Raw genomic sequence first — 55,808 nt, 5'->3', positions numbered from 1 at the left:
GTCGCCGGCCGCGCTCGTCCCCTCCGCCATCAGCCGCTCCACCACCTGCGGCGAGACGTGCTGGCCGAACAGATTGGTGACCCGGTCGCGCGCGGTGGCAGCCGCGATGCTCGCGGCAAATTGCCGCCGCAGCTGCGCACCGACGGAGCCGGCGAGCACGCCGCAGATCAGGATGACCGTGCTGCGCACGGCGTGGAAGTAGATCAGGGGTTCGCCCGCGTCGCTGGCCGAATTGTAATGCAGCGCGACGGCCAGGAGTTCGGCTCCAGCCACGAATCCCGTGAAGGTCGACAGCCAGAAATCGAGCCGCAGCGTCGAAAGAATGATGAAGATGAAATAGACCAGCGGCAGCACGAAACCGAGCGCCTGGCTCGCACCCATGCTTCGGATCTGCAGGATCAGGATGATCGTCGGCAGCGACGTTTCGATAAAGGCGCCGACGTAGCGCCTGATCACCGGCAGGTCGCGATCGAGCTTGAGGTTTCGCCTGATCTGGCTGTGGATCCAGACTTCGAAGAGGATGAAACCTCCCAAGAGAATATATTCGCGGACGAGGCCCTCCGTCCCGCGCCAGACCCGGTTCACCAGAGCGGGGTCGATCAGGAAGGTTGAGGTGAGGAACAAGATCATGACGCAGCCGGTGATGATCAGTGTCCGCACCCGCAACAGCTCGGTGCGCAGCACTTCCCGCGTCAGCTCGCGCTCGAAGTCCTCCGACAAGGCGGCGTGTTGCCGCGCTTTCCTGCTCGTAAACTTGACCATTCCATCCCCCAGTCATTCCGGGGCACGCGCAGCGTGAACCCGGAATCTCGAGATTCCGGGTTCGCACTTCGTAGGCCCCGGAATGACTCTCAAGGACTAGTTTGCCTCAATCTAGCGTACGGCGGAAGCGCGTCACGGCGATGGTCATAGCGATCAGCATCAGGGCCGCCAGCGCCAGCGCGTCGAACCGCAGATTCTGCATGCTCGCCCCCTTCAGCATGATGGCGCGGACGATGCGCAAATAATGGGTCAGCGGCAAGGCCTCGCCGACATATTGCGCCCAGGCCGGCATGCCGGCGAACGGGAACATGAAGCCGGACAGCAGAATGCTCGGCAGGAAGAACATCATCGACATCTGCATGGCCTGGAGCTGGTTCTGCACGACGGTCGAGATCGTGTAGCCGATCGACAGGTTGGTGGTGATGAACAGCGTCGAGAGCAGCGCGAGCAGGAACAGATTGCCAAGCACGGGCACGCCGAACAGGCCGACGCCGATGCTGATGATCAGGAAGGCCTGGACGAAGCCGACCAGTACGTAAGGGATGATCTTGCCGAACATCACCTCGACCGGCTTGATCGGCATCGACAGCAGACTCTCCATGGTGCCGCGCTCGACCTCGCGCGTGACCGAGAGCGCGGTGAAGATCAGCATGGTCATGGTGAGGATGGTGCCGACGAGACCCGGCACGATGTTGAGGCTCGACGCTGCGGCCGGATTGTAGCGCGCATGCGCCCGGATCTCGAACGGCATCTCCGGGGGATTGCCGATATAGAGATCGTGCTTGAGCGCGGTCTGCACGACCATGCCGAGCGAGCCGATCGCCGAGCTCGCCGCGACCGGATCGGTGGCGTCGGCCGCGACCAGCAGCGCCGGCTTGTCGCCGCGCCGCACCGCCCGTTCGAATCCGCGCGGGATCTCGACGCCGAACAGGACCTTGCCCGATTTCAGCAGATTGTCGAAATCGTCGACGTCGTGCACCTCGTAGATGAAACGGAAATAGGCGGTGTTCTCCAGCGCCTTCAGGATCGAGCGGGTGAGATCGGAGTCCTCCTGGAGCAGCACGGCACTCGGCAGATGGTGCGGCGTGGTGTTGATGGCATAGCCGAACAGCATGAGCTGCATCACCGGCAGCATCACGATCATCGCGAACGAGACGCGATCGCGCCTCAGCTGGATGAACTCCTTGATCAGCATCGCATAGGAGCGTCGCAGGAAGCCGAAGCGCTCGCGGATTTCGCGTGCGGGAGCCGGATGATCGACGGTGCTCATTGGAAATTGTCCTTGGAGCGGCTCATCAGTTCGATGAACACGTCTTCGAGCGAAGGATGCGAGCTCTGCCAGTGCAGGCCGCTCTTCTCGCGCCACGGCGCGATGCTGGCTTCGAGCGCGGCGACGTCGCGCCCCGAGACGTGCAACGAGGTGCCGAACGGTGCCACCATGTCGATTCCGGGCTTGCCGGTGAGCTCGGCGGTGAGCCCGTTCAAATCCTCACCCGTCACGGTGTAGGTCGTCAGCGCGGATTTCGCGATCACCTCCTCCACCGTGCCGTGCGCGAGCAGATGGCCGTAGGCGATGTAGGCGATCTCGTGGCAGCGCTCGGCTTCGTCCATGTAGTGGGTGGACACCAGCACGGTGAGGCCGTCGGCGGCGAGTGCGTGGATCTCGTTCCAGAAATCGCGCCGTGCCTTGGGATCGACGCCGGCGGTCGGCTCGTCCAGCAGCAGCAATTGCGGATTGGGCAGCGTGCAGGCACCTAACGCCAGCCGCTGCTTCCAGCCGCCGGAGAGTTCGCCAGCGAGCTGCTCCTCGCGCCCCGAGAGCCCGAGCCGCTTGACCATATCACGCGCCGCGTCGCGTGGATCGACAAGGCCATAGAGCCGTGCCACGAATTCGAGGTTCTCGCGCACCGAGAGGTCCTGGTACAGGCTGAAGCGCTGGGTCATGTAGCCGACCTGGCGCTTGATCTTTTCGGCATCGCGCCGGATGTCGTAGCCGAGGCACGTCCCCTCGCCGCTGTCGGGCGTGAGCAGGCCGCAGAGGATGCGGATGGTGGTGGTCTTGCCCGAGCCGTTGGGACCGAGGAAGCCGTAGATCGAGCCGCGCTTCACCTGCATCGACAGATCGTGCACGACCTCGCGGCCGCCGAACGACTTCGTCAGGCCCTTGACGTCGATTGCGATCTCGTTGCCGCCGTTCATCGCTTGTCCGCCACCGGGGTTTTTGGATTGAGATAGACGTCGATCGGCTGCCCGACGCGCAAGGCATCGGGGCGCGAGGGCCGCGCCTGGATCAGGTAGACGAGCTTGTTGCGCTCATCGAGGCTGTAGATCACCGGCGGGGTGTATTCGGCCGAGGTCGCGATGAAATAGATCTTTGCGGTCAGGTCGGCCGCGCAATTGTCGCAGCCGATTCGCACCGTGTCGCCGATCGCAAGCTTGGGCAGCTCGGTCTCCGGCACGAAGAAGCGCAGCTTCATGTTGCCGGGCGGCATGATCGAGAGCACCGGCCGCTGCGCCGCCACCATCTCACCCTCGCGGAAATAGATCTGCTGGATGGTGCCGGCGACCGGCGCAAAGCCCCTGCGCCGCGCCATCCGCGTCTCCGACGTCGCCACCCGCGCTTCCGCCACGCGGAGGGCGGAGACGGCGGAATCGAGATTGGCCTGCGTGCCCGAACCGGTCTTGTTCAGCGAGGCCGCACGGTCATAGGTCTGCTGCGCGTTGGCCAGCGTCGCCTTGTTCTGGTTGAGATCGGCAAGCTGGAGATCGTCGTCGACGGAATAGAGGGCGTCGCCGACCTTGACCTCGTCACCCTCGCGGATGTTCAGCTTCGTCACGCGGCCGGCTTCGTCCGGGCTGACGAAGATCATGTCGGCCTCGACCCAGCCCTGGAAGCCGGGATCGCGCTTCTCCTTGCAAGCCGCCAGCGCGGTTGCGAAAAGGACGGCCAATGCAAATCTGAAAATTGCTTGCAGCGACCAAAGCTGTCGATCCCTCACCCTGAGGAGCTGCGAAGCAGCGTCTCGAAGGGCGAAGGGCCACAGCCGGGCCTGCATCCTTCGAGACGCGCGTTCCGCGCTCCTCAGGATGAGGTGAGAGATGGTTTGCGACGACCTCATGTCGTCCTCCGTTCGCCAAAAATCAAATCGAGATGGACGCGCAGCATGTCCCGCGCGTCGAGCGGCGCGTGGCGCTCAAACAGGCTTTGCCAGATCACCGCGATCATCGCAGGCGCGATCAGGATCTGCGGATAGCGCGCAAGCTCCTTCTCGCGGATCTCGCCGCGGGCGATGCCGAGCTCGATCAGCGCGCGCATGGCGGCAACGCCGCGCGAGACCACCTCGCGGTAGTAGAAGTCGGCGACGGAGGGAAAGCGCGGCCCCTCCGCCACGATCAGGCGCACGAGATCACCGCGCCTGGTGCCGATCACCTCCTTGAGGAAGTTGCCGGCGAAGGCTTCGATGAGGTCGCGCACCGAGCCCACCGGCGGCGGCAACGTCGTCAGCCGCGCCACCACAGGCACGATCACGACGCGCACCAGCTCCTCGAACATCGATTCCTTGTCCTTGAAGTGCAGGTAGATCGTGCCCTTGGCGACGCCGGCACGTCTGGCGATGTCGTCGAGCCGCGTCGCGGCAAAGCCGCGCGCAATGAACTCCTCCATCGCCGCCTCCACGATCGCCGCACGCCGCTCCGCCGCGCGGGTGGCACGGTTCGAGGCGGGCGCGGCTTCGAGCATTTGGCAGCCAGCCTGGGCTGCAGATGCCGCGGCGGCTTTGGTGGGCTTCTTCGTCATAGTCAATTTATGACTGACTAGTCAGTCATAGTCAATTGCTGACGCCAAAAGGAGCGCGGCCGAATTAAATTAGCATTGACTAATGAATTAGCTCTCACTAATTTATCGCCATGATCGAAGCCGCCCCAAACCCCGTCACCACCGTGATGCGCGCCCTCGCCGATCCGACCCGCCGCGCCGTGTTCGAACGCGTCTTCGAGAGCAAGGAGATCAGCGTCGCCGAGCTGACGCGCGGCAGTGGCGTGACGCAAGGCGCGATCTCGCAACACCTGAAGTCGCTGAAGCAGGCCGGCCTCGTGGCCGAGCGCGCGGAGGGCCGCAACGTCTACTACCGCGCCGCGCCGCAAGGACTCGAGCCGCTGGTGACCTGGATGGATCATTACGGCGTCTTCTGGCGCGAGCGCTTCCAGAACCTGCGTGACCTCTTGAAGGAGATCGATCCGTGAGTGCTGCCGAGTTGAAAGCCGAGACCAAAGACATCGTCATCGACGAGGTGTTCCCTCACGTGCCGGAGACGATCTGGAAGGCGTTGACCAGCGCCCAGCTGATCGCGCGCTGGCTGATGCCGCCGACCGGTTTTGAAGCCGTCGAAGGCAAGGCCTTCACGTTCCAGACCACTCCGGGCGGCAACTGGGACGGCGTCATCCATTGCCGGGTTCTGGAGGTCGTGCCGAACCGGCGCCTCGTCTACGCCTGGAAGGGCGGCGATGAGCGCAACACCGGCTACGGCGCGCCGCTCGACACTGTCGTGACGTGGTCCCTCACCCCGGTCGAAGCCGGCACGCGGATCCGCCTGGTTCATGCCGGCTTCGTCCTGCCCAGAAACGAGTCGGCCTACACGGTGATGAGTGGCGGCTGGAAGAAGGTCGTCCGCCAGCTTGACGAGATCAGTGGCGAGTAAGGAGTTATCGCGATGGACAAGCCCTATACAGGCGGCTGCGCCTGCGGCACGATCCGTTATTCGATTGTCGGTGAGCCCATATTCAGCAATCACTGCCAGTGCCGGGACTGCCAGCGGGAAAGCGGAAGCGGCCACGGCTCCTACGCGACCTTCGCGCGCGCCGGCGTCACCGTAACCGGCGAGGCGAAGCACTGGGACATCGTCGGCGACAGCGGCAACGTGAAGACGCGCGGCTTCTGCGCCCGGTGCGGCTTGCCGGTTTACCTGACCTTTGCGGCAATGCCCGACATCTTCACCATCCGCGCCGCAAGCCTCGACGAGCCCGCCCGCTACAAGCCGCAGGTGGTGACTTACGCCGCGCGCGGCCATCAATGGGATCGTCTCGATCCGGACTTGCCGAAATTCGAAGGCATGCCGCCGGGGTAGGCAGCGAGAGAGCGACGTCCCTTTGATACGAAAAGCATCGCCGCAAACTCGGTGCACCTCTCCCGCTTGCGGGGGAGGGAGCGCACCTCCTTCGCGGCAACGGCTCGTTTCACAACGCACTAGCCAAAATCCAGCACCATGCGGCCTTCGATCTTGCCGGCCTTCATCCGGTCGAAGACGTCGTTGATCTCAGCGAGCGGCACCTTCGTCACTTCGGCCTTGACCTTGCCATCGGCGGCGAATGCGATGGCTTCGTCGAGATCGCGGCGGGTGCCGACGATGGAGCCGCGCACGGTGATCCGTTTGAGCACGACGTCGAAGATCGGCGTCGGGAATTCGCCCGGCGGCAGACCGACGAGGCTGACGGTGCCCTTCCGGCGCACCATCTTCAGCGCCTGGGCGAACGCGGCGATCGAGACCGCCGTCACCAGCACGCCGTGCGCCCCTCCCCCGGTTACCGCCAGGACCTTGTCCACGGCATCGGCCGCGAGCGCGTTGACGGCGAGGTCGGCGCCGGTCTCGCGCGCGAGCTCGAGCTTGTCGTCGGCGATATCGACGGCCGCGACCTTGAGGCCCATCGCCTTGGCATACTGGATCGCGACATGGCCGAGCCCGCCGACGCCCGAGATCACGACCCACTCGCCGGGCTTTGCCTCCGTCTCCTTCAAGCCCTTGTAGGTGGTGACGCCCGCGCACAGGATCGGCGCGATGCCCGCAAAATCGATCGTCGCCGGCAGTTTGGCGGCGAAGGCAGCCGAGGCGATGACATATTCGGCAAAGCCCCCGTTCACGCTGTAGCCGGTGTTGTGCTGGTGCTCGCACAGCGTCTCCCAGCCGGTCTCGCAATATTCACAGGACATGCAGGCATCGTGCAGCCAGGCGACGCCGACGGCATCGCCCACCTTCAGATTTTTCACGCCGGATCCGAGCGCGGCGACGATGCCGGCAACCTCATGGCCCGGGATGAAAGGCGGAACCGGCTTCACCGGCCAGTCGCCGGAGGCTGCGTGCAAATCGGTATGGCAGACGCCGCACGCCTTGACCTTGACCAGAACCTCGCCGGGTCCGGGCTGCGGCACCGGCACGTCCTCGATCACGAGCGGCTTGCCGAATTGTCTGACGATTGCGGCTTTCATGGTCGGCATCTGTCTGCTCCGTTTGAATGACGGAGGCAAACTAGCGGCACCGGGCGGCGCCCCCTTGATTGGAGTCAAACCGCACAAAGTTTACGCAAGACTCGCGCGATCGTGACATCACGATGACGACGCGGCGCAACGTGCGGATCGCGTCAGCTATGGAACTTCAGCCCGTCGACGATCTTGTCGATCACCTTGCGCTCGGCGCGCATTGCGATCCCGACGAGATTGAGGTCCGCGCGTGCCACCGCCTTTACCGCTTCGCGATTGGCGGCATCGTGCGTGGTCTTGAACATGTCCTCGGTATAGACGGCCGGCACCACGTTTCCGGTGAGCGCACGGTCGAGCGCGCGCGACAGTGCCGGACCCTCGGCGCCGTAGATCAGGATCGGCTGGCCGATCAGCGCGTGATATGTCGTGCCCGAGGCGTCCTCATAGGGTTCACCGATGCATTCCGGAAAGGCGGCGGCGATGCCGCTGGTGAGGAAAGCCGCGACGTTGAGCTTCTGCCAGGCCTGGAGATCGCTGCGGATCACCACGGCGATCTTGGTATCGAACTGCATCGTCATTCCGGGATGCGCCGTCAGGCGCAGACCCGGAATCTGGAGATTATCGCACGAGATTCCGGGTTCGTCGCTGCGCGACGCCCCGGAATGACGGAGGAGAATTCAACCCTTCGCGTCGCAGGCCCAGGCGCGGATCACGCATTCCTTGCCGCCGTATTTGTAGCATTCGCGCGTGGCGGCGTTGAGCGAGGCGGAGATCTTCGGCTGGACGGCATAGCCATAGGCACCGCAAGGATTGGACAGATCGACGGACATCGCCGCGCAGGCGCGCTTCATCGTCACCGTCGTGCAGTCGCCCTTGCACTGCTTCTGCGCCGCGGCGCGGGCTTCGTGCTCGGCGCCGTAATCGAAAGCCTGGCCATAGGCACCGCACTTGCCGACCGCAAACGCGCCGGCGGCGCGTGCATCCGTGATGTGGCGAGCGCCCGCGACACAAACAGACAACGCAAAGAAAAACATCGCGCAACGGCGCGCGACGACATTCGAAGCCATGGAAAAAACCCCTCCCCCCAAGGCAGGTGGAAGGAACTCTAAGCGCGGGACCGTTTCCAGATGGTGAACGAGTGGTTGAAAAGCCTGACGGACGCACGAGCGACCTCATACATCTTTTAGTTGTATTTGTGAAGCGCATCATTTAAAGTAGTTGATGCTCCAAGCAGAGAGCCGGAGGAAACAACCATGCGTCACTTCAACGGAATGCTCTTGGCGATGATTGCGTCGGCGTCCCTGATCGGACCCCTGCCCGCATATGCGCAGTCGGTGAACTGGACCTGGACCAACCAGTATGGCTCGACCCTGGCCATCGCCAGCTTCAACTCGAACACGGGTGCTATCGCGGGGACCTATACCAACAACGCTGCAAACAGTTGTGACGAGGGCAAGCCGCAAGGTGTGACGGGTTGGCTGGCCTACGGCAACACGGGCACTGCGATCAGTTTCTCGGTGAACTTCCTCGGCTGCGGATCGACCACCGTCTGGACGGGGCAATTGAACAATGCGTCGGGATTCCAGGGATTGTGGTATCTGTCCCTCGCCGAAGCCGTGGCGTGGAACGGCATCAGCGCGGGCGCCGACACGTTCACGTTCAGCAGCGGCGACAAGGCCCTCCTGACCAAGAGCGGCGTCGAGCTGAAGGCCGGCAGCGAGAAGCTGTCGAACACCAAGAAGTAGGCGGACGAAAGCAATCCGGTATCGTAGGGTGGGTTAGCGCTGCGCGAAGCGCAGTCGCTCGGCGTAACCCAACATGCTTCAATGCATGCGGGGCGACGTTGGCGGGTTACGTCTGGCGGACTGCGCTTGCGCGCAGCCGCAAGGCTAACCCACCCTACACACTATCCCCGTCTTGCCGCTTCCAGCGCTTGCGGCGTGTCGATGTCGAGGAACGCGCCCTCGCCGTCGACGGGCACTTCCGCAACCGCCTCGGTGTGCTTGGCGATCAGGTGGCGCGCGCCGACGTCGCCATCGAGCGTCATCAGCTCCCGGAAGAAGCGGCGCGACCACAGCACGGGGTTGCCGCGGCGGCCCTCGCTGACGGGCACGACGATGAGATTGCCGCGGTCCGGTGCGAAGCTGTCGATGAGACGGTCGATCAGGCCGGCATCGATCAGCGGCATGTCGCCGAGGCAAACCACGGCGCCGTCGCAAGCTTCGGGCACGGCCGCGATGCCGGCCTTGACCGAGCTCGCGATGCCGCCGGCGAAATCCGGATTGCGGACGAATTTCACCTTCAAGCCTTGCAGCGCCTGCTCGACCAGTTCGGTCTGATGGCCGGTGACGACGATCACCTCGGATGCCTTGGAGGCCAGCGCCTGCTCGGTCGCGATCCGCACCAGCTTCTTGCCGTCGAGCTCGGCGAGCAGCTTGTTCGGCCCACCCATGCGGGTCGAGCGCCCTGCCGCGAGCACGATGGCGGCGACCTGGCTGTTGCCCTCGATCTCGGGCCTCGCGCGCGGCTGCGGACGCGTGACGATCTCCATCAGGAGCCCGCCGACGCCCATGCCCATCAGCTCGGCGCGGGTCACCTTGATGCCGGCGAGCAGACGCATCAGCACCCAGTCAAACCCGTTCTCGACCGGCGAGCGCGCGCAGCCCGGCGCGCCCAGCACCGGCACGCCCTCGGCGCGGGCGATCAGCAGCAGATTGCCGGGATCGACCGGCATGCCGAAATGCTCGATCTCGCCGCCGATCCCGGTGACGGCCGCCGGGATCACGTCGCGGCGATCCGCGATCGCGGACGCCCCGAACACGATGACGAGTTCCGCGCCAAGCGCGAGCAGCTCCTTGATCGCGGCCGACAGCGCGTGTTCGTCGTGCTGGACCCGCCGCTCCGCGATGATGCCGGCGCCGGCCGGCGCCAGCCGCTCGGCGGTGACGCGCAGCGTCTTGTCGATCACCTTGGAGGACAGGCCCGGCAGCAGCGTCGAGACCACGCCGACGCGCTTGATCACGTAGGGCGCGATCTTCAGGACGTCCCGGCCGGCCGCCTTCACCGCGGCGTCGCGCAAAGCGCCCTCGACGCCGAACGGGATGATCTTGACCGTGCCGACCATCTCGCCCTCGACCACCGGCTTGTAGGCGGTGAGCGTCGCAAAGGTGATGGCCTCGTCGATATTGTTGATGCGATCGACCGCGGCGCGGTCGATCACCAGCACGCCCGGGCATGCCGCGAACAGATTGGCGCGGCCGGTGAAGGCGCGCTCGACATGGATGCCCTCGCCGCCGACCGCAAGCGCGATACTGGCGGCGGCGATATCCTCGGAGACGTCGCCCTCCTCCATCCGCACCACGACGACGTCCTTGATGCCGGCGCGCTCCAGCGCCTCGACCTCGGCGGGCCCGATCGTCGTGCCCTTCTTCAGCACCAGCGGTCCCTGGCGCAGGGTGTGGACGGTCACCCCGCCGATCGCATCCTTGGGGCTCGCCGGGCCGAATTTCATGCCGCTTCTTCTTTTTCTTTGGGTGGCAGCCGAAGCACCGCCGTGATCTCGGCCATGATCGACACCGCGATCTCCGACGGCGAGACGGCGCCGATCGCAAGGCCAATGGGCGCGTGGATGCGCGCGATGTCGCTGTCCTTGGCGCCCTGCGCCCGCAGCCGGTCGCCGCGCTTGGCATGGGTCTTCCGCGAGCCCAGCGCGCCGATATAGAAGCAGCCGCGCTCGAAGGCGTGCAGCAGCGCAGGATCGTCGATCTTGGGATCGTGCGTCACCGCGACGAAAGCCGTGTAGGCATCCACGTTGAGCGGCGGCAGCGCGGTGTCGGGCCATTCGGCCACCAGCGGAATGTCTGGGAAGCGCTCTGCGCTCGCAAAGGCTGTGCGCGGATCGACGACCGTGACGTCGTAACCGAGCGAGCGCGCCAGCGGCGCCAGCGCCTGACTGATATGGACCGCGCCGACGATGACGAGCTTTGCGGTCGGCGCGTAGACGTTGAGGAACAGCTTTTTGCCGCCGACCTCGACATTGGCGCTCTTGCCCATGCGAAGCTGTTTTTCGAGCTCGACGCGCAGCGGGTCTTTCGCAAAATCCTGCGCCTTGACCAGGCGCTGCTCGCCGCTCTCGGTGTCCGTCACCAAGATCGCCGGGCGGCGCGCGGCGCGCTCGGCATTGAGTTCGTGCAAAATCGCGAGCTTCACGGCTAGCCGACCTTCTCGACGAAGACACGGATGGTGCCGCCGCAGGACAGCCCGACATTCCAGGCGGTCTCGTCGGCGACGCCGAACTCCAGCATCTTGGGCTTGCCGCTCTCGATCACGTCCATGGCCTCGGTGACCACGGCGCCCTCGACGCAGCCGCCGGAGACCGAGCCTAAGAACGTGCCCTCGTCGTTGATGACGAGGCTCGAGCCCGCCGGGCGCGGCGCCGAGCCCCAGGTCTCGACGACGGTGGCGAGCGCGACGCCACGGCCGGCCTTCTGCCAGTCCTCCGCCGCCCTCAGAATGTCCTCGTCGCGATCGAGCATGGGGTAACCTCTCAAGCTGCGGAGCGGATCAGGCTGCGGTGATGCGGCGGCAGCGGCCGGGAGAGCGTCGTGATCAGCTCCTGGATCGAACTCAAATTATGTACCGGGCGGAATTCGTCAACGTGCGGAAGCATCATTTTGATGCCCTGCGCCTTGGCCTCGAAGCCGCCGAAGCGCAACAGCGGGTTGAGCCAGATCAGCCGCCGGCAGGAGCGGTGCAGCCGGTCCATCTCGAAGGCGAGCCTGGAATCGGCCTCCCGCTCCAGCCCGTCGGAGATCAGGAGCACGATGGCGCCCTGGCTCAGGACCCGGCGCGCCCACAATTTGTTGAAGTTGTGCAGCGAGGCCGAGATCCGCGTACCGCCGGCCCAATCCTCGACCGAGGCCGAGCAGCTCGCCAGCGCCTCGTCGGGATCGCGCTGGCGCAGCGCGCGGGTGACGTTGGTGAGGCGGGTGCCGAACAGGAACACCGAGACGCGCTTGCGCGCATCGCCGATGGCATGGAGGAAATGCAGGAACAGGCGCGTGTACTCGTTCATCGAACCCGAGATGTCGAGCAGCGCGACGATCGGCGCCGGTTTCTCGATCCGCCCCAGGCGATGAATGTCGATGATGTCGCCGCCGGTGCGCAATGACGCACGCAGCGTGCGGCGCAGATCGAGGCGCAGGCCACGGGAATCGGGCCGGTGCCGGCGCGTCAGGAGCTCGGCCTGCGGCAGCCGCATCCGCTCGACGGCGCGCAGGGCCTCGCTGATCTCCGCCGCGCTCATCTGGGCAAAATCCTTCTTCTGAAGGATTTCCTTGTCGGAGACCGACAGGCGCAGATCCTGCTCCTGGTGCTGCGGCGTCTCCGTCATGCGCGGCTGCGACATCGCTTCCTGCACGCGGCGCGCACCCGCCTGCGGCTTCTTCTTGGCCTGCTCCGGCAGCGGCACCGAATCCAGCATGTGCTTCCACTCCTCCGAGGCGCGGAAGAACAGGTTGAAGGCCTGCTTGAAGATCAGCGCATGCTCGTGGCGCTTGACGAAGATCGCCTCCAGCGTGGCAAAGACATCGGCGCGGTTGCCGATGTCGATCACCTGGAGCGCGCTCATGGCATCGATCACTGCGCCCGGCCCGACCGGCATGCCCGCCGCGCGCAACGCGCGGGCGAAGCCGACGATGTTGTCGGCGAACTGCTCGGTCTGCTCGGGCGCTAGGTGGTTGATGGCCATGGGTCGTATCCATCCCCTCGTCATTCCGGGGCGCGCCTCTTTGGCGCGAGCCCGGAATCCAGTCATCCACGAACTCTGCGGCCCGATGGATTCCGGGTTCGCGCTACGCGCGCCCCGGAATGACGGGCGCAATTTGACGCGAGATCAATCCTCGCTCGTCGCTTCCTTCAGCACCTTCTGCAGGGTGTCGCCCTGCATCCGGGTGATGTCGTCCTGATACTTGAGCAGCGCGCCCAGCGTGTCGCCGACCACCTGCGGGGTCAGCGAGCGGGCGTCGAGCTCGGACAGCGCGGTGGCCCAGTCGATGGTCTCGGCGACGCCCGGCGACTTGTAGAAGTCCTGGTTGCGCAGCGCCTGAACGAAGCGCACCACCTGCTGCGACAGCTTTGTGGAGATGCCGGGCACGCGCGTCTTGACGATCGCGAGCTCGCGCTCGGCGGCGGGATAATCCACCCAGTGATAGAGGCAGCGCCGCTTCAGCGCGTCGTGGATCTCGCGGGTGCGGTTGGAGGTGATGATGACGATCGGCGGATACGGCGCCTTCACGGTGCCGAATTCGGGAATGGTCACCTGGAAGTCACTGAGGATTTCCAGGAGATAGGCTTCGAACGCCTCGTCGGCGCGGTCGAGCTCGTCGATCAGGAGCACCGGCGGACCCGCGACGTCAGGCTCCAGCGCCTGGAGCAGCGGTCGCTTGATCATGTAGCGATCGGCGAAGATGTCGCTCGACAGTTGATCGCGATCGGTGTCGCCGGCGGCTTCCGCCATCCGGATCGCGATCATCTGCGCGGCGCTGTTCCACTCGTACACGGCCGAGGAGACGTCGAGGCCTTCGTAGCACTGCAGGCGGATCAGCTTCCGCCCCAGCGCCGCCGACAGCACTTTTGCGATCTCGGTCTTGCCGACGCCGGCCTCGCCTTCGAGAAACAGCGGCCGGCCCATGCGCAGCGACAGATACGTCACCGTCGCCAGCGACCGCTCGGCGAGATAGCCGCGCGACGTCAGGAGTTCGAGCATCGCATCAACCGATGCCGGCAGGGCGGCTGAAGTCATGAAAGGCCAGTCTTGGTTACGCCCTCACCGGGGCAAGTCGTTGGGCCAGTTGGTGAGGCCCATCATTCCTTGGCATTGGCGGCGTCGACGGCCCGCCGCGTCAGCACCCCGATGAGGTGCGCGCGGTATTCGGCACTGCCGTGGATGTCGCTGTTGAGACCCTCGGCCGGCACCTCGATGCCATCAAGGGCTTTCGCCGAGAAGCGCTTCTTCAGGGCTTCCTCGAACGCGGTGACGCGGAACACGCCCTCGGAGCCGGCGCCGGTGACGGCAACACGGACATCCGACGGACGCCGCGCCACGAACACGCCGACCAGCGCGTAACGCGAGGCCTGGTTGCGGAATTTGATGTAGGCGGCCTTCTTCGGCAGCGGGAACATCACCTTGGTGATGATCTCGTCGGCCTCGAGCGCCGTCGTGAACAGGCCCTGGAAATACTCCTCGGCCTTGAGGCGGCGCTTGTTGGTGACGATGGTCGCCCCGAGCGCAAGCACCGCGGCCGGATAGTCCGCGGTCGGATCGTTGTTGGCGAGCGAGCCGCCGATCGTGCCCTTGTGGCGCACGGCGGGATCGCCGATTCCGCCGGCAAGGCTCGCGAGCGCCGGGATCGCTTCGCCGACGACGGCGGAGGTCGCGACCTCGGCGTGCTTGGCGGTGGCGCCGATCACCAGCGAGCGACCCTTCATCTCGATCGCGTTGAGCCCCTCGATGTGGGAGAGGTCGACCAGATGCGGAGGGCTCGCGAGGCGCTGCTTCATGACCGGAATCAGCGTGTGGCCGCCGGCGATCACCTTGGCGTCTTCGTTCTTCACCAGGAGGTTGGCGGCCTGCCGAACGGTCCCGGGGCGATGATATTTGAATTCGTACATCTGAATGTCCTGATCGCGGGATGCGCGCGTGTCGATTTAGGCGAGGTCGGATTTCGCCATCGCCTTGGCGCCGGCGGAGATCGAGGCGACGATGTTCTGGTAGCCGGTGCAGCGGCAGAGATTGCCTTCCAGCTCCTCGCGGATGGTGTGGTCGTCGACCTCGTGCCCCTTGCGATGGACGATGTCGATCGCGGTCATGATCATGCCGGGCGTGCAGAAGCCGCACTGCAGGCCATGGTGCTCGCGGAAGGCTTCCTGCATCGGATGCAGCGGCGCGCCGTCGGCAGCCAGCCCCTCGATCGTCTTGACCTCGTGGCCGTCAGCCATCACGGCAAGCGTGGTGCAGGACTTCACGGCCTTGCCGTCGAGATGCACGACGCAGGCGCCGCACTGCGAGGTGTCGCAGCCGACATGGGTGCCGGTCAGCCGTAGATTCTCGCGCAGGAACTGCACCAGAAGCGTGCGGGGATCGACGTTGGCCGTCACAGGATTGCCGTTCACGATGAGGGAGATTTTCGCCATAAGCACTCTCTATCAGCGCCCCGACGGGTCCCGTCGAAGCGGTTCTTATAATTATTCCAACCCATCATATGGGCCATTATGCCCCGGGGCAACATCACCCCGGACGCAAGGCGCCATGCCGAAAGGCGATAGCCTTCAGCCCTGTACCGCCTTGGCGAAGTTCGCGAAAAACTCGTCGGCCAGCTTCTTGGCGGCGCCGTTGATGAGGCGTTGTCCGAGCTGCGCCAACTTGCCGCCGATCTGCGCCTCGACGTCGTAGGAGAGCAGCGTGCCGCCGTCCTTCTCCGCCAGCTTGACCACGGCGCCGCCCTTGGCAAAGCCCGCCACCCCGCCCTCGCCTTCGCCGGAGATCTTGTAGCCGTTCGGCGGATCGAGATCGGAGAGCGTCACCTTGCCCTTGAAGCGCGCCGACACCGGGCCGACCTTCATTTTCGCTGTGGCGCGAAAGCCGCCGTCGTCGGTCTTCTCCAGCTCCTCGCAGCCGGGGATGCAGGCCTTCAGCACCTCGGGATCGTTGAGCTTGGCCCACACAGCCTCGCGCGGCGCCGCAAGCTGGACTTCGCCGTTCATCGTCATGGCCATGGGGTGCCTCCCGGGATCGTGCAATTATAATGCTGTTCAAGTAACGCACGTAGGCCGCAAAGGAAAGGGCGGCCTCCGGCCACGTGCAATGCATATTCGCAACTGCAAAAAATCTTGCGCGGTCGGTTTTGGATTGGCACAGGCGGGCCATGATGGTTAGGTCCCGCGCAACATGAGCACAGCCCTCTCCCCCCTGCTTGCGCCGATGCTGTCGAGCGCCGCCATGCGCGCCGTCTGCGACGACCGGTCAACGCTCCAGAACATGCTCGATTTTGAGGCAGCCTTGGCGCGCGCCGAAGCCGCCACCGGCGTGATTCCCGCGGCCGCCGTGGGCCCGATCGAAACCGCCTGCAAGGCGGATACCTTTGACATCGCCGCGCTGGCCGAGGCCGCGACACGGTCCGGCAATCTCGCGATTCCCCTGGTCAAGGCGCTGACCGCCAACGTCGCGAAGGCCGATGCGGAGGCCGCACGCTACGTGCATTGGGGCGCGACCAGCCAGGACGTCATCGACACCGCGACCATGCTCACGCTGCGCGCCGCCATCGACGCGCTGGATGCCGACCTCAGCCGCGCAATCAAGGGTTTTGCCGCACTGGCGCGCAATCATCGCAACACCGCAATGGTGGCGCGGACCTGGCTCCAGCACGCGCTGCCGATGCCGTTCGGGCTCAAGGCCGCCGAATATGCCGCGAGCCTTGCTCGCGCCCGCTGCCGCCTCAGGCGGCTCTCCCGCGACGGCCTCGCGCTGCAATTCGGCGGCGCGGCCGGCACGCTCGCGGCCCTCGGCGACAAGGGGCTCGCGGTCGCCGAACGATTGGCGCAGGAGCTCAACCTGCCGCTGCCGGAAGCACCCTGGCACACCCATCGCGACCGCATCGCGGAAGCCGCATCGGCCCTCGCGATTCTCGCCGGAAGCTGCGGCAAGATCGCGCGCGACGTCTCGCTGATGATGCAGACCGATGTCGCCGAGGCGTTCGAGCCGGCCGGCGAAGGCCGCGGCGGCTCCTCGACCATGCCGCACAAGCGCAACCCGGTCGCAGCCGCAAGCGCGCTGGGATGTGCCACCATGGCCCCGCAGCTCGCCGCGACGATTTTTGCGGCGCAGGTACAGGACCACGAGCGCAGCGCCGGCCCCTGGCATGCGGAATGGCCGACGCTGCCTCAACTGATGCTGGTCACTTCGGGCGCGCTCGCCGCCATCGTCGACATCGCCGAGGGCCTGGACGTCGATGCCGCGCGCATGCGCAGCAATCTCGATGCGACGCACGGGCTGATCATGGCCGAGGCGGTCACCTTTGCGCTGGCCGAGAGGATCGGCAAGAGCGATGCGCATCATCTCATCGAGGCCGCGAGCAAGCGCGCGGTCGCCGAGAAGAAGCATCTGCGCGAGGTTCTCGCGGCCGATTCGCAGATCACAGCGCATCTTTCGCCGGAAAAAATTGCGGCATTGTTCGAGCCGATGGCCTATCAAGGGGCTTCCCAAGCCATGATCGACCGGCTGCTCGACAGCCTCGAGCGAGATTGATTGTTTGAGCATGATCCCTTCGGAAAACCGTTCCACACTTTTCCGGATCATGCTCCAGAACGGAGACGCCGCATGCCCATGATCGATGCCGACGGTTGCCTGATCAACGTCTCCGTCGAAGGCCGCGACGGCGGGCCGACCTTGATGCTGTCCAATTCGCTCGGCTGCACGCTTCAGATGTGGGAGCCGCAGATGAAGGCGCTGACGCAGGTGTTCCGCGTCATCCGCTATGACCGCCGCGGCCACGGCAAGTCGAACGTTCCCCCCGGCCCTTACACGATGGAGCGCTTCGGCCGCGACGTGCTGGCGATCCTTGACGATCTCAACATCGAGAAGGTGCATTGGTGCGGCCTGTCGATGGGCGGCATGGTCGGACAATGGCTGGGCGCGAATGCGCCGGAGCGCTTCGGCAAGCTCATCCTCGCCAACACCTCCTGCTACTATGCCGAGCCGACCAAATGGCTGGAACGCATCGATGCCGTGAAGAAGGGCGGCATCGCGGCGGTGGCCGATGCCGTGATCGCGGGCTGGCTCACCCAGGATTTCCGCGAGCGCGAGCCTGACATCACCGCCCGGATGAAAGCGATGCTGCTCGCCTCACCCGTGGAGGGCTATCTCGCCTGCTGCGAGGCGCTGTCGACGCTCGACCAACGCGAGTTGCTGCCAAAGATCAAGAGCCCGACATTGGTGATCGCCGGCCGCCACGACATGGCGACGCCGATCTCGGCGGGCGAGCTGATCCGCTCGAAAATTCCCGGCGCCAACATGACCATCATCGACGCCGCCCATATTTCCAATGTCGAGCAGCCGCACGCGTTCACCGATGCGGTGGTGGGGTTCCTGACGCAACGCTGATTGCGCCTGTCGTCATTCCGGAGCGATGCAAAGCATCGCCCCCGGAATCTCGATCGGCATTCACAACCTCGAGATTCCGGGTTCGCCTCTTCGAGGCGCCCCGGAATGACTGATCCGGAGAAACAAACATGGACGACCAGAAGCGCCGCGATGCCGGCATGAACGTGCGCCGCAAGGTGCTGGGCAATGCCTGGGTCGACAAATCAGTCGCCAATCGCAATGCCTTCAACACGGATTTCCAGGATCTGATCACACGCTACGCCTGGGGCGAGATCTGGACGCGGCCGCATTTCGACGAGCGCACAAGGCGGGTGCTGGTCATCGGCACCATGGTCGCGCTCGGACAATGGGACGAATTCCGCCTGCATGTCCGCGCGGCGCTCGCCGAGGGCGGCTTCACGCCCGACGACATCAAGGAAATCCTGCTCCAGCAGGCGATCTATTGCGGCGTGCCGGCGGCGAACCACGCCGTCAAGGAGGCCTCAGCGATTGTGCAGGAGCTCGGCCTGCTCAAGACCTAGCGGCGCGGCGGCCTCGACGCTCTTGGGAGCCGCCACAGGGCGCTCGATCACCATCACGATCGCAGCCCCCAGCAGCAGCAAGAGCTCGGTCGCGTGCAGCCGGAGCGCGTCCATCTCGCCGACCTTCGAGGCCATGACCATGCTCGCAAACGAGATCACGCTGCCGATCGCCAGCGCAATGCCGAGCGCCTCGTCACTGCCGCCATTCCTGCGGACGCGGGGAATGCACAGCAGCGCGAGGTAGATCGCGAAGAACGCCACCACGGTCAACCGTCCCAGCGCCAGCAGCCAGGCCGCGCGCACCGTGTCCATCCCCGCCATCTGGAGATTGTCGCTGAGGAACAGCGCGACCGCGACGCTCGGCCGTTCGTAGAGGCCGTGCACCGGCGCCACCATGATGTTGAAGGCGACCAGCGTCCAGGCCGGGATGAAATAGGCCGCCAGCAGCGCGCCGTTGACCGAGTCGATCCGCCAATTCCTGAACATGCCGCTTCCCGCTTCGCCTGCCACGCGCCTTCGATGGGAAGGCTTTGCCGGGAGCTAACTCGCATCAGTCCGTGGCGGCAATTTAAACCCTTTGTTTACCTTAACGGGGCACCCGCACACGTCGTCATTCCGGGATGGTGCGTCAGCACCAGACCCGGAATCTCGAGATTCCGGGCTCGGCTCTTCGAGCCGCCCCGGAACGACGCCAAGCAGCGAAAAAAAGGCCCCACCTTGCAGCGGGGCCCTTCTTCACTCCTGCTCACTCACTGGGCTCCCAAACTAGTTGTCCTGACCGCGCTGGCCACCATGCTGCTGGCCGGGCTTGTCACCCTGGCGCATCGGATCCTGCTGCTGCTGTCCGGGTTTCTGCCCACCGCCCTGCTGCTGCCCTGGCTGCTGACCTGGGCGCTGCTGGCCGGGGTTCTGAGTCTGCTGACCCGGATTCTGGTTCTGCTGCTTCGTCATCGGGGGGAACTCCCTTGTTGGACGTCAGAGGGAAGCTAACAACCGCCCTCGGATTTGGTTGCCACGCGGAACCCGGTTCCTCGCAGCTGCGGAACCGGGAGACGACATCCGTAACCAAATGAGTTCTGTACAAGCCGTTATGCCTAGGCCTGCCCAGTTGCGGCCGCCAGTTCCCTCCTGTTACAAAACGAGAAGAATGCTCAAGGGCTGCCGGGGCCCAAGAACTCTCTCGAAGAGCTCCCTTTGAGCCCGCGTCAAGTTTGGGTAACGGCAGCCTATGGATTATTTCGCCCAGCAGCTCATCAACGGCCTCGTGCTCGGCTCCATCTACGGCCTGATCGCGATCGGCTACACGATGGTCTACGGCATCGTCGGCATGATCAACTTCGCCCATGGCGACGTCTTCATGATCGGCGGCTTCATCGCCCTGATCACCTTCCTGATCCTGATCTCGCTCGGCCTGACCGCGATCCCGGTGATCCTGCTCGTCGTGCTGCTGGTCGCGATGGCGATCACGGCGCTCTATGGCTGGACCATCGAGCGCATCGCCTACCGGCCGCTGCGGCATTCCTTCCGTCTCGCCCCGATGCTGTCGGCGATCGGCATGTCGTTCGTGCTGACCAATTACTCGCAGGTGGCGCAAGGCGCCCGCGTCAAGCCGATCCCGCCCTTCATCACCGGCGGCTACACGCTGCATGAGAGCGCGGACGGATTCGTCATCCAGCTCTCCAACATCCAGATCATGGTGGTCATCACCACCATCGTGCTGCTGGCGATCTTTACCTGGCTGGTGTCGCACACGCGGCTCGGGCGCGACATGCGCGCCTGCGAGCAGGACCAGACCATGGCGGCCCTGCTGGGCGTCGACGTCGACCGCACGATCTCCATGACCTTCGTGATCGGCGCGGCGCTCGCCGCGGTCGCGGGTTTCATGTACCTGCTCTATTACGGTCTGGTCGATTTCTTCATGGGCTTCGTCGCCGGCATCAAGGCCTTCACGGCGGCCGTGCTCGGCGGAATCGGCTCGCTGCCGGGCGCCATGCTCGGCGGTCTTGCGATCGGCCTGATCGAGACGTTCTGGTCGGCCTATTTCTCGGTCGAATACAAGGACGTCGCGGCATTCTCGATCCTGATCGTCGTGCTGATCTTCATGCCGACCGGCCTGCTCGGCCGTCCCGAAGTCGAAAAAGTCTGACGGACCGCCGCGTGACAGCCATTCCGCACGAGACCAAGCACGCAAGCCGCACCGCCGGCATCACCTATATCCTGAAGAAATCCCTGCTCAGTGCACTGGTCGCGCTGGTGCTGTTCTCACTGATGGTCGGCGTCCGGACCGAGGCCGGTTCCGACGGCCAGCTCACTTATTGGACGCGCTTCGGCGAGGTCGCAGCGCTTGTCGCCGCCGTGTTCGGCGGCTCGATCGTGATCGAGCTGCTCCGGCAATGGCTCGGCCCGACCGGCGCCGAGAAGCTGGTGCCGCCTGCAGTGCATCGCGGGATGTCGTTCGTCGGCCGCTACCTCGCGCCCGCGCTTTTGATCTTCACGCTGCTGGTGCCCGTCATCTTCTATAACCAGCGCTACATCCTCGACCTCGCGATCCTCGTGCTCACCTATGTCATGCTGGGCTGGGGATTGAACGTCGTGGTCGGCCTCGCCGGCCTGCTCGATCTCGGCTACGTCGCCTTCTATGCGGTCGGCGCCTATTCCTACGGCCTGCTCGCCACCAATTTCGGCTGGTCGTTCTGGATCTGCCTGCCGCTCGCCGGCATCCTCGCCGCGTTCTGGGGCGTGCTGCTCGGCTTTCCCGTGCTGCGGCTGCGCGGCGACTATCTCGCCATCGTGACGCTGGCCTTCGGCGAGATCATCCGCCTCGTCATCATCAACTGGCAGAGCCTGACCGGAGGCCCCAACGGCGTCTCCGGCATTCCCCGCCCCACCTTCTTCGGCATCCCGCTCGACAACAGCGACGACGGGCTCGCCGCCAAGCTCGGCATCGAGTACTCAGCGACCCACCGCATCGTCTTCCTGTTCTATTTGATCCTGGCGCTCGCGCTGCTCACCAACTGGGTGACGATCCGCCTGCGCCGCCTGCCGATCGGCCGCGCCTGGGAGGCCTTGCGCGAGGACGAGGTCGCCTGCCGCGCGCTCGGCATCAACACCACGACCACCAAGCTTACCGCGTTCGCGACCGGCGCGATGTTCGGCGGCTTTGCCGGTGCGTTCTTCGCCACCCGCCAGGGCTTCATCAGCCCGGAATCCTTCACCTTCCAGGAATCGGCATTGGTGCTGGCCATCGTCGTGCTTGGCGGCATGGGCTCGCAACTCGGCGTGGCGCTCGCCGCGCTGGCCATGATCGGGGGCTTCGAGCTGTTCCGCAGCCTCGAGACCTACCGCATGCTGGTGTTCGGCATGGCCATGGTGCTGATCATGATCTGGCGGCCGCGCGGCCTGGTCGGCCATCGCGCGCCGACCGTGTATCTGACCAAGGCGCAGGCGATCTCCTCCGACCTCGTCAAGGAAGGGCACGGATGAGCGGCGACAAGATTCTCAACGTCGACCGGCTGACCATGCGCTTCGGCGGCATCGTTGCCGTGCAGGACCTGTCGCTCTCGGCCGAGCGCAAGAAGATCACCGCGCTGATCGGGCCGAACGGCGCCGGCAAGACCACGGTCTTCAACTGCATCACCGGCTTCTACAAGCCGAGCGGCGGCACCATTCGCCTCACCCATGACGATGGCCGGACGATCGCCCTGGAGCGGCTGAACGATTTCCGCATCGCCAAGCTGGCCAAGGTGGCGCGCACCTTCCAGAACATCCGCCTGTTTCCCGGCATGACCGCGCTGGAAAACCTGATGGTGGCGCAGCACAACGCCTTGATGCGGGCCTCCGGCCTCACCTTTCTCGGCCTGATCGGTGCGCCCGGCTATCGCGATGCCGAGAAGCGCGCGATCGATCTGGCCACCGACTGGCTCAGGCGGGTCAACCTGCTCGACCGCGCCGACGATGCCGCCGGCAATTTTGCCTATGGCGACCAGCGCCGGCTCGAGATCGCGCGCGCGATGTGCACCGAGCCCGCGCTTCTGTGCCTGGACGAGCCGGCCGCCGGCCTCAACGCGCGCGAGAGCGCCGCCTTGAGCGAGCTCCTGCTCTCGATCCGCAACGAGCTCGGCACCTCGATCCTGCTGATCGAGCACGACATGTCGGTGGTGATGGAAATCTCCGACCATATCGTGGTGATGGACCACGGCGTGAAGATCGCCGAAGGTTCGCCGCGCGCGGTCCGCGACGACCCCAAGGTGATCGCCGCCTATCTCGGCGCCGACGAGGAAGAAGCCGTGGCCGTGATGGAGAGCGGGTCGTGACTTCACCCACTCCCCTGCTCGCGATCCGCAGCCTTCGCGCCGCCTACGGCAAGATCGAGGCGCTGAAGGGCGTCGACGTCGAAATCAATGCCGGCGAGATCGTGGCGCTGATCGGCGCCAACGGCGCCGGCAAGTCGACGCTGATGATGACCATCTTCGGCAAGCCGCGGGCCCGTGCCGGCCAGATCCTGTACGAAGGCCGCGACATCACCGACGTGCCCACCCACGAGATCGCGCATTTGCGCATCGCGCAATCGCCGGAGGGACGGCGCATCTTCCCGCGCATGAGCGTGGCGGAGAACCTCCAGATGGGTGCCGATGCCACCGGATGCACCGATTCCGAGCGCGACGCGACGCTGGAACGCGTCTTCAATCTGTTTCCACGGCTGAAGGAACGCTACGCCCAGCGCGGCGGAACCCTGTCCGGCGGCGAGCAGCAGATGCTGGCGATCGGCCGCGCCTTGATGAGCCGTCCCCGCCTGCTCCTGCTCGACGAGCCCTCGCTCGGGCTCGCGCCGCTGATCGCGCGCCAGATTTTCGATGCGATCCGCACCCTGAACCGGCAGGACGGCCTGACCGTCCTGATCGTCGAGCAGAACGCCAACCATGCGCTCAAGCTCGCCCATCGCGGCTATGTCATGGTCAATGGCCTGATCACGCTGGCCGGGACCGGCGCCGAGTTGTTGCAGCGCCCCGAGATTCGGGCCGCCTATCTGGAAGGCGGCCGGCACGGCTGAGGCGGGCCACGTGCGGCCGAATGTGGCGAGATATCTCCGCCAATGCCCGTATTTTGCCGGTGACTTCTCCTCGAATTCATTCAAGAATGGCGCCGGTTTGGACCGGGCATGCCCGGCAACTTCCACAGGCGACCACCCGCGAGGTATCTCATGAAATCACTGAAGCTCATCGGTCTGGCATTCGGCGCGTCGATCGCGCTGTCGAGCGCGGCATTCGCGCAGGATGTCACCATCGCAGTCGCAGGCCCGATGACAGGCACAGAGTCCGCCTTCGGCCGCCAGATGAAGAACGGCGCCGAGATGGCCGTGGCTGATATCAACACCGCCGGCGGCATCAACGGCAAGAAGCTCGCGCTCAACGTCGAGGACGATGCCTGCGATCCCAAGCAGGCGCGCTCGATTGCGGAAAAGATCGCCGGCGCCAAGATCCCCTTCGTCGCCGGACACTACTGCTCGTCGTCGTCGATCCCGGCCTCGGAGGCCTATGCAGACGGCAACGTCCTCCAGATCACCCCAGCCTCCACCAACCCGCTCTTCACCGAGCGCAAGCTGTGGAACGTGGCGCGCGTCTGCGGCCGCGACGATCAGCAGGGCCTGATCGCGGCGCAGTACATCGCCAAGAACTACAAGGGCAAGAACATTGCGATCCTCAACGACAAGACCACCTACGGCAAGGGTCTTGCGGACGAGACCAAGAAGGCGCTCAACAAGGCCGGCATCACCGAGAAGATGTACGAGTCCTACAACAAGGGCGACAAGGACTTCAACGCGATCGTCTCGCGCCTGAAGCGCGACAACATCGATCTCGTCTATGTCGGCGGCTACCATCAGGAGAGCGGCCTGATCCTGCGCCAGATGCGCGACCAGGGTCTCAAGACAGTGCTGATGGCCGGCGACGCGCTCGCCGACAAGGAGTACGCCTCCATCACCGGCCCGGCCGGCGAAGGCACGCTGTTCACCTTCGGCCCCGATCCGCGCAACAAGCCGACCGCCAAGAAGATCGTCGATGCCTTCAAGGCCAAGAACATCGACCCCGAAGGCTACACGCTCTACACGTATGCGGCGATGCAGGTCTGGTCGCAGGCGGCCAAGAAGGCCGGCACCACCGACGCCAAGAAGGTGATGGAGGCGATGAAGGCCGGCAAGTGGGACACCGTGATCGGCCCGATCGAGTATGACGCCAAGGGCGACATCAAGCAGATCGACTACGTCGTCTACAAATGGGATGCCAAGGGCGGCTACGCCGAGATCAAAGGCAACGGCACCTAACGCGCTTGCCGGGCCCCAAGGCCGTTATCCAAGCATCATCACGCCCCGGCTTGCCCGGGGCGTTCTTCTTGGGCAAGCGTCCTGGACAAGGGTCAGACAGCTGCGGGCAGTTCGCCGCCCGCCGCGGCCTGGGCCTTCCGCAGCGCTTGCAGGAGATCGTTCGGCCGAAACGGCTTTTGCAGGCAGACCACGTTGGCAAGGTGAGGCGATTGTTCCATGAAATCCAGCGCCGTCATCCCGGACACCGCAATGATGGGGAGGCCCGGCGCACGCTCCCGCAGGCTCGCGATGACGTCGACGCCGCTGGTGTCGCCAAGGAAGATATCGACGATCGCCACGTCAAACGGGCTTTCCGCGAAGGTTTTCAGCCCGGCCGCACCGCTTTCGGCCTCCGCGACCTCGAAGCGATGGACCCGAAGCACGATCGCGACCATCGCACGGACGTCCTTCTGGTCGTCGATGATGAGAACACGGGGCATAGGGAAGAACTCCCGGATATCGATCAAAATCGATGATTCAAACCTGGAACCCACTCCGGCGGGAGGGCATTATGGCACCGTCCAGTAAAGCGCATCTTACCCGACCCCTATTCCGTGGTCCCACCAGAATTAAGTAATCTGTAACCTTCGGTTGAGTCGCGGCCGCAACAGTTCAAGATGTGCGCCCGTAACCCGCTACCATAGCGCCGGCCTGCGGGGATCCGAATGACGTCGATGAAAATGGCGAAGACCGGTCTGCGAGAGGTGGACGTGCCCGCGACGATCGACCGAAGCACATTCCTTTCGACCCTGCCGGCCACCTCGACCGACCGCACCGCCGCATTGGCGATCGTCGGCATATCCGCAATCCTGTTCGCATTGGCCGTCCCTTTCGCGGGTACCCCGCTCCTGCCCGTCCCGGCCTTTGTCGCGAGCTATCAATCGGCCCTCGCCGTAAGCGACATCGTCACCGCGGTGCTGCTGCTGTCGCAGTTTTCGGTCTTGCGGACCCGCGCGCTGCTGTGGCTCGCGAGCGGCTATCTGTTCACCGCCGCCGCGGCGCTGGTTCATGCCCTCACCTTCCCCGGACTGTTCACCCCGACCGGACTTTTCGGCGCGGGCGGGCAAACCACGGTCTGGCTCTATATGATCTGGCACGGCGGCTTCCCGGTGTTCGTGCTGGGCTATGCCTGGCTGAAGGAGGCCGACGGCGGCGCCAGGATCCGCGGCACGACAATCAGGGCGATCTGCGCCATCGTGTTCGGCGTCGCCGCCGCCATGGCCGTCTTCGCCTGGATCGTCACCGCCTGGCACGATCTGCTCCCGGTCCTGCTGCGCGACGGCCACTACATGCCGGACATGATCGGCGTCGTATCCTTCGTATGGTCGCTCAGCTTTGCCGCCCTCGTCTCGCTCTGGTTCCGCAGGCCGCATTCGGTGATCGACGTCTGGCTCATGGTCGTGATGTGCGCCTGGCTGTTCGATATCGCGCTCTCGGCGATCGTGAACGTCGCGCGCTTCGATCTCGGCTTCTACGTCGGCCGCCTCTACGGCCTCTGCGCGGCGACCTTCGTGCTCGCGGTGCTCCTGGTCGAGAATGTCCGCCTCCAGGCGCAGACCGCGAGCATGGTCGGCGCGCTGAAGCGCCGATCGGACGCCGAGCGCGACTATCACGCCGAGCGCGAGCGGCTGTTCACCGCCGTCGTCGAATCCTCCAACGACGCCATCATCACCAAGTCGCTCGACGGCACCATCACGACCTGGAACAGCGCGGCCGAGCGCGTCTTCGGCTACTCCGCCGACGAGGCGGTCGGCCGTTCCATCGACATCATCATGCCGGACGATCAGCGTGACGATGTCGCCGAGAATCTGGCCCGCACCCGCAACGGCGAGGTCATCGACCAGCAGGAGACCGTACGGCTGCACAAGAGCGGTCAACCCATCGACGTGGTGCTGAGCCAGGTCCCGCTGCGATCGACCGAGGGCAAGATCATCGGCGCGTCCAAGGTGGCCCGCGACGTCACCGAGCGGAAGCGAGCGGAGATGGCGCTCAATCGGGAGATCGAGGAGCGCCAGCGCATTTTCGAGACCTCGCAGGACCTGATCCTGGTCACCGATGGTTTCGGCAATTTCATCCAGGTCAGCCCCAGTGTGAAGGACATCCTCGGCTTCAGCCCGGACGACATGGTCGGGCACAGTGCGATCGAGTTCATCCACCCTGACGACCTCGAGAAGACGCGCAGCGAGATGCGCGCGGCCCGGCGCGGCGCGGTCAAGCGCAGCTTCGAGGCGCGCTACTATCACTACGATGGTCACGAGGTCACGCTGAACTGGATGGGCACCTGGTCCGAGCCGGTGCGGCGCCATTTCTTCATCGGCCGCGACCTCACCGAGAAGCAGGCCGCCGAAGCTCAGCTCCGGCAGGTCCAGAAGATGGATTCGATCGGCCAGTTGACCGGCGGCGTCGCCCACGACTTCAACAACGTGCTGACCGTCATCACCGGCACGATCGGTATTCTTGCGGATGCGGTCGCCGATCGTCCCGAACTCGCCGCCATCACCAAGCTGATCGACGACGCCGCCGAGCGCGGCGCGCAGCTGACCAAGCACCTGCTCGCCTTCGCCCGCAAGCAGCCGCTCCAGCCGCGCGAGATCGACGTCAATGCGCTGACGCTCGAGGCCGCCAAGCTGCTGCATCCGACGCTGGGCGAGCAGATCACCATCATGCCCCAGCTCACCGAGGACGCCTGGCCGACACTGGTCGATCCCGGCCAGCTCTCCACCGCCATCCTCAACCTCGCGCTGAACGCGCGCGATGCCATGCCCGACGGCGGCACCCTGGTGCTCGAGACCCGCAACGTCTTCCTCGACGACGGTTATGCCAGCATGAATCCCGACATCGTTGCCGGCAATTACGTGATGATCGCGGTCAGCGACACCGGCACTGGAATTCCGGCCGATCTGATCGAGCGGGTGTTCGATCCGTTTTTCACGACCAAGGAGGTCGGCAAGGGCACCGGCCTCGGGCTCAGCATGGTGTTCGGCTTCGTCAAGCAGTCCGGCGGCCACATCAAGATCTACAGCGAGGAAGGCCACGGCACGAGCGTGAAGATCTACCTGCCGCGCTCCACCGGCGTGCAGGAGACCGAGTTCGAGGCGCTCCAGAACGCGCCCGTCGCCGGCGGCAGCGAGAAGATCCTGATCGTCGAGGACGACGCTCTGGTACGGCAATATGTCGTGACCCAGATCAAGAGCCTCGGCTACGCCGCGCTCGAAGCCGCCAACGCGGCCGACGCCCTCACCATCATCGACGCCGACAAGGACATCGACCTGCTCTTCACCGACGTCATCATGCCGGGCGCCATGAACGGCCGCCAGCTCGCCGATGAAGCGGCCCGCCGCCGCCCCGATCTGAAGACGCTGTTCACCTCGGGCTACACCGAGAACGCCATCGTCCATCACGGCCGGCTCGACTCCGGCGTGCTGCTGCTGGCCAAGCCCTACCGCAAGTCCGAGCTGGCCAAGATGCTCAGAACGGCGCTCGCCAGTTGAGCCTGCGGCATCTCTGCGCTATCGCAGAAGCGAACTCCTCATCAGCGCGCGAGGCCACCTTGAAAAATCTGCTGACCGACATCGCCGGCGTCCGCGTCGGCCATGCCGAGGATGCCAAAGTCGCCTCCGGCACGACCGCGATCATTTTCGATTCCCCCGCGGTCGCGGCGATCGACGTCCGCGGTGGCGGCCCCGGCACGCGCGAGGACGCACTGCTCGATCTCGCCAATACCGTCGAACGCGTCGACGCGATCGCGCTGTCGGGCGGCTCCGCCTTCGGCCTCGATACCGGCGGCGGCGTGCAGGCCTGGCTCGCCGAGCAGGGCCGCGGTCACCGGGTTCGCGAAGCCCTGATCCCGATCGTGCCGGGCGCGATCCTGTTCGATCTCCTCAACGGCGGCGACAAGGCCTGGGGACGCTTCTCGCCCTATCGCGACCTCGGCTACGCCGCGGCAGCCGCCGCCGGCACGGACTTCGCGATCGGCAGCGTCGGCGCGGGCGTAGGTGCCACCACCGCAACGTTCAAGGGCGGGCTCGGCTCAGCCTCGGCGGTGACGCCTGATGGCGTCAAGGTCGCGGCGATCGTCGCCGTCAACGCGGTGGGCAGTGTCACCGTCGGCAACGGGCCGTGGTTCTGGGCGGCGCCGTTCGAGGTGGACGGCGAATACGGCGGACGCGGCCTGCCCGACAAGTTCACCGACGACATGCTCCGCATGCGCATCAAGGGCGGTCCCGCCGCGAGCGCGCGCGAAAATACCACCATCGGGGCCGTCGTCACCGACGCGGTGCTGACCAAGCCCCAGGCCAAGCGGCTGGCGATGATCGCCCACACCGGCTTCGCCCGCGCCATCTATCCGGTGCATGCACCGACCGACGGCGACGTGCTGTACGCGGCTGCGACCTGCGAGAAGTCGATCGAGCCGCTGGTCGGCCTCACCGAGCTCGGCACCGTCGCCGCCAACGTGGTCGCGCGCGCAATCGCACGCGGCGTGTATTGCGCAACCGCGCTGCCGTTCGGCGGCGCGCAGCCGGCATGGCGGGACCGGTTTGGTGGGTAGTTGAACGCCCGTCACATCAGGTGTCATCGTCCGGCGAAGACCGGGCGATCCAGTATTCCAGAGACGGTTGTGATTGAACCGAAAGGCCGCGGCGTACTGGATGCCCCGCTTTCGCGGGGCATGACAGCGCAATTTGGCGAGAGAGCGTTCTTGGCTCACACGCTCATCGACATCGACGAGCCGGCGGTCGCTGAGGCGCCTTGCCCCTGCCCGCCTTGCCGCTGCATCAACTGCGCGAACAGATCGTAAGCCGAATTAGGGGAGCTGGAGGCGCCCGGGACCGTCGTCGACATCTTGAAGCCGTCGGCATAGGTGACGGTGGTGGTGGTCGAGCCGTCGGCGGCGGTCGTCGTGGTCGAGGTCGATCCGCCGCTCGGCTTCGAGGAGGAATCCGATCCCTCGCCGGAGCCGCTGGCACCGTGGGCATGGCCGCGATGGCCGCTCTTCAGCGCCTTCGACATCTCGTCGAGGTTGACACTGCCGTCGGAATTCGAATCCAGCTTCGAGAACACGTCATCGGCCTGCGCCAGATTGGTGCCGCCGGCTCCCAGCGCTTTCTCGAATTCGGACTTGGTGATCTTGCCGTCGCCGTCCGCATCGATCTGCGAGAACAGGTCCTTCAGCGCAGCGTCCCGGCGGGTCGAGGACGACGAGTTCGACGAGGTCGAGGTCGTCGCGCTGCTGGTGCCGTCCGACGATTGGCTTTGCGCGGCGATCAGCGCGCTCATCGTCTCCGGCGCGATCTGCGAGCAATTGCCCGAGTTGGCCGACGAGGTCGCGCCGCTGCTCGTGCTGTTGCTGCCGCTGTCGATCGCGAACGGATTGGTCGGCGCGCTTTGCGATGATCCCGTCTTCTGCGTCGACGACGACGATTTCGGGTTCGTCAGCGACTGGATCGCGTCAAGCGCCGTCGAGACGGCGCCAAGAGCAAACAGCATTGCACAACTCCAACCGATGCGGCATGCCGCGGTCAATGTTCCGGGGAGGAAGTCAGCAAGCGCCGTGCCAGCGCGAAAAGCTCAATGAATTCCGCTTCCAGCGCACCTGGCGCGGCCCGGCGATATCGGCAATTCGTGCCGCAGACGGCAGAAATTTCCGCCCACAGGCAGCGCGCCTGTCCTGCATTGCCCGCCACGAAGGCCCATGTTAGGCGAGGCCCATTCCTCTTCCGGCCGCCACGGGAAACAGCGCCATGACCCAAGCCTTCACCCCCCGCCCCCTGGCAATCGCCCCCTCGATCCTGGCCTCGGATTTCTCCAGGCTCGGCGAAGAGGTGCGCGCGGTGGACGCCGCCGGCGCCGACTGGATCCATCTCGACGTGATGGACGGGCACTTCGTCCCGAACATTTCCTATGGCCCCGACGTCATCAAGGCGATGCGCCCGCACACCAAGAAGGTGTTCGACGCGCACCTGATGATCTCGCCCTGCGATCCCTACCTCGAGGCCTTCGCCAAAGCCGGCTGCGACCACATCACGGTCCATGCGGAAGCAGGTCCCCATCTGCACCGCTCGCTCCAGGCGATCCGCGCGCTCGGCAAGAAGGCGGGCGTCTCGCTCAATCCGGGCACGCCCATCGGCGTACTCGAATACGTCATCGACCTGGTCGATCTCGTGCTGGTGATGTCGGTCAATCCCGGCTTCGGCGGCCAGGCCTTCATTCCCTCCGCGATCGGCAAGATCCGCGACATCCGCGCGATGACGGCGGGCCGTCCGATCGACATCGAGGTCGACGGCGGGGTCGGTCCCGACGTCGCGGGCGCGCTCGCCGCGGCCGGCGCCAACGCCTTCGTCGCCGGCACCTCCGTGTTCAGGGGCGGCACGCAGGACGCCTACAGGACCAATATTGCCGCGATCCGCAATGCCGCCGCAGGCGCCCGCGGCGAAGCCATCTGAGCCGCATCGGACTCTGCACGAGCGGCGAAAACCTGCGGCTCTTACGGGTGCCGCAGCGCGCGATGCCTAAAATTGCAACTGCGACCCGTACTCATCCGGGCTTCACTGATTCGCGCAAATCACCGCTACTGGCTCCTGCCTGCTTTTGACGGGAGCACATCATGACGACGACCCTGGTTTGGACTGGCGTGGCGTTGTGGCTTGGTTTCAGTGCATTTGTGGTGTTTGGCCCAACGGTCGGACCGGAGAAGGTTGCGGCACGTTCCGCTCGCGTCCATCGCCTTCATCGCCGGGGCTGACGTCCATGCAGATCGCGGTCGTAAAATGTCAGCCGAAGCGCAGGTGCCGGATTCCGCGTCGCCCGCATCCGAGCCTCGATTATTTCTTCGGCCGCCTCGAGCGCGCCGACGGCGCCATGGATGACGATGCCGAGCTCGACAATTCGGAGCTCGACCATTCGTTGCCCTCGCAGCGCCGACACTGAGAACCTCCTTTCCGGATCAAATCCATGAAACCGCATTGCCCGAACTGCCTGAAGGAAATGACCAAGGCATCCGCGTCGCGTAACCTGTTCAATTGCGAGCCCTGCCGCGAGATCATCCAGTATTTCGGCGGCAGCGCGGATCACGGCGAGCCCGGTCCGCAATTCTCCTGGCCCATCCGCCGCAGGCGCACCGGCCATACCGCCCACGCGGCCTGATCTCTTCTCGGCGACGCCGGGCGCGCCTATCCCGCCGCCTCGCCGGCATCGGCCTCATCACCCGCCATTCGCGGCGGCCGCACCACGGTGACGGTGCAGGCCGCTTCCGCGGCCACCTTGGCCGAGACGCTGCCGAGCAGCGTGCGCCTGAATGAGCCCTGCCGCGCCCCGATGATGACGTGGTCGACGTGGTTGACCTCGGCGAATTCCAGGATCGCAGCGGCCGGATCGACCGCCTCCAGCACATGAGCCGACAGCCGGCTCTCGTCCAGCTTCAGCGGCGTGGCCCAATGCCGGAGCGCCACCAGCCGGTCGATATGCTTGTTGGAGCCCTGCTCGTCCAGCGTCCGGTCGATCGCGATGCGGTTGAGCTTCAGGACGTTGAGGCAGGCAAGCCGCGCCGAGGGCAGCGTGGCGAGAATGCGCTCGGTGGTGACGCGCAGCGCCTCGTTCAGCTCGGGCGCACCTTCCGCCGTGTCGAGCGCGACCGCGAGGATCGGGCTCGATGCGATCTGGGCTGCGACATCCGATTTCGCGCGCGGCTGCATGACGCCCTGGTTGAAGCGGCGCCGCCAGGCGACGCCGAGGGGGTCGCGCTTCATCCGTTCCGAGCGTGTCGTGAGCCTGACCTGGTCCGGATGGGTCAGATCGAAGGCGAGCTGGGACGCGGTCGGATAGCGCCGCACCGGCTCGATCTCGAGACAGCGCAACACCACCTCCTGGAGCCAAGGCGGGTAGTCGGCGCGCAGTGCGCGCGGCGGGTGCGGATCGCGCCACAGCCGGCGCCGCATCGCGCGCAGCGTCTCGCCCTCGCCGAACGGCCGCTCGCCGGTCGTGAAGAAATAGAGCAGCACGCCGAGCGAGAACAGGTCGCTGCGCGGATCGTCGCGCACGCCCAGGAGCCGCTCCGGCGCCATGTAGGGCGCGGTGCCGTAAGGCAGGCGGAACTCCTCCTGCAGGAGATCGGGCAGATGGTTGTGGTGCGACAGGCCGTAGTCGATCAGCACCGCCTCGCCGCTCTCGCGGAACATGATGCTGCTCGGCTTGATGTCGTGATGGATCACGTTCTGCCGATGCAGATCGGCGAGCGCGGTCGCGATCTTCGCGACCAGCAGCCGCGCCTCCTCGTATGGCAGCGGCAGGTCGGCCAGCCGCTTGTAGAGCGTGGTCCCGGGGATGCGCTCGATCACGACATAGGCCTGGTGGGCGAAATCGCCGGTGCCGAAACACGAGGGCACGTGCGGGCCCGCGAGCCGCGGCAGGATCATCATCTCCATCTCGAAGGAGACGATCGCGGCGGGGTCCTCACCCTCCGACACCCGCGGAATTTTCATCAGCAGCGGGACGTCGATGCCGGGATGGGTGACCGTCCACAGCGTCGCCATGCCGCCGGCATGGACGCATTCGCCGATGGTGTAGCCGTTGATCTCCGCGCCTGATTTGACCAGGGGTTTCGGCATCGGCCTCTAGCGTCCCTGCGACAGCCGGTCGGCGAGCCAGGGCGGCAGGCCGTTCTCGCGGATCTTGTTCGCCGCGCTCGCGATGTCATAGGGCACGCGGCAATAGGTGATCTGGCACGAGACCGTGTCGAACAGCACGAAGGATGCGGATGGATCGCTGTCGCGGGGCTGGCCGACCGAGCCGAGCACGGCGAGCCATTGCCGTCCGCGCAAAAGCTGCACCGGGACGTCGGTCTTCGGCACGAAGCTCGTCATCTTCGCCGTCACCGACATCGAATAGAGCGCCGGACGATGAATGTGACCACAGAACGTGACATGGGCGGGCGTCGCGATCAGGCTCTTGGCGGCATCCGCCGTCGAGCGGACGTAGTGCCAGCGCTGGGGACTGGAGGCTTCCGAATGCACGAACAGCCGGTCGCTGTCCGCCACCAGCATCGGCAATTCGGCCAGGAACCGGCGCTGCGCGGCATCAAGCCGGCCGCGGGTCCATTCGATCGCGATCTGCGCCTCGGCATTCATGGTCTCGGCCGAGGAATTGACCGCCTGGTCGTGATTGCCGCGCACGGCCACGGCGCCCCCGGCGACGAGCTCCATCGCGGTATCCACGACCCATTCCGGATCGGCGCCATAGCCGACGAAGTCGCCGAGCAGGATGAACCGCTCTGCGCCCTTCGCACGGGCAACCTTCAGGCAAGCCTCGAACGCCTGCCGGTTGCCGTGGATATCCGAAAAGACAGCGAGAAGCACGCACCCTCCACCCTCAGGTTCTTATCGAAAGCCGATAAGGCCAAATTGAGGGACGTCAAGAAGATGCGCCAGCGCGGGGCCGTTTTCCAGCGTGCCCCCGCCGCGATGGTCAAGGGTCTATTGCTCGTCCTTCGGCGGCATCCGGGGCGGCGGCAGCGGGGTGAATACCGCGCCCTGCGCACCGGCCGGCGGGGCGTTGAACTCGCCGGTCGAGGAATCGCCCCCGCTGGTCTCGAGGATGGTCTTGGGCGTCACATATTCCCGGACCATGTCGATCAAGCTGCCCTCGCCACCGCCGAAATCCGCGGCGCGGCCGCCCTGCGGATGCCCGGCCGCGATCTCGTTCTGCGCCGCGTGGGTCTTGTTGGCCAGCCGGTCGTCATAGGGCACGCGGAAGGCCCGGGGGATGCCGCTCGGACGATTGTCCTCGTCGAGCTGCTCGACCCAGAGATAGATCGAGCCTGGATCGCCCTCCAGCGAATGCGGCTCGACGATGCGGGCCTGTAGCAGCTTGAAGGCAGCAGGCAGCCGGTCGGCGCTGGCCCAGCCGAGCAGCCCGCGCATTTCGGTGAAGCTGACGACGTAGAAAGCGCTGGTCACGACCACCGCGACCGCCTTCAGCGCCCAGTGCAGCCGCGCATAGACCAGCACGACCAGCAGCAGCGCGCCGATGACGGCATAGGCGACCGACAGCGTGAGGATGACCGTCTGCAGGTTACTCACGGCGTATCCTCACACCGGTCTTCGCATCGACGTCGGCGCCGTTGCGCCAGCTGCTGCGGAACGTCTCCAGCAGCGATTTCGGCCGCTGGTCCACATTGACGACCTTGCCTTCCGCATCGAGCCGGAACCGCACCGCGGTCTTCTCGTCGCCGGTGTGGTCGAGCGTGAACTTGTTGTCGAAGATGACCTGCGCGGTCGGATTGAGCTTCTGCACCTTCACATTGGCCGTCACAGGCTGGCCGGTCGTGGCCACGAAGTGGGAGACGTTGACGGTGTATTCGCCGGCAACGATGCCGCGCACGGTGACGATCTCCTCGCGGATGGGCGAAGCGATCTTCTTGCCGTTGACGATGATGAAATCGTTGGCCCCGCCGCGATCGTCGCGGTCGAGCGTGAGGAAGCCGGCCTCGCGATGGCGATACCAGGCGATGTTGCCGGCCGGATCCTGCACGAACAGGTCGAGATCGTCAGGGTGATTGTCCGGCCAGTCCAGCGTGATCATGAACTCGGCCTTGGAGTCGATCTTGCCGTCCTTCGCATCTGGCGAGACCGCAAGCAGCGCCAGGAAGAACAGGAACGCGATCACCTGGAGCGCCTTGAACAGCATCACGCCCAGGGGATCGAACGGCTCCTCGCGCGGATAGAGACCGAAATCATCCATCATGACGGGATTCCGGCGCCCTTGCGTTCCAGCACCGGCGTCACGTACGTCTCGGTCAGCACCACCGCATCCGAGAACACCCGCTGGGTCGCGGCGTCCAGCATGTAGTACTGGATGCGGACCAGGATCGAGCCGACGAGGCCCGCCAGCGTCGTGTACATTGCAACCGCCATGCCGTCGCTCATCAGCCCCATCGAGGACCGCATCGCGACCTTGTCGGCGGCATCCAGCCCGGCGATCGGCGCCAGCATGATGATGAAGCCGATGATGGTACCGAGCAGGCCGAGCTTCATCAGCGTGTCCGAGACGAAGGCGCCGAAGCCGTTGGAGCCGCGCAGGCGGTCGGCCAGCGTCCGCAGCAGCAGCGTCTGGTCAACCGGCCGGTAATGCTGCGCGGCGGCCTTGGTGACCAGGCTGTCGATATGATCGCGCACCAGTCCGCGCGGCAGAGCCGTCGCGCTCGCATCGAGCAGCTTGCTGCCGCCGGGCGCCGCGAGCGCCGCCCTGCAGCGCCGCGCCGCCGCCCCCTCCCGCGCGATCGCCCGCGTGCGCAGGAAGCAATGGCCGCAGGTGAGGACATAGAGCAGCGCGATCACGCTGGAAATGTAGGTCCGGTCCGAGGTCAGCATCAGGTGGATCAGGCCGAAGCGCCACAACAGCACGACGGCGAAGATCGAAAGCCCGGTGAAGATCATCCAGAACAGGAGCGCGCTGCGCTCGGACGGGTCGGCAGCAGACCCTGCGATCGGTCCAATCGTCATCGAACTCATGCTGCACCGCTCCTGGCTTGCAGGGATTGTCCTGCAACGATTCCACCCCGATTAGATCAAAGCCGCCGCACGCGGTCCAAAGACCCATGCCCAATCCGGCTTGGGAAATTTGCCCGAGCTGCAATCCGGCCCAATCCCTGCGATTGGCAAGGCGCGGCGGCGTTGTTAGGCTGACCTTACCAAACTTTGGGGTGATCGCATGCGCCTCGTGCTTCAGCTTGTCGCCCGTCTGCTTCTCATTGTGGCGCTCTGCCTGGGCGCGGCGACCGTATGGGCCACGTTCGAGGCCTATCGCAGCGTCGACCGGGCGACTGCGGCCTCGGCGCAGCGGGTCGCGCAGACGCTTCAGGCGCTGTACTGGCACGAGCTGTTGTTGCGCAGCAGCAGGGCGCGCGAGCACCTGCTGCCGGTTCCGGAATGGCGCACGCTGGACACGATGAAGCTGATCTCGCCCGGCGTCTGCGTCGAGTTCCAGCCCGCCGTGGCATTCGAAAAGCCGCTGTGCGGCCAGAGCGAGGGGCTGGGCAAGACGCCGCCGCGCTGGTTCGCGTCGATCGTGCCGACCTTCCTCGGCAGCCACGCCGAGGTGGTGCGGCCGGTCAGTCCGCGCGCCGCGGCCGCCGGCACGGTGGTTGCGACGCCCGATGCCGCGGCCGCGATCTCGCTCGCCTGGGAATACATCCTCAACGTCATCGACGTCGCGCTGCTGATGGCGGCGGCGATTGCGCTGCTGGCGTCGCTTGCGATCGCGCATACGCTGGCGCCGGCACGCGCGATCGTCACCGCGCTCCAGCGCATGGCGCGCGGCCATTATCGCACCAAACTGCCGCGCTTCCGCTCGATGGAGCTTGCAATGATCGGGGGCGCCGTCGGCGAGCTCGGCACCCGGCTGGAAGAAGCCACCGAACAGCGCGCGGCGCTGACGCGGCGGCTGATCGAGATCCGCGACGACGAACGCCGCGCCCTCGCCCGCGAGCTGCACGACGAATTCGGGCAAAACCTCGCGGCCATCCTCGCTTTCGCCGACACCATCGAGACGGCGAGCGCGAAGCAGAACAGGGAAGACGGCATCGCGCAGGACGCAAGGATGATCTCGCAGGCGACCCATCATCTGATGGCCTCACTGCGCGATGCGCTGAAGCGGCTGCGCAATCCCCTGCCCGAGGAGCTCGGGCTGGAGGCGAGCCTCGTCAATCTCGTCGACAGCTGGCGCTCGCAGAGCGCGGCGCGGCCGACCATCCAGCTCGATCTCAGGGGCGATCTCACCGACATCAGCGGCCCGGCCGCCACCACCGCCTATCGCGTCGCCCAGGAATGCCTGACCAATGCGCTGCGCCACGGCGCGGCACGCGAGATATCGTTGCGCGTCGAGCGGCGCGCCGGCGAGGACGACGCGCTGCTGATCCGGGTCGAGGACGACGGCGGCGGCGATGCGGAACGCGTGGCGCGGTCGGCGGGCTTCGGCCTCACCGGCATCCGCGAGCGCGTCGCAGCCGCCGGCGGGTCGCTGTCGATCCTGCCGGCCAGAGGCGGCCTCAGCGTCGCCGCCACCATTCCGCTCGCCGCGTGAGGCCGAGATGAGCGAGGTTGCGGCAACAGGCATCTCCGTGCTGCTGGTCGACGACCATCCCATCGTTCGGCAAGGCTACCGGCGCGTGCTGGAAAGCCAGGGTGACCTCCATGTCGTGGCGGAAGCCGACAACGCCGCGGATGCCTACGGCGCCTTCAAGGCGCACGACCCTGATGTCGTCGTGCTCGATATCTCGATGCCCGGTGCCAGCGGGCTGGAGGCGATCCGCAACATCCGCGCCCGCAGCCCGCGGGCGCGGATCCTCGTCTTCACCATGCACAACGAAGCCGTGCTGGTGAAGGCCGCCTTCAGCGCCGGCGCCTCCGGCTTCGTCACCAAGAGCAGCGAGCCGTCCGCGGTCGTGAATGCAATCCGCAGCGTCGCCCGCGGCGAGCGCGCCATGAGTGACGACATCGCGCATATCCTGGCCGACGACAGCCTGTCGCCGACCGGCTCAGTGCTGGACCAACTGGGCGAACGCGAGATCGAGATCCTGCGCCAGTTCGCCGGCGGCGCCACCACCGAGCAGATCGCGACGCATCTCAATCTCAGCGTCAAGACGGTGCAGAATTATCACTATCTGATCAAGACCAAGACCGGCGCGCGCACCGATGCACAGCTCGTGCGGCTGGCGGCGAGTTGCGGGCTGACGAAGATCTAGCAGCGGGGCTGCCGGATTCCTCAAGCGACGTGTTGTTCTTGAATCTGCTGAGCGGGATGGAACGGAGGCCATCCAGCTCCGGTTAGTAGTAGTGGAGGAATCGCCATGAGTAAGGCTCATCACAAGGCAATCGACCATCCCCCGATCATCACCGTAGGCGAGCTTATCGACGAACTCTGCCGCTTGCCCGATACGGCCGTCGTCCACTTCCGCTGCCCCATGCTCGAACAGGAACTGACATTCTACCGGCTGCGAAAGCGGTCAAAGGATGTCGTCGAAATCGCGGTCAATGCATATCCGGAGAGCCCGCCGGTCGTTCCAGCAGCCAACGGCGCGCTTCACCCGCGCAGGCACGCAACTGCCTCGCCCTCCGTTCGCGAGGGCGCGCTTCTTCACAAGGCAAGAGGGTGAGTTAGGCGTCGCGGTCTATGCCGCCTTCAACCCGCGCAGCAGCAGCGCGAGCGTTGCATCGACGCGCGCGGGCAGATCGGCGTCCTTCCACTCGTCGGCATGGGCCGGATGGTGGAAGCGGACGGTGGCATCGAAGATCGCGCGCGCGGTGGCCTTGACGTCGTCCACAGCGAATACGCCCTGCTTCACGCCGTCGGTCAGGATCGCCGCGATCTGGTCGATCATGGTGTCCTTGTGACATTTGACGGCTGCGCAGGCCTCGCGCGCCAGCGTGAGATAGGTCTCGAACATCTCGGGATCGTCGAGCACACGCGAACGCTTGGCGGCGAACAGCGTGCGCAGCCAGCGGTCGAGCCGCACCGGCGCGGGCCCTTCCTCCCTGGCGATCTGGAGCAACGGCGCGTCGATCCGGTCAAGCCAGCGCTTGGCAACGGCCTCGCGCAGCGAGGCCTTGCTCGGGAAATGGCGATAGACGCTGCCGTGGCTCACATCGAGCGCACGGGCAACGTCGACCACGGTGGCCTTGGCAAGCCCGTAGCGCCTGAGCACGTCCTCGGTGACTTCGAGGATCCGCTCCGGCGTCAAGACAACGGCTTCATTCATGCCAGCACCATGTTCCCGCTCGGGGTTCATTTATCCGGCGATGGCGCTGCTTCCGAAGCGCCCTTGCCGGTCGTTCGGAATGCTCTCGCCTCAATGAGGCAGTTTTGCAGCCTGCGCCGCGATCTGGCGCGCCACCAGTAAATTGAGCCAATGCCCAATCGTCCCGGTCAAATTGATGATTTCGGTCGTCATTGTCGTAAGTCTCCATTCGTCCACGGTCCCCTCTCTTCAATTTCGTCCCTCGATCCGTATTTGTTTCGGACCTCGGGGCCTCCGGGGGTAGCCGCGGGACGCCCAATCGGAGCGTCCGGGAACGGATATACACGTCTCGCTGACAGATTTCAATATCTGTCAGTCAATGATCCGTGATTGACAGTTACTTTTTTTGCCCCCCGCCCGGCGGGCGGGTCCGGTGGTCATCCCCCGTTACCTTGCCTCCGCCGTTTGTTTCGCCCTCCCCGCTCTGTTAAATCACGGCGTAAAAAACATTTTGGCCGGTGCCGCCCCTCAGGGCCGCCCGCCCACCTTTGCTGGAGCCGTCAGATGATCCCCCGCTATACCCGTCCGGAAATGGCCTCGATCTGGGAGCCGCAGACCCGGTTCAAGATCTGGTTCGAGATCGAGGCTCATGCGGCGGACGCCCTGGCCGAGCTCGGGACCATCCCCAAGGAGGCGGCCAGGACGGTCTGGGCGAAGGCTGAGAACGCCACCTTCGACGTCGCCCGCATCGACGAGATCGAGCGCGAGACCAAGCACGACGTCATCGCCTTCCTCACCCACCTCGCCGAGATCGTCGGCCCGGAGGCGCGCTTCGTCCACCAGGGCATGACCTCTTCCGACGTGCTCGACACCTGCCTCAACGTCCAGCTCACCCGCGCCGCCGACCTGCTGCTCGCCGATCTCGACAAGGTGCTGGCGGCGCTGAAGAAGCGCGCCTTCGAGCACAAGACGACGCCGACCATCGGCCGCAGCCACGGCATCCATGCCGAGCCCGTGACCTTCGGCCTCAAGCTCGCCTATGCCTACGCCGAATTCTCGCGCGCCAAGGAACGCCTGATCGCGGCGCGGAAGGAGGTCGCGACCTGCGCTATCTCCGGTGCCGTCGGCACCTTCGCGCAGATCGATCCGCGGGTCGAAGAGCACGTTGCAAAAGCCATGGGTCTCGTGCCCGAGCCGATCTCGACCCAGGTGATCCCGCGCGACCGCCACGCGATGTATTTCTCGACCCTTGGCGTGATCGCCTCCTCGGTCGAGCGCATCGCGGTCGAGATCCGCCACATGCAGCGCACCGAGGTGCTGGAGGCCGAAGAGTTCTTCTCCGAGGGACAGAAGGGCTCTTCCGCCATGCCGCACAAGCGCAACCCGGTGCTGTCCGAAAACCTCACCGGCCTCTCCCGCATGGTGCGCGCCTATGTGACGCCGGCCTTGGAAAACGTCGTGCTCTGGCACGAGCGCGACATCTCACACTCCTCCGCCGAGCGCATGATGGGTCCGGACGCGACCGTGACGCTCGACTTCGCGCTGGTGCGCCTTGCCGGCCTGATCGACAAGCTGCTGGTCTATCCCGCCAACATGCAGAAGAATCTCGACCGCCTCGGCGGCCTCGTGCATTCGCAGCGCGTGCTCCTGGCGCTGACGCAGAAGGGCGCGAGCCGCGAGGACGCCTACAAGCTGGTGCAGCGCAACGCCATGCCGGTCTGGCGCGGCGAAGGCGACTTCCTCCAGCTCCTGAAGCAGGACGCCGAGGTGAAGAAATATCTCACCGACGCCGAGATCGAGGAACAGTTCGACCTCGGCTATCACCTCAAGCACGTCGACACGATCTTCAAGCGCGTGTTCGGCGAGAGCTGATTATTCTCGTCATTCCGGGGCACGCGAAGCGTGAACCCGGAATCTCGCGCGACGACATCCAGATTCCGGGTTCGATGCGACGCATCGCCCCGGGATGACGAGAGAACCCAAAAGAAACGGATCCCCCTCATGCCCATCGTCAACCGCATCGCCGCCCTCTCCGACGAAATGGCCGCCTGGCGCCATGACTTCCACGAGAACCCGGAGCTGCTCTACGAGGTCCACCGTACAGCCGGCATCGTCGCCGATCGCTTGCGCGAGTTCGGCTGCGACGAGGTGGTGACGGGCATCGGCCGCACCGGCGTCGTCGGCGTGATCCGCGGCCGCAAATCGGCCTCCGGCAAGACCATCGGCCTGCGCGCCGACATGGACGCGCTGCCGATCACGGAAACCTCGGGCGTGCCCTATGCCTCCAAGGTCCCCGGCAAGATGCACGCCTGCGGCCATGACGGTCACACCGCGATGCTGCTGGGCGCCGCAAAATATCTCGCCGAGACCCGCAATTTCGACGGCACCGCGATCGTGATCTTCCAGCCCGCCGAGGAAGGCGGCGGCGGCGGCAAGGCCATGGTCGAGGACGGCCTGATGACGCGCTGGAACATCCAGGAGGTCTACGGCATGCACAACATGCCGGGCCTGCCCGAAGGCCATTTCGCCACCACGCCCGGCGCGATGCTCGCCTCCTCCGACAACATCCAGATCACGGTCCATGGCAAGGGCGGTCACGCCGGCGCGGGTCCGCACAAATCGGTCGACAGCGTGCTGATCGGCTCGCAGATCGTCAATGCGCTGCAATCGATCGTCGCGCGCAACATCGATCCGCTCAAATCCGCCGTCATCTCGATCACGCAATTCCACTCCGGCACCGCCTTCAACATCATCCCGGAGGTCGCCGAGCTCGGCGGCACCGTGCGCACGCTCGATCCCGAGGTGCGCGATCTGGTCGAACGCCGCATCGGCGAGGTCGCAGAGAGCGTCGCGCGCGCCTATGGCGGCTCGGCGGAGACGAAATACACACGGATGTACCCGGTGACGATGAACCATGCGCGCGAGGCCGGGATTGCCGCCGACGTCGCCCGCGACATCGTCGGCGCCGAGCGCGTCAACGACAAGTTCATCCCGATGATGGGCGCCGAAGACTTCTCCTTCATGCTCGAAGCGCGTCCCGGCGCCATGGTGCTGGTCGGCATGGGCGACGGCAACGAATGCCACCACCCGTCCTATGTCTTCAACGACAACATCCTCGGCCACGGCGCCTCGTTCTGGGTGCGCTTGATCGAGACGAGGATGCCGGCGGGTTAGGGTCGGCTTCGAGCCTACATTCGCGCAAAGGACCAGGCTACGCGAAGCCCGTCATCGAGCCGCGGAGCGTCGCCCCGTTGCCTCATCCGCCTCCAGCAGGTGAGATGCGGTCTGGTCTGACGCGAGCGGCAGCGTGAACTGAAAGACGGCGCCCCGAGGCTCGTTTGCACCGGCCCACATCCGCCCGCCATGTGCCTCGATGATCGAGCGGCAGATGGCGAGACCCATCCCCATGCCCGTGGGCTTGGTGGTGTAGAAGGCTTCGAACAGGCGGTCCACGTTCTTCGGATCCAGCCCCGGACCGGAATCCCGCAAGGTGACGTGGACGCCGTCCGATCCATCCCGGCCGGTGCTGATCAGCAACTCCCGCCCCCCCTCGCCGACCGCGGCCATCGCCTCGATCGCGTTGACGATCAGGTTGAGAACCACTTGCTGAAGTTGAACCCGATCGGCCTGAATCGGCGGCAAGCCCTCGGCAAATTGCGTTCGTACCGACACGCCGTTCTTGAACGCTTCGCTGCGTGTCAGCGCGATGACCTCAAGCACCACCTGGTTGATCTCCAGATTCTCCTTTTGCGGGGGAGCGTTCCTGATCAGCGCCCGGATTCGACCGATGATATCGCCGGCTCGCATGCCGTCCTTTGTGATCCAGTCGAACGTCTGTCGAACCCGCTCCAGATTTGGGGGTTGAGCCTCCAACCAATTCACCCCGGCCTCGGCGTTCGCCACGATCGCGGCGATCGGCTGGTTGACTTCGTGGGCGATCGACGCGGTGAGTTGCCCCATCGTGGTGACGCGATTGGCGTGCGCGAGCTCCATCAGCGCTTCACGGTAGCGCCGCTCGTGTTCGCGGCCTTCGGCTTCCGCCCGCTTGAGGGCCGTCAGATCAAGGACAAAGCCGACGCCAGTATCCGTACCCTCTCCGAACATGGTCCCGCCGATCAGCACCGGAACACGGCTTCCGTCCTTGCGCACATACTCCTTCTCGAATGGCTGGGCCGTCCCGACCCGCTTCAGTTCCGCCACGGTATGCACGTCGCGGTCGCGCCATTCCGGCGGCGTGAGGTCGGTCCGGTTCAGGCGTCCTGCGATGAGATCTTCCCGGTCGTATCCCACGATGCGCAGGAAGGCATCGTTGGCCTCGAGAATGCGCCCCTCGACTTCCCAGATGATGATGCCGATGATGTTGGCGTCGAACAGGCGCCTGATCTTGATATCCCGTGCTGCAAGATCACTCTGGAGCTGGATATTCTCCTCGATCGCCTTTCTCCGCCGTTTCGCTTCGAGCCGCGCCAGCGCCAGCGCCGCTCCGGCCAGCGCGATGACGAGGACAACGGCGCCGGCGATCAGCCAGGTCCAGCGTTGCTCGAATGCTTCGGCGTGCGCCTCCCGGTCGGCGAGCCGAAAGCGTTCGTGATCCACCATCTGGTCGATTTGCGAGCGGATCTCGTCCATGCTGCGGATCATCGCCAGCGCGGCCAGCCCGGATGTGCCGGCCGTCTTCAGCAGTTCGTCGATCTCGCGCAGCGTGGCTGTAACGGTCAGCGCCAGATGTCCGGCGCGAAGGCCCTGCAACGGATCGTCCGCGACCAACACCTGCAGCGCCTGAGCCTCCCGCCGTACACTTTCGTCAGAGACGCCGTAGGCCTTGAGATAGGTGGGGTCGAGGGTCATGAGATACCCGCGCCTTTCAGTCTCCAGTTCCGCGACGATCGCCCGCAGCCGATCGAGCGTTTCGAGGACCTGGCGGCTGTGTTCGATGAAGTGATGAGCTGCCTGCCGCTCCTGCCAATATTGCAGGCCGAGGAAGCTGGTCGCGGCAAACAGGGTCACAAGCACTGCGACCGCAAGGATCAGCGGACGAGCTAACCATCGCAGAGGCAGGGCCCGAACAGGAACGGACATTGGCCGTGGGTCTTCGATGCTCGAGTGACCGCGCGTGTTCTGGTGCCGACGCCAGAGCATGACAGGACAATAGCACGGATAGGGAGGTCGGGAACCCGACATTCATCGGATACGCCCGGCGTAAGGGCCGTGATGTCGCAGGGCTGCGGCCCCGTGCGTGTGCTATGAATGAATGCCCTTGGTTGCTTCAAGGAGCATCATCATGGCACGGGGTGAACACTCATTGAGCCATCCGGCGAGCCGGCGCAGTTTCATCAAGGGACTGGGGGCGGCTGGCGCGGGCCTGACCGCGCTGCCGCGCTGGAGCTTTGCCGAGGATACCGCTGCAGCTTACGCCAACGCCGCGATCGACTGGAAGCAATTTACGGGACAGACGATCGCGCTTTCGGGCGCGATCCATCCGTGGTCGAACGCGATCACGCCGCTGTTGCCGGAGTTCACCATACTCACCGGCATCAACGTCACCATCGATTTCCAGCTGGAAACCGCCTTCCTCGGCGCGCTGCCGGTCAGGCTCGCTCGCGGCAGCAGCACGCCCGACGTCTTCATGTTCACGACCTATGGCCAGGGCATCTCGAACGGATGGGTGGAGCCACTGAACGGCTATTATTCCCTGAGGTCGCTGACCGACCCCGCCTGGTATGACGAGAGCGACCTGCTCAAGACGGCCCGAGCCTTCCCGCTGTGGTCGGACGGCGAACGGTACGCCGTCCCGATTACCTCAGAGGCAATGACCCTGTTCATCAACAACGATGCGCTGGCAGCCAAGGGCCTGCCGATTCCCCAGACTTTCGAGGAGCTGCTCGTCACCGCCAAGGCGGTCAAGACCAACGGGATGTCGGGGATCGCGATGCGGGCCCAGGCCAGCGGCAATTCCTCCCCGCCAGCCATGGGCTTCCTGTTCTCCTACGGTGGGGCCATGGTCGAGCACAACAGGGTCGCTTTCGCGAGCCCGGAGGGGATCGCGGCCATCGAGATGTACGGACAGGTGCTCGGTCAGGCCGGGCCTGCTGGCGTCGGCAGCTACGAATGGTACCACGTGCTGGACGACTTCCTGCAGGGGCGGACGGCCATGGCAATCGACAGCAGCAACTTCGCGACCGACATCTCCAATCCCGCGAAAAGCCGTGTCGCCAAGCAGGCTGGGTTTGCAACCTTTCCGCATCTCGCCGGTCGCGGACCCGTCCCCTTCATGTCGCACTGGCAGGCGTGCATCAATTCCAAATCTCGAAACAAGCGGGCGGCTTTCCTGTTCCTGCTCTGGGCGACGAGCAAGGCGACCTCGCTGCGGACCGCTGCAGCGGGGCTGGCGACGACACGCGTGTCGGCCTGGTCGAGCGAGGGCTTCAAGAAGGCGTTCGGCCCGCAGGCAGCCGAGGCGGCGCTGACAAACTTGCAGAATGCCGACGTCGACCGCGCCAAGGCAGTTCTTTTCCATCCGCAATCGAGACTGATCCTGGACGCCTTCATGATCGGCGTGAACGAAGTGGTCAACGGTGCGAGGCCGGCGAAGGAAGCGATGACGGGCGCGGCCGAGAGGGCCAATGCGGCGATCCGCGGGTAGCCAGCTCATCCCTGATATTGCACCTGATATTGCAGCACGTGCAGGCCGGCGTTCCAGTCGGACACGAACATCAGCCGTCGGGCCGGACATAGGCGTCGCAGGTCTTGGCTGCGAGCCCGATGTTCGGGCGCGGGTCGACGAGCTTTTTCGGTACCGGCGGCACCCAATAAGCGACCTCCTTCGGTGCGAAGGCGTCCCTGATGTCGAACACCCTCACGCCGGCATTGTTGTAGGTCGCGAAAATCGTCTCCTCGCTCTGGAACCAGCCCGGGCGGTTCTCGTGCAGATTATGCGGGCCGAAGGTGCCGTTCGTGCAGAAATCACGGTCGCGCGGGGTCGGCAGGGTTGCGATCGGCACCGGATTCTCCGGCGCGCGCACGTCGACAACGAATGTGTGGAACAGGCCTTTGGCGCATTTCTCCGCATTCGGTCGGGCCGGCCGCCGATGTCGCTGTAGGAGATGTGCTGGATGTCCTTGCCGATACCTTCGGGCGGAATCTCCGCCTCTGAATGCGGACCTCGACCACCCGGACAGCGCGGCGGATCCGAACACGCCCGACAATTGCTGAAGGTGACGGCGGAATGCTCGCGTGCGGCGAGGCATGCAAGCCCTGGCTCGTTCGCTCTCACCTCAATCGCAGACTTCTCTGGTCCGGCCCGCCATCACTGAGCTCGCATCAGCGGTGCCGGCGCGCTCTATTCTGCATCCCTTGCCGACAGGGCGGCATCCGGCAGCATTGCAAAAGATCTGGCCAGATGCTTGCGGCTTGGATGGTGTCGCCTCAACCTGCTTCCGGTCCGCATCCCGCTTCCTTGAGTCCTCGCGCCTGGCGACCGGCTTCTTCTCCTGGATCTTCTCGCACTCGTTGTCGTCACCGACGCGATAGCCTGCGCGGCAGGTGATCTTCACACATTGGTCTCCGTCGGCCTTGAAGCCGAAATTGCAGACGAGCGGACAGACCCGCCCCGGCTTCGCCTTCAGCGCATCGAGCGCGTCGACGCTCGCGAGTTTCACGTCGAGCTGGGTGCCGGCATATCTGTTGAACAGCGTCAGCGAGCGCTGCGACGTGGCGCTCCAGTCGCCATCGGCAGCGGCGGACAGGCAGCCGACGCGGCGCAGTTCGCTCTGCACGGATTTTGTCAGATCAGCTGCAGATAATGTGGAAGCCGGCGCCGGTGAAAGGGCTGCAACTTTTTGCTCGGCCTCTGGTATCAGACGATCAGCCGACGGCTTTGCGGCCTGCTCCGCCTTCTCGGCCGCCTGTTTGGCGGCGAGCTCGGCCTTGGCCTTCTCCGTCGCCTGCTTCTCGGCCAGCGCTTTCGCGGCCGCCGCCTCGGCGACCTTGCGCTGCTGCTCGGCGGCCTCGGCCCGCGCCTGTTCGATCTGCTTTTGCTTTTCCGCCGCGATGCGCGCCTCTTCGGCGGCCTTGGCCGCCGCGACCGCCTTCTCCTGCTCGGCCGTCTGGGCGCGCTCGGCAACGAGCCTTGTCTTCTCCTGCTCCGCCGCCTTCGCCTTCTGCTCGGCTGCCGCGCGCGTCTCCTCGGCGCCGATCTTGTTCAACTGGCCCTTGGCCAGATTCGCGTAGAAGCCCTCCGGATATTGCGCCAGGAATGCTTCCCAGCCGTCCCGCGTGCCGAGCTGAAGCGCGAGTTCATAGTCGCGCCTGAGCTCAGACTGCGGATTTGCCTGCGGACCGGTTGCGGCCGGCTTGGCAGGAACCAGCGGCACGTCATCGCCGCCCAGCGAGCCATACACAAAGGGTTCCTGCTTGTTCGCGGTGCTCCTCAGCACATCATCGCGCACGAAGCCGAAGGCCTTGCGCAGGTCCAGCCCAGGCTTTGGGAGGTGGTCTGCAAGCGCCGTGGCGAACGGGCTGTTTCTGGAATCTCCGTCGGACGCCGTCGATCCGGCCTTGGCCGCGAAGGCGATCATGGTGTTCGGGCTGGTCGGCTCGACCTTGGCGAGCCCGCGGCCGATCGCCCGAGAGGCGACCGTCCGCTTCATCGTCTTGGCGAAGGGGTTGTCGCGGCAGGCATCGAGGATGACGAGCCGAAGCTGTTTGGCAGGCTCGATGCTCACCAACACGCGATCGATAGGCAACGCCTCGTCGTAGACGTCGGTGTCGGTCTCAAGAGCTGCATCGGTCGGGATCAGGTAGTTGGTGCCGTCGACCTCGAGGCCGTGGCCTGCATAGTAGATGATCGCGACGTCGGCATCCCGCGTCCGCGCGCCGAACTCGCGCAGCGCCTTGCGCATTTCGGATGCGTTCAAGTCCTGCCTGATGTCGACCGTATCGAAGCCGGCCTTCTTCAACATGCCGCCGATCAAGCCGGCATCGCTCACCGGGTTGGCAAGCTTCGGCGCGCTCTTGTAGGCGGAATTGCCAATGACGAGCGCAACGCGCTTCTCGGCGAGTGCCGGGCCGCAGCCGAGGCAGCTTGCAAGAACAAAAAAAGCAAGAGCTCCGAGCCCGATGGCGGAAGTCCGAAAGTTATGCTTCGTCATCAGTTGCATATTTCGGCCGGCACTTTATAGGCGGGATTCGAAGGATGATTGGTCGTGCCGAGTCGGCAGCCCTTGGCAATCGGCCTGCATCCGGCGTTGTTGCAGATCATCTGCCCGGAGGACTGCGACTTCGGCGCCGTGGACTCCGCCTCCTTGCGGTCCTGGTCCCGCCTCCTCGAATCCTCCCGCGTCGCGACCGGCTTCTTCTCCGGGATCTTCTCGCATTCGTTGTCGTCGCCGACGCGATAGCCGGCGCGGCAGGTGATCTTCACACATTGATCGCCGTCGGCCTTGAAACCGAAATTGCACACCAGCGGACAGACCCGTCCCGGCTTCGCCTTGAGCGCATCGAGTGCGTCGACGCTGACGAGCTTCACGTCGAACTGGGTGCCGGCGTATTTGTTGAACAGGGTCATCGAACGTTGCGCGGCCGACGTCCACTCGCCCTCCGCAGCCGACGCAAGGCAGCCAACGCGGCGCAATTCGCTCTGCACTGATTTGGCGAGATCAGCCGCGGATAATGTTGAGGTCGGCTCAGGCGAAAGCGCGGCGACTTTCTGTTTCTCGACTTCGGGCATCTGCCGGTCGGCCGCCGGCTTTGCCGCCTGCTCCGCTTTCTCGGCGGCTTGCCTTGCGGCGAGTTCGGCCTTGACCTTCTCCGCCGCCTGCTTCTCGGCCAGCGCCTTCGCAGCCGCCGCTTCCGCTGCCTTGCGCTCGCGTTCGGCCGCTTCAGCCTTCGCCTGCTCGATCTCCTTCTTCTTTTCGGCCGCGATCCGTGCTTCCTCGGCGGCCTTGGCCGCCGCGGCCGCCCTTTCCTGCTCGGCCTTCTGAGCGCGCTCGGCAATGAGCCTTGTCTTCTCCTGCTCCGCCGCCTTGGCCTTTTGCTCGGCCGCCGCGCGCGTCTCTTCGGCGGCGATCTTGTTCAACTGGCCCTTGGCAAGGTTGGAATAGAATCCGTCGGGATATTGCGCCAGAAACGCTTCCCAGCCATCACGCGTGGCGAGCTGGAGCGCGAGCTCGTAGTCCCTGCGCACGGCATCCTGCGGATTGGCCTGTGGACCGGTCGCAATCGGGCGCGTCGGGACCAGCGGCACGTCGTCGCCGCCGAGCGAGCCGTAGACATAAGGCTCCTGCTTGTAGCTGGTAGCCTTGAGCACGTCATCGCGCACGAAGCCGAAGGCCTTGCGCAGATCAAGGCCCGGCTTCGGCAGGTGCTCGACCAACGCGGTGGCGAACGGGCTGTTTCGGGAGTCGCCGTCGGACGCGGTCGAGCCGGCCTTGGCCGCGAAGGCAATCATGGTGTTGGGACTGGTCGGCTCGACCTTGGCCAGGCCGCGTCCGATCGCGCGCGAGGCCAGCGTGCGCTTCATGGTCTTTGAGAAGGGGTTGTCGCGGCAGGCGTCGAGGATGATGAGACGGAGCTGCTTGGCCGGCTCGACCGCGAACAGCGCACGCTCGACCGGGATAGTCTCGTCGAGAACGTCGCCATCGGTCTCCAGTGTCGCATCCGTCGGAATGAGATAGTTGTTGCCGTCGAGCTCGATGCCGTGGCCGGCATAGTAGATCACCGCCATGTCCGCGTCGCGCGCCCTGCCGGCGAACTCTCGCAGCATGCGCCGCATCTCGCTGGCGCTGAGATCAAGCCTGACGTCCACGGAATCGAAGCCGGCTTTCTTGAACATGCCGCCAACCAAGGTGGCATCGTTCACGGGATTGCCGAGCTTCGGCGCGCTCTTGTAGGCGGAATTACCAATGATGAGCGCGACCCGCCGGTCGGCATGCGCCGGTCCGCAGGCTAGGCCCATCGCAAATATCAACAAAGCAAATAGCCGAAGCGGAATCACTTTGCGTCCCCCCGGATGCAATTCCATGAGACTATTCGGAGTATGGCCGAATGCCAATTCTTCCATATGTGACATTAGTCACACAGGGACTCAAACGACCTTCATGATCGAGCGGGGAGCGTCGCCCTTCCGGCGCGGTCAGACCGACGCCGGGCTGCGTTTGGGCCTGCTACACCTGCACCACCTCGTGCCGCATCACGAACGGCGCGAGCAGGGTGTGCACCTCGCCCGCGACCGCCTCGCGCTGGTCGGCCGGCAGGCCCGCCAGCGTCACGGTGGCGATCGAGCCGTGGCTGCCATGAGCGCCGACCCTGACCTTGCAGTCGATGCCGCGCGCAGCGAGCGGCGCCAGCACCTTCGTGAACACGCGCTCGGCCGCGTCCCAGCGCAGCTGCGGCTTGAACACCTTGCCGACCCCCGTGACCGGCATCGGATCGATCGGGATGACCTGCACCGGCACGGCGGCGCGCTCCGGCGTGCGCTCGCGCACCCACGCCTCAAGCTCGCCCGGCTCGACCTTGGCACCCGGTTTCAACTGCACGTAACCGACCGGCAGTTCGCCGGCATAGGCGTCGGGCTGGCCGACCACCGCGGCGAAGCCAACGGCGGGATGGCGGAACATGATCTCCTCGATCGGCGCCGGATCGATGTTGTGGCCGCCGCGGATGACGAGATCCTTGGCGCGACCGGTGATCCAGAGATAGCCGTCGGCGTCCAGCCGGCCGAGATCCCCGGAATTGACCCAGACCTCGTCGACGAAGGCGCCCTTGTTGTGCTCGTCGTTGAGATAGCCGCCGAACACGCCGGGCCCCGCCATGATCACGACACCGATCTCGTCCGGCGCGCAGTCGCGGATCAGGCGGCCGTCGGCATCGAGCTGCACGATGCGCACGCGCGCATAGGGCATGGGCAGGCCGACCGAGCCGAGCCGGATCGGCCGTGACGGATAAGCGAGCGTGTGCACGCTCGAGGTCTCAGTCATGCCGTAGACTTCGACCACCGGCAGCTTCAGTTTGTCCTGGATCGCCGAGCCGACGGCGACGGGGATCGCCGAGCCGCCGCCGGCAGCATATTTCAGGCTGGAGATGTCGGCATTGCCCGGCGGCACCGCCAGCGTTGCGGCGAGCACCGTCGGCACGCTCGACAGCGCCTCGGGCTTGAAGCGCTCGACGAGCCCCCAGATGTTCTTCACCGCATTCGGATTGCGCCAGCCGCTCGGCGACAGCACGACCAGCGAGCCGCCGCTCGACAGCGTCAGCAGCACCTGCGTCAGCGATCCGCCGACGTGAAACAACGGCATGCCGAACAACAGGTTGGCGCCGGGCTTGGGTTTCAGCAGCAGATTGAGCGCCCAGGCCTGGTAGACCTGGTTGGCATGGGTGTGCCGCACCAGCTTCGGCGTACCGGTGGTGCCGCCGGTATGGAAATAAGCGGCGATATCGCTGCCGAGAATCTTGCGTCCGCTGATCGGCCGATCGGACGGCTGCTGCTTGATCAAATCGTTGAAAGCAAACACGCCGTTCGCCGGGTCGCCGCCACCGAACACCTGTACGATCGCCTTGAGATGCTTGAGCTGCGGGCGGATCTGCTCGACCTTCTGCCAGATGTCGGTGCCGGGCATCGGCCCGAGCGCCACCAGGATCTTCGTGTTCGCGGCCTCCAGGATTTCCGCGATCTGGTGCGGCTCGAGCAGCGGATTGACGGGATTGGCGATGCCGGCAGCTTCCGCGCCGAACAGCGTCACGAAGGCGTCGGGCACCAGCGGCAGCATGAAGCTGATGACGTCGCCCTTCTCCGCGCCGAGCGCGTGAAACATGTTGGCGGCCTGCGTGACGCGCGCCACGAAGTCGCGGTACGTGACCACAACCGGCGTATCGGCCGGATCGGCGTTTTGCAGGAACTGGATCGCTGCGCCGTCGGGATTGCGCGCAGCACCTAACTTGATCGCGTCATAGGTGCTCTCGGCCGCGACGCGATCCGCGTAGGGGACCTGCTCGAAGGCCCGGACCTCTTCGTCAGTCGCCAGGTCCGGATAGTCGTTGCCAATCAGCCGATCGAGCGCGTGGATGCCCGCCATGGAATTCCGTCCTCCCTCAGGTGCATTTCCCCGCCTCCTGTCTTTTGACATTTTGGTCGGCGAGGCCTCGACCGATGGCCGGTCGAACGCCAACACAATGAGGGATGATTTGCCGTTCGTCCATTGCCTAACGGCTGCAGCGACAAGGCTCATCCAGACGGAATTTGAACCTCCGCGCCCGATCCGGGGACCAAGAACATGCACAGGATTCGCCTGCCAGCGTCCTGCCGCAAGACTTGAGGTCATCATGACTATGCCCCTGCGGGATCGCATCGGACGGCTTACTATTGCGCTCGCCATCGCAGCGGCGATCGCGCTGCCCCGCGCGGGGCTCGCCGAGGACAGCCAGCTCGACAAGATGCGCGCCAAGATCACGGCCTTCATCGCGGACAAGATGGAGAAGCTGGGCGGCTCGCGCATCATCTACAAGGTGGACACCGACGGCTTGCGCGAGAGCGTCGTCACGGATTTGCGCGACGACGTCTACAAGACGTTGCGCGAGGGCAAGATCGCCTTCTCCGGTCTTGCGATCCGCGACGGCGGCGTCGAATTGAAGATCGTGGACGCCAAGGGCCGCGAAGAGCTGAAGCGCAAGCTCGCCTCAGCCGCGGAGGGATTGCCATCGCATGCGCTCGCCATGACCGACGGTGGCGACGGACTGGTCCGGCTCGCGCCCACCGATGCCGCATCCGCCGCGCGGCTGCGCGATCTCGTCGAAGACGCCATCGCCATGATCGAGCAGCGCCTCAAGGATGCCGGCATCAGGCTCGCCAGCGTCCAGCCTGACGGCACGGACCGCATCCGCATCTTCCTGCCCGGCATGATGGAGCCCGAGCAGGTGACCAGGATCTTCGCCACCAAGGTCAAGGTCAGCCTCCGCCTGGTCGACCTCTCGATGCCGGCGGAGCAGGCCCAATCCGGTGCGCTGCCCGCGGGCACAGAAGTCCTGCTCGGTTTCAAGGACAAGCAGCCCTATCTGGTTGCCAAGGAGAGCGCGCTCGACGGCGACGACATCAGCTATGCCGGTCCCGGCTTTGCGAGCGGCACGAAGGACCCGATCGCCTCGTTCCGCTTCAACGGCCGCGGCACGCGGCGCTTCGCCCACATCACCGCAGAGAACGTCGGAAGACCCTTCGCTATCGTGCTCGACGACAGGGTGATCTCCGCTCCCGTGATCCGCGAGCCCATCACCGGCGGCTCGGGCCAGATCTCCGGCAATTTCACCCTGGAGGAAGCGAGCAGCGTCGCCATGATGCTGCGCGCCGGCTCGCTGCCGGGGCACCTCGGCCTGGTCGAGCAGCAGGTGATCCAGCCCGCCAGCAAGCCGTAAGGCGAAGATCGCCTCACGCCCCCTCGTCGGGGGCCTCAGGTCGGTCAACGGCGCCGAAGTCCGCGCCCCGGGGCCGAATCACAGGTCGCCACGGCGATACGCGCAACCAACGGGCAATTGCCGAAACGCACGATCAGGCTAAAATTTGCCTCTTGCGGCATGACGGCCGAAGGCTCCATTCAAGCGGTCGTCATTCGATTTCGGCTATACGAATACCGACCAGGACTGAAGGCCTTACGCGGGGTTAGTACCATGCCGTCCGGCAGCGCAGACATTTCGTCGATCCTCGACCGCATTCTCGATGCGGCGACGGACAACCTCAGGATCGCGAAGATCCTGGTCCAGATGGGCCTCGATCCCAACAACGTCACCTACGACGCGATCTTCAATCGGATGCTGGAGATCTTTGTCCAAAACATCACCCTGGCCAATCTGTTCGCCGCGGTAGGCGCCGGCTTCTTCGTCGCCACCCTCCTGATGCGGACCATGGTGCCCCTGCGCGTCGCCAACATGGTCGGCTGTGCATTCTTCGCCGTGTTCGGCGCGCTCTCCGCCAACGTCTCGACCTTCCTGCTCTATCTGCTGCTGCTTCCGATCAACGCTCTTCGCCTGCGGCAGATGCTCAAGCTGGTCAAGAAGGCGCGACATGCGGCCGAAGGCGACATGTCGATCGAGTGGCTCAAGCCGTTCATGACCGAGCGCAAATATCGCCGCGGCGACACGCTGTTCAAACTGGGCGATCCGGCCAAGGAGATGCTCCTTACGGTCACCGGAAAATTCCTGGTCAAGGAGATCAATGTCGAGATCGGGCCCGGAGCTCTCATGGGAGAGCTCGGCTTCCTGACGCCGGACAACCGGCGCACCGGAACGATCGAATGCGTCGAAGACGGCCAGGTGTTGACGATCACCTATGACCGGCTGCTCGAGATCTACTTCCAGGATCCGCAGTTCGGCTACTACTTCCTGGTGCTGACCAGCCAGCGCCTCCTGCAAAACATCGATCGCTTGCAGAAGCAGCTCGCCACGGAACGGGCGGCGACGACGAACAGGATCGCGTGACCGCCGCTCAGCTCAGCAGCAGCGCCATGCCGGGATCGCCCTTCTCCATCGCGCGCCGGTAGGCCGGCCGCGCACCGATGCGGCCGAGATATTTCACCACGTTCGGACAACGCTGGAGATCATAGGGCTGGAAGTAGCGCATCGTGGTCAGCGAAAAGCCCATCATGATGTCGGCGGTGGTGAAGGTGTTGCCGGCGAGATATTCGGCGTCACGAACCCGCGCGTCGACCAGATCGAAGGCGCGGTCGACGCGCCCTCTGGTCGCGACCAGCATCGGATTGTCCTCGGCGGGCCTGAGCCGGTTCAGGATCATCAAGCGGCCCATGCCGGCTTGCAGCGTGCCGTTGGCGAAGTGAAACCAGTACAAAAACTGCGCAAAATCAGGGTCGTCCGGGCGGAGCACGAGGCGCCCATTGCCGTATCTGGCCATGATGTAATCGACGATCGCGCCGGATTCGGCGAGCACGAGATCGCCGTCGGTGATGACGGGCGCCGCTCCGATCGGGTGCAGCGCCTTGTAGTCGGGAGGCGCCAGCATGGTGACGGAATCGCGAGCGTAGCGCTTGAGCTCA

General features: G+C 65.3%; 56 protein-coding genes and 1 pseudogene (2 of these 57 running past the window's edge). 25 read left to right on the top strand and 32 right to left on the bottom strand.

Going from position 1 to position 55,808, the window contains the following annotated elements; genetic code table 11:
• The 5 genes from WN73_RS23875 to WN73_RS23855 all read right to left on the bottom strand — a co-directional run.
• On the bottom strand, positions 1-762 hold the 5' portion of the coding sequence (locus WN73_RS23875) for an adenylate/guanylate cyclase domain-containing protein (protein ID WP_028173421.1). 546 nt of this gene lie to the left of the window's left edge; only the first 762 of its 1,308 coding nucleotides appear in the window; its start codon is at positions 760-762; the stop codon falls past the left edge of the window.
• Positions 763-868: 106 nt separating this feature from the next.
• On the bottom strand, positions 869-2,032 hold the full coding sequence (locus WN73_RS23870) for an ABC transporter permease (protein ID WP_028173420.1): 1,164 nt from the start codon (positions 2,030-2,032) through the stop codon (positions 869-871).
• Positions 2,029-2,961, bottom strand: coding sequence for an ABC transporter ATP-binding protein (locus WN73_RS23865; protein ID WP_028173419.1), 933 nt, complete (start codon positions 2,959-2,961; stop codon positions 2,029-2,031). The genes WN73_RS23870 and WN73_RS23865 overlap by 4 nt, the downstream gene beginning before the upstream one ends.
• A complete protein-coding gene (locus WN73_RS23860) occupies positions 2,958-3,881 on the bottom strand; it encodes an efflux RND transporter periplasmic adaptor subunit (protein ID WP_231166534.1) in 924 nt (307 codons plus the stop codon). Before WN73_RS23860 ends, WN73_RS23865 begins: the two co-directional genes overlap by 4 nt.
• The gene (locus WN73_RS23855) at positions 3,878-4,558 is read right to left on the bottom strand and encodes a TetR/AcrR family transcriptional regulator (protein WP_271555112.1); all 681 of its coding nucleotides are present in this window, start codon (positions 4,556-4,558) and stop codon (positions 3,878-3,880) included. The genes WN73_RS23860 and WN73_RS23855 overlap by 4 nt, the downstream gene beginning before the upstream one ends.
• Positions 4,559-4,668: 110 nt before the next feature.
• Between WN73_RS23855 and WN73_RS23850 the strand changes: the two genes are divergently transcribed.
• Genes WN73_RS23850 through WN73_RS23840 form a run of 3 tightly spaced genes read left to right on the top strand, consistent with a single transcriptional unit; the run spans position 4,669 to position 5,885 of the window.
• A complete protein-coding gene (locus WN73_RS23850; protein ID WP_011088398.1) occupies positions 4,669-5,004 on the top strand; it encodes an ArsR/SmtB family transcription factor in 336 nt (111 codons plus the stop codon).
• On the top strand, positions 5,001-5,459 hold the full coding sequence (locus tag WN73_RS23845; RefSeq protein WP_028173416.1) for an SRPBCC family protein: 459 nt from the start codon (positions 5,001-5,003) through the stop codon (positions 5,457-5,459). Before WN73_RS23850 ends, WN73_RS23845 begins: the two co-directional genes overlap by 4 nt.
• 12 nt (positions 5,460-5,471) lie before the next feature.
• Positions 5,472-5,885: a GFA family protein gene (locus tag WN73_RS23840; RefSeq protein ID WP_028173415.1), complete on the top strand. Its 414-nt coding sequence runs from the start codon at positions 5,472-5,474 to the stop codon at positions 5,883-5,885.
• Between the two features lie 119 nt (positions 5,886-6,004).
• On the opposite strand, the gene adhP is transcribed toward WN73_RS23840, so the two are convergent.
• The 3 genes from adhP to WN73_RS23825 form a co-directional block, all read right to left on the bottom strand.
• On the bottom strand, positions 6,005-7,030 hold the full coding sequence (gene adhP, locus WN73_RS23835; protein WP_028173414.1) for an alcohol dehydrogenase AdhP: 1,026 nt from the start codon (positions 7,028-7,030) through the stop codon (positions 6,005-6,007).
• A gap of 143 nt (positions 7,031-7,173) precedes the next feature.
• A complete protein-coding gene (locus WN73_RS23830) occupies positions 7,174-7,584 on the bottom strand; it encodes a DUF2000 family protein (RefSeq protein WP_028173413.1) in 411 nt (136 codons plus the stop codon).
• Positions 7,585-7,689: 105 nt separating this feature from the next.
• Positions 7,690-8,079 (bottom strand): DUF4189 domain-containing protein, encoded by a 390-nt coding sequence (locus tag WN73_RS23825; protein WP_271555110.1) that lies wholly within the window; start codon positions 8,077-8,079, stop codon positions 7,690-7,692.
• 186 nt (positions 8,080-8,265) lie between these two features.
• Between WN73_RS23825 and WN73_RS23820 the strand changes: the two genes are divergently transcribed.
• Positions 8,266-8,757, top strand: a complete 492-nt coding sequence (locus WN73_RS23820; protein ID WP_028173412.1) for an avidin/streptavidin family protein — start codon at positions 8,266-8,268, stop codon at positions 8,755-8,757.
• 161 nt (positions 8,758-8,918) lie between these two features.
• On the opposite strand, the gene WN73_RS23815 is transcribed toward WN73_RS23820, so the two are convergent.
• The 8 genes from WN73_RS23815 to WN73_RS23780 all read right to left on the bottom strand — a co-directional run bounded on the left by WN73_RS23815 (position 8,919) and on the right by WN73_RS23780 (position 15,787).
• Positions 8,919-10,523, bottom strand: coding sequence for an NTP transferase domain-containing protein (locus WN73_RS23815; protein WP_039185526.1), 1,605 nt, complete (start codon positions 10,521-10,523; stop codon positions 8,919-8,921).
• On the bottom strand, positions 10,520-11,221 hold the full coding sequence (locus WN73_RS23810; RefSeq protein ID WP_028173410.1) for an XdhC family protein: 702 nt from the start codon (positions 11,219-11,221) through the stop codon (positions 10,520-10,522). Before WN73_RS23810 ends, WN73_RS23815 begins: the two co-directional genes overlap by 4 nt.
• Positions 11,222-11,223: 2 nt before the next feature.
• The gene (locus WN73_RS23805) at positions 11,224-11,547 is read right to left on the bottom strand and encodes an XdhC family protein (protein ID WP_011088407.1); all 324 of its coding nucleotides are present in this window, start codon (positions 11,545-11,547) and stop codon (positions 11,224-11,226) included.
• Between the two features lie 11 nt (positions 11,548-11,558).
• Positions 11,559-12,761: a vWA domain-containing protein gene (locus WN73_RS23800; protein WP_028173409.1), complete on the bottom strand. Its 1,203-nt coding sequence runs from the start codon at positions 12,759-12,761 to the stop codon at positions 11,559-11,561.
• Positions 12,762-12,905: 144 nt separating this feature from the next.
• The gene (locus WN73_RS23795) at positions 12,906-13,814 is read right to left on the bottom strand and encodes an AAA family ATPase (protein WP_011088409.1); all 909 of its coding nucleotides are present in this window, start codon (positions 13,812-13,814) and stop codon (positions 12,906-12,908) included.
• 62 nt (positions 13,815-13,876) lie between these two features.
• Positions 13,877-14,683 (bottom strand): FAD binding domain-containing protein, encoded by an 807-nt coding sequence (locus WN73_RS23790; protein ID WP_028173408.1) that lies wholly within the window; start codon positions 14,681-14,683, stop codon positions 13,877-13,879.
• A 36-nt stretch (positions 14,684-14,719) separates the two neighbouring features.
• Entirely contained in the window at positions 14,720-15,205 is a 486-nt protein-coding gene (locus WN73_RS23785; RefSeq protein ID WP_027560187.1) for a (2Fe-2S)-binding protein, read from the bottom strand.
• 135 nt (positions 15,206-15,340) lie between these two features.
• Positions 15,341-15,787, bottom strand: coding sequence for an SRPBCC family protein (locus tag WN73_RS23780; RefSeq protein ID WP_011088412.1), 447 nt, complete (start codon positions 15,785-15,787; stop codon positions 15,341-15,343).
• Positions 15,788-15,959: 172 nt separating this feature from the next.
• Between WN73_RS23780 and WN73_RS23775 the strand changes: the two genes are divergently transcribed.
• The 3 genes from WN73_RS23775 to WN73_RS23765 all read left to right on the top strand — a co-directional run bounded on the left by WN73_RS23775 (position 15,960) and on the right by WN73_RS23765 (position 18,691).
• Positions 15,960-17,315 (top strand): 3-carboxy-cis,cis-muconate cycloisomerase, encoded by a 1,356-nt coding sequence (locus WN73_RS23775; protein WP_028173406.1) that lies wholly within the window; start codon positions 15,960-15,962, stop codon positions 17,313-17,315.
• A 72-nt stretch (positions 17,316-17,387) separates the two neighbouring features.
• On the top strand, positions 17,388-18,170 hold the full coding sequence (gene pcaD / locus WN73_RS23770) for a 3-oxoadipate enol-lactonase (RefSeq protein WP_028173405.1): 783 nt from the start codon (positions 17,388-17,390) through the stop codon (positions 18,168-18,170).
• Positions 18,171-18,298: 128 nt separating this feature from the next.
• Complete coding sequence (locus tag WN73_RS23765) at positions 18,299-18,691, top strand: carboxymuconolactone decarboxylase family protein (protein ID WP_011088415.1); 393 nt, start codon at positions 18,299-18,301, stop codon at positions 18,689-18,691.
• Here the strand turns inward: WN73_RS23765 and WN73_RS23760 are convergent.
• Entirely contained in the window at positions 18,653-19,177 is a 525-nt protein-coding gene (locus WN73_RS23760; RefSeq protein WP_028173404.1) for a hypothetical protein, read from the bottom strand. The two genes, WN73_RS23765 and WN73_RS23760, sit on opposite strands and share 39 nt — an antisense overlap.
• 279 nt (positions 19,178-19,456) lie before the next feature.
• Positions 19,457-19,642 (bottom strand): hypothetical protein, encoded by a 186-nt coding sequence (locus WN73_RS23755; RefSeq protein ID WP_028173403.1) that lies wholly within the window; start codon positions 19,640-19,642, stop codon positions 19,457-19,459.
• Between the two features lie 277 nt (positions 19,643-19,919).
• Here WN73_RS23755 and WN73_RS23750 point away from each other — a divergent pair, with 277 nt between their 5' ends.
• The 5 genes from WN73_RS23750 (at position 19,920) to WN73_RS23730 (ending at position 25,010) form a co-directional block, all read left to right on the top strand.
• Positions 19,920-20,837, top strand: a complete 918-nt coding sequence (locus WN73_RS23750) for an ABC transporter permease subunit (RefSeq protein WP_011088417.1) — start codon at positions 19,920-19,922, stop codon at positions 20,835-20,837.
• Between the two features lie 59 nt (positions 20,838-20,896).
• Positions 20,897-22,174: a high-affinity branched-chain amino acid ABC transporter permease LivM gene (livM, locus tag WN73_RS23745; protein ID WP_370141135.1), complete on the top strand. Its 1,278-nt coding sequence runs from the start codon at positions 20,897-20,899 to the stop codon at positions 22,172-22,174.
• On the top strand, positions 22,171-23,004 hold the full coding sequence (locus WN73_RS23740; RefSeq protein ID WP_011088419.1) for an ABC transporter ATP-binding protein: 834 nt from the start codon (positions 22,171-22,173) through the stop codon (positions 23,002-23,004). Before livM ends, WN73_RS23740 begins: the two co-directional genes overlap by 4 nt.
• The gene (locus WN73_RS23735; RefSeq protein ID WP_011088420.1) at positions 23,001-23,741 is read left to right on the top strand and encodes an ABC transporter ATP-binding protein; all 741 of its coding nucleotides are present in this window, start codon (positions 23,001-23,003) and stop codon (positions 23,739-23,741) included. The genes WN73_RS23740 and WN73_RS23735 overlap by 4 nt, the downstream gene beginning before the upstream one ends.
• A gap of 150 nt (positions 23,742-23,891) precedes the next feature.
• A complete protein-coding gene (locus WN73_RS23730) occupies positions 23,892-25,010 on the top strand; it encodes a branched-chain amino acid ABC transporter substrate-binding protein (protein WP_011088421.1) in 1,119 nt (372 codons plus the stop codon).
• 92 nt (positions 25,011-25,102) lie between these two features.
• Here WN73_RS23730 and WN73_RS23725 read toward each other — a convergent pair whose 3' ends face one another.
• Complete coding sequence (locus tag WN73_RS23725; RefSeq protein WP_028173402.1) at positions 25,103-25,489, bottom strand: response regulator; 387 nt, start codon at positions 25,487-25,489, stop codon at positions 25,103-25,105.
• A 225-nt stretch (positions 25,490-25,714) separates the two neighbouring features.
• Here WN73_RS23725 and WN73_RS23720 point away from each other — a divergent pair, with 225 nt between their 5' ends.
• Positions 25,715-28,540 (top strand): PAS domain S-box protein, encoded by a 2,826-nt coding sequence (locus WN73_RS23720; protein ID WP_074076787.1) that lies wholly within the window; start codon positions 25,715-25,717, stop codon positions 28,538-28,540.
• A gap of 59 nt (positions 28,541-28,599) precedes the next feature.
• Entirely contained in the window at positions 28,600-29,598 is a 999-nt protein-coding gene (locus WN73_RS23715; protein WP_028173400.1) for a P1 family peptidase, read from the top strand.
• A 155-nt stretch (positions 29,599-29,753) separates the two neighbouring features.
• Here WN73_RS23715 and WN73_RS23710 read toward each other — a convergent pair whose 3' ends face one another.
• Entirely contained in the window at positions 29,754-30,536 is a 783-nt protein-coding gene (locus WN73_RS23710; protein WP_011088425.1) for an EF-hand domain-containing protein, read from the bottom strand.
• A gap of 254 nt (positions 30,537-30,790) precedes the next feature.
• Between WN73_RS23710 and rpe the strand changes: the two genes are divergently transcribed.
• The 3 genes from rpe (at position 30,791) to WN73_RS23695 (ending at position 32,192) form a co-directional block, all read left to right on the top strand.
• Complete coding sequence (gene rpe / locus WN73_RS23705) at positions 30,791-31,492, top strand: ribulose-phosphate 3-epimerase (RefSeq protein WP_011088426.1); 702 nt, start codon at positions 30,791-30,793, stop codon at positions 31,490-31,492.
• A 304-nt stretch (positions 31,493-31,796) separates the two neighbouring features.
• Positions 31,797-31,976 (top strand): hypothetical protein, encoded by a 180-nt coding sequence (locus WN73_RS23700; protein ID WP_028173399.1) that lies wholly within the window; start codon positions 31,797-31,799, stop codon positions 31,974-31,976.
• 24 nt (positions 31,977-32,000) lie between these two features.
• Positions 32,001-32,192 carry a hypothetical protein gene (locus WN73_RS23695; protein WP_028173398.1) on the top strand — a complete coding sequence of 64 codons (192 nt, stop codon included), beginning with the start codon at positions 32,001-32,003 and terminating at the stop codon, positions 32,190-32,192.
• 26 nt (positions 32,193-32,218) lie between these two features.
• Here WN73_RS23695 and WN73_RS23690 read toward each other — a convergent pair whose 3' ends face one another.
• The 5 genes from WN73_RS23690 to WN73_RS23670 all read right to left on the bottom strand — a co-directional run bounded on the left by WN73_RS23690 (position 32,219) and on the right by WN73_RS23670 (position 36,553).
• Complete coding sequence (locus WN73_RS23690) at positions 32,219-33,652, bottom strand: serine/threonine protein kinase (RefSeq protein WP_028173397.1); 1,434 nt, start codon at positions 33,650-33,652, stop codon at positions 32,219-32,221.
• A 6-nt stretch (positions 33,653-33,658) separates the two neighbouring features.
• The gene (locus tag WN73_RS23685) at positions 33,659-34,399 is read right to left on the bottom strand and encodes a metallophosphoesterase family protein (RefSeq protein ID WP_011088429.1); all 741 of its coding nucleotides are present in this window, start codon (positions 34,397-34,399) and stop codon (positions 33,659-33,661) included.
• Between the two features lie 117 nt (positions 34,400-34,516).
• On the bottom strand, positions 34,517-35,122 hold the full coding sequence (locus tag WN73_RS23680; RefSeq protein WP_028173396.1) for a hypothetical protein: 606 nt from the start codon (positions 35,120-35,122) through the stop codon (positions 34,517-34,519).
• Positions 35,115-35,786: a hypothetical protein gene (locus tag WN73_RS23675; protein WP_271555097.1), complete on the bottom strand. Its 672-nt coding sequence runs from the start codon at positions 35,784-35,786 to the stop codon at positions 35,115-35,117. Before WN73_RS23675 ends, WN73_RS23680 begins: the two co-directional genes overlap by 8 nt.
• Positions 35,783-36,553 (bottom strand): MotA/TolQ/ExbB proton channel family protein, encoded by a 771-nt coding sequence (locus WN73_RS23670; protein WP_271555095.1) that lies wholly within the window; start codon positions 36,551-36,553, stop codon positions 35,783-35,785. Before WN73_RS23670 ends, WN73_RS23675 begins: the two co-directional genes overlap by 4 nt.
• Before the next feature lie 199 nt (positions 36,554-36,752).
• On the opposite strand from WN73_RS23670, the gene WN73_RS23665 reads away from it, so the two are divergent.
• The 3 genes from WN73_RS23665 (at position 36,753) to WN73_RS23655 (ending at position 39,195) form a co-directional block, all read left to right on the top strand.
• Entirely contained in the window at positions 36,753-38,123 is a 1,371-nt protein-coding gene (locus WN73_RS23665; protein WP_028173395.1) for a sensor histidine kinase, read from the top strand.
• A gap of 7 nt (positions 38,124-38,130) precedes the next feature.
• A complete protein-coding gene (locus tag WN73_RS23660) occupies positions 38,131-38,784 on the top strand; it encodes a response regulator (RefSeq protein ID WP_011088434.1) in 654 nt (217 codons plus the stop codon).
• A 105-nt stretch (positions 38,785-38,889) separates the two neighbouring features.
• Complete coding sequence (locus WN73_RS23655; protein WP_028173394.1) at positions 38,890-39,195, top strand: hypothetical protein; 306 nt, start codon at positions 38,890-38,892, stop codon at positions 39,193-39,195.
• Positions 39,196-39,210: 15 nt separating this feature from the next.
• Here WN73_RS23655 and WN73_RS23650 read toward each other — a convergent pair whose 3' ends face one another.
• Positions 39,211-39,798 (bottom strand): TetR family transcriptional regulator, encoded by a 588-nt coding sequence (locus tag WN73_RS23650; RefSeq protein WP_028173393.1) that lies wholly within the window; start codon positions 39,796-39,798, stop codon positions 39,211-39,213.
• 543 nt (positions 39,799-40,341) lie between these two features.
• Between WN73_RS23650 and purB the strand changes: the two genes are divergently transcribed.
• Together purB and WN73_RS23640 are read left to right on the top strand one after the other, a co-directional pair.
• The gene (gene purB / locus WN73_RS23645; RefSeq protein ID WP_271555093.1) at positions 40,342-41,649 is read left to right on the top strand and encodes an adenylosuccinate lyase; all 1,308 of its coding nucleotides are present in this window, start codon (positions 40,342-40,344) and stop codon (positions 41,647-41,649) included.
• A 129-nt stretch (positions 41,650-41,778) separates the two neighbouring features.
• Positions 41,779-42,951 (top strand): M20 aminoacylase family protein, encoded by a 1,173-nt coding sequence (locus WN73_RS23640; RefSeq protein WP_011088437.1) that lies wholly within the window; start codon positions 41,779-41,781, stop codon positions 42,949-42,951.
• 51 nt (positions 42,952-43,002) lie between these two features.
• Here the strand turns inward: WN73_RS23640 and WN73_RS23635 are convergent, their stop codons facing one another.
• Positions 43,003-44,856 carry an ATP-binding protein gene (locus WN73_RS23635; RefSeq protein ID WP_333937986.1) on the bottom strand — a complete coding sequence of 618 codons (1,854 nt, stop codon included), beginning with the start codon at positions 44,854-44,856 and terminating at the stop codon, positions 43,003-43,005.
• A 202-nt stretch (positions 44,857-45,058) separates the two neighbouring features.
• Here WN73_RS23635 and WN73_RS23625 point away from each other — a divergent pair, with 202 nt between their 5' ends.
• The gene (locus WN73_RS23625; RefSeq protein WP_271555092.1) at positions 45,059-46,420 is read left to right on the top strand and encodes an ABC transporter substrate-binding protein; all 1,362 of its coding nucleotides are present in this window, start codon (positions 45,059-45,061) and stop codon (positions 46,418-46,420) included.
• 5 nt (positions 46,421-46,425) lie between these two features.
• On the opposite strand, the pseudogene WN73_RS23620 reads toward WN73_RS23625, so the two are convergent.
• From WN73_RS23620 to WN73_RS23605, 4 genes and pseudogenes are all read right to left on the bottom strand, one after another.
• A pseudogene (locus tag WN73_RS23620) lies at positions 46,426-46,847 on the bottom strand (LVIVD repeat-containing protein); the annotation flags it as partial.
• A gap of 204 nt (positions 46,848-47,051) precedes the next feature.
• Entirely contained in the window at positions 47,052-48,926 is a 1,875-nt protein-coding gene (locus WN73_RS23615; RefSeq protein ID WP_271555090.1) for a caspase family protein, read from the bottom strand.
• Positions 48,926-50,731: a caspase family protein gene (locus tag WN73_RS23610; RefSeq protein WP_049832480.1), complete on the bottom strand. Its 1,806-nt coding sequence runs from the start codon at positions 50,729-50,731 to the stop codon at positions 48,926-48,928. The genes WN73_RS23615 and WN73_RS23610 overlap by 1 nt, the downstream gene beginning before the upstream one ends.
• Before the next feature lie 208 nt (positions 50,732-50,939).
• Positions 50,940-52,847 carry an acyl-CoA synthetase gene (locus WN73_RS23605; RefSeq protein ID WP_028173386.1) on the bottom strand — a complete coding sequence of 636 codons (1,908 nt, stop codon included), beginning with the start codon at positions 52,845-52,847 and terminating at the stop codon, positions 50,940-50,942.
• A gap of 247 nt (positions 52,848-53,094) precedes the next feature.
• Between WN73_RS23605 and WN73_RS23600 the strand changes: the two genes are divergently transcribed.
• Both WN73_RS23600 and WN73_RS23595 read left to right on the top strand, forming a co-directional pair.
• A complete protein-coding gene (locus tag WN73_RS23600) occupies positions 53,095-54,177 on the top strand; it encodes a SecDF P1 head subdomain-containing protein (RefSeq protein ID WP_028173385.1) in 1,083 nt (360 codons plus the stop codon).
• A gap of 252 nt (positions 54,178-54,429) precedes the next feature.
• Positions 54,430-55,236, top strand: coding sequence for a Crp/Fnr family transcriptional regulator (locus WN73_RS23595; RefSeq protein ID WP_028173384.1), 807 nt, complete (start codon positions 54,430-54,432; stop codon positions 55,234-55,236).
• 7 nt (positions 55,237-55,243) lie between these two features.
• Here WN73_RS23595 and WN73_RS23590 read toward each other — a convergent pair whose 3' ends face one another.
• On the bottom strand, positions 55,244-55,808 hold the 3' portion of the coding sequence (locus WN73_RS23590) for a glutathione S-transferase family protein (RefSeq protein WP_110116521.1). It continues 77 nt past the right edge of the window; 565 of the gene's 642 nt are visible here — the last part of the coding sequence; its start codon lies beyond the right edge, outside the window; its stop codon occupies positions 55,244-55,246.

Origin of the sequence: Bradyrhizobium sp. CCBAU 45394, from assembly GCF_028128655.1 — a bacterium.
In the GTDB taxonomy this organism is placed as follows: Bacteria; Pseudomonadota; Alphaproteobacteria; order Rhizobiales; family Xanthobacteraceae; genus Bradyrhizobium; species Bradyrhizobium diazoefficiens.
The sequence above is the reverse complement of the archived record's forward strand: the minus strand, read 5'-3'. Positions and strand labels throughout refer to the sequence as shown.

Coding starts and splice junctions, on each gene's coding strand:
- WN73_RS23615 (WP_271555090.1), bottom strand. CDS start 48,926: ATGACGAAGCATAACTTTCGGACTTCCGCCATCGGGCTCGGAGCTCTT.
- WN73_RS23865 (WP_028173419.1), bottom strand. CDS start 2,961: ATGAACGGCGGCAACGAGATCGCAATCGACGTCAAGGGCCTGACGAAG.
- WN73_RS23860 (WP_231166534.1), bottom strand. CDS start 3,881: ATGAGGTCGTCGCAAACCATCTCTCACCTCATCCTGAGGAGCGCGGAA.
- WN73_RS23795 (WP_011088409.1), bottom strand. CDS start 13,814: ATGACTTCAGCCGCCCTGCCGGCATCGGTTGATGCGATGCTCGAACTC.
- WN73_RS23825 (WP_271555110.1), bottom strand. CDS start 8,079: ATGGCTTCGAATGTCGTCGCGCGCCGTTGCGCGATGTTTTTCTTTGCG.
- pcaD (WP_028173405.1), top strand. CDS start 17,388: ATGCCCATGATCGATGCCGACGGTTGCCTGATCAACGTCTCCGTCGAA.
- WN73_RS23710 (WP_011088425.1), bottom strand. CDS start 30,536: ATGCTGTTTGCTCTTGGCGCCGTCTCGACGGCGCTTGACGCGATCCAG.
- WN73_RS23840 (WP_028173415.1), top strand. CDS start 5,472: ATGGACAAGCCCTATACAGGCGGCTGCGCCTGCGGCACGATCCGTTAT.
- WN73_RS23635 (WP_333937986.1), bottom strand. CDS start 44,856: ATGTCCGTTCCTGTTCGGGCCCTGCCTCTGCGATGGTTAGCTCGTCCG.
- WN73_RS23785 (WP_027560187.1), bottom strand. CDS start 15,205: ATGGCGAAAATCTCCCTCATCGTGAACGGCAATCCTGTGACGGCCAAC.
- rpe (WP_011088426.1), top strand. CDS start 30,791: ATGACCCAAGCCTTCACCCCCCGCCCCCTGGCAATCGCCCCCTCGATC.
- WN73_RS23690 (WP_028173397.1), bottom strand. CDS start 33,652: ATGCCGAAACCCCTGGTCAAATCAGGCGCGGAGATCAACGGCTACACC.
- WN73_RS23725 (WP_028173402.1), bottom strand. CDS start 25,489: ATGCCCCGTGTTCTCATCATCGACGACCAGAAGGACGTCCGTGCGATG.
- WN73_RS23610 (WP_049832480.1), bottom strand. CDS start 50,731: ATGGGCCTAGCCTGCGGACCGGCGCATGCCGACCGGCGGGTCGCGCTC.
- WN73_RS23870 (WP_028173420.1), bottom strand. CDS start 2,032: ATGAGCACCGTCGATCATCCGGCTCCCGCACGCGAAATCCGCGAGCGC.
- WN73_RS23800 (WP_028173409.1), bottom strand. CDS start 12,761: ATGGCCATCAACCACCTAGCGCCCGAGCAGACCGAGCAGTTCGCCGAC.
- WN73_RS23670 (WP_271555095.1), bottom strand. CDS start 36,553: ATGAGTTCGATGACGATTGGACCGATCGCAGGGTCTGCTGCCGACCCG.
- WN73_RS23730 (WP_011088421.1), top strand. CDS start 23,892: ATGAAATCACTGAAGCTCATCGGTCTGGCATTCGGCGCGTCGATCGCG.
- WN73_RS23805 (WP_011088407.1), bottom strand. CDS start 11,547: ATGCTCGATCGCGACGAGGACATTCTGAGGGCGGCGGAGGACTGGCAG.
- WN73_RS23765 (WP_011088415.1), top strand. CDS start 18,299: ATGGACGACCAGAAGCGCCGCGATGCCGGCATGAACGTGCGCCGCAAG.
- WN73_RS23780 (WP_011088412.1), bottom strand. CDS start 15,787: ATGGCCATGACGATGAACGGCGAAGTCCAGCTTGCGGCGCCGCGCGAG.
- WN73_RS23760 (WP_028173404.1), bottom strand. CDS start 19,177: ATGTTCAGGAATTGGCGGATCGACTCGGTCAACGGCGCGCTGCTGGCG.
- adhP (WP_028173414.1), bottom strand. CDS start 7,030: ATGCCGACCATGAAAGCCGCAATCGTCAGACAATTCGGCAAGCCGCTC.
- purB (WP_271555093.1), top strand. CDS start 40,342: ATGATCCCCCGCTATACCCGTCCGGAAATGGCCTCGATCTGGGAGCCG.
- WN73_RS23775 (WP_028173406.1), top strand. CDS start 15,960: ATGAGCACAGCCCTCTCCCCCCTGCTTGCGCCGATGCTGTCGAGCGCC.
- WN73_RS23600 (WP_028173385.1), top strand. CDS start 53,095: ATGACTATGCCCCTGCGGGATCGCATCGGACGGCTTACTATTGCGCTC.
- WN73_RS23755 (WP_028173403.1), bottom strand. CDS start 19,642: ATGACGAAGCAGCAGAACCAGAATCCGGGTCAGCAGACTCAGAACCCC.
- WN73_RS23695 (WP_028173398.1), top strand. CDS start 32,001: ATGAAACCGCATTGCCCGAACTGCCTGAAGGAAATGACCAAGGCATCC.
- WN73_RS23815 (WP_039185526.1), bottom strand. CDS start 10,523: ATGAAATTCGGCCCGGCGAGCCCCAAGGATGCGATCGGCGGGGTGACC.
- WN73_RS23850 (WP_011088398.1), top strand. CDS start 4,669: ATGATCGAAGCCGCCCCAAACCCCGTCACCACCGTGATGCGCGCCCTC.
- WN73_RS23640 (WP_011088437.1), top strand. CDS start 41,779: ATGCCCATCGTCAACCGCATCGCCGCCCTCTCCGACGAAATGGCCGCC.
- WN73_RS23595 (WP_028173384.1), top strand. CDS start 54,430: ATGCCGTCCGGCAGCGCAGACATTTCGTCGATCCTCGACCGCATTCTC.
- WN73_RS23605 (WP_028173386.1), bottom strand. CDS start 52,847: ATGGCGGGCATCCACGCGCTCGATCGGCTGATTGGCAACGACTATCCG.
- WN73_RS23830 (WP_028173413.1), bottom strand. CDS start 7,584: ATGCAGTTCGATACCAAGATCGCCGTGGTGATCCGCAGCGATCTCCAG.
- WN73_RS23650 (WP_028173393.1), bottom strand. CDS start 39,798: ATGAATGAAGCCGTTGTCTTGACGCCGGAGCGGATCCTCGAAGTCACC.
- WN73_RS23700 (WP_028173399.1), top strand. CDS start 31,797: ATGCAGATCGCGGTCGTAAAATGTCAGCCGAAGCGCAGGTGCCGGATT.
- WN73_RS23740 (WP_011088419.1), top strand. CDS start 22,171: ATGAGCGGCGACAAGATTCTCAACGTCGACCGGCTGACCATGCGCTTC.
- WN73_RS23655 (WP_028173394.1), top strand. CDS start 38,890: ATGAGTAAGGCTCATCACAAGGCAATCGACCATCCCCCGATCATCACC.
- WN73_RS23790 (WP_028173408.1), bottom strand. CDS start 14,683: ATGTACGAATTCAAATATCATCGCCCCGGGACCGTTCGGCAGGCCGCC.
- WN73_RS23660 (WP_011088434.1), top strand. CDS start 38,131: ATGAGCGAGGTTGCGGCAACAGGCATCTCCGTGCTGCTGGTCGACGAC.
- WN73_RS23675 (WP_271555097.1), bottom strand. CDS start 35,786: ATGATGGATGATTTCGGTCTCTATCCGCGCGAGGAGCCGTTCGATCCC.
- WN73_RS23665 (WP_028173395.1), top strand. CDS start 36,753: ATGCGCCTCGTGCTTCAGCTTGTCGCCCGTCTGCTTCTCATTGTGGCG.
- WN73_RS23750 (WP_011088417.1), top strand. CDS start 19,920: ATGGATTATTTCGCCCAGCAGCTCATCAACGGCCTCGTGCTCGGCTCC.
- WN73_RS23855 (WP_271555112.1), bottom strand. CDS start 4,558: ATGACGAAGAAGCCCACCAAAGCCGCCGCGGCATCTGCAGCCCAGGCT.
- WN73_RS23625 (WP_271555092.1), top strand. CDS start 45,059: ATGGCACGGGGTGAACACTCATTGAGCCATCCGGCGAGCCGGCGCAGT.
- WN73_RS23820 (WP_028173412.1), top strand. CDS start 8,266: ATGCGTCACTTCAACGGAATGCTCTTGGCGATGATTGCGTCGGCGTCC.
- WN73_RS23720 (WP_074076787.1), top strand. CDS start 25,715: ATGACGTCGATGAAAATGGCGAAGACCGGTCTGCGAGAGGTGGACGTG.